Raw genomic sequence first — 57,671 nt, forward strand, 5'->3', positions numbered from 1 at the left:
TTAAATAAATTATAAGTCTATTATAACCTATTATTTTTGTTGGTGTTACTTATTCCGTGTAAGTTTTTTTATAGGGCCAAAATGTATATTGAGCATGTCCCCTTCAATTTTGTATTTGGTATTAAACCATATCCACCCTAAAAAATAAATCATACTTGCTGCAATCACCAGCCCTAAAATATCAAATTTGACGAAAAGTGATTGATAGAATAGCCAAACGAAGGCACCGATACAACCCCAAATAATCATACCCATCCATAGATCTTTTCTTGATGAAAACTCCATTTGATCAACTTCATGGCTTTTTTACGAATAAGCGCCTCTAAATTGTTTCATGAATTTTGCGCAGTGTCGAAAATACGTTCGCATATTTCTGGTTATGAAAGGGCCGTTTGTGGTAAAATGACTGTATGGCTATTTTAATAAAATGATGGAAAAACATAGATATAGTAAGAAAAGCGCAAGGCGCCCGTCTATCGGCGCAAAGCTAGACGAGCGCTGAAGAAGGCGTAGTTTGCCTTCATCAGCGATTGGCTTATGGCCTCGAGCCGATGGCGCCTGAAGCTGGACATTACGTTAATCTTGTTTGAAGAGAAAATTCGGTAAAATTTTATGCTTTCTTATCTTTCAAGAAAAACGGGAGGATGCCGGTGTGAAAAACCAGTTTGAAGTAGTTTCGAAATATAAGCCTGCTGGCGACCAGCCAAAGGCGATCGAGCGTCTTGTTAAAGGTTTCCAATCAGGAAAGAAGTATCAGACGCTATTGGGAGCAACAGGTACCGGTAAGACGTTCACTGTTTCAAACATGATCAAGGAAGTGAACAAGCCGACGCTTGTCATTGCCCATAACAAGACGCTTGCAGGACAGTTGTACAGTGAATTCAAAGAGTTTTTTCCGAACAATGCCGTCGAATATTTTGTCAGCTTCTATGATTATTACCAGCCGGAGGCGTATGTACCGCAGACAGATACGTTCATAGAGAAAGATTCAAGCGTAAATGACGAAATCAACCGGCTCAGGCACTCGGCGACTTCCGCTTTGTTTGAGCGGAATGATGTTATCATCATTGCCAGTGTCTCCTGCATTTACGGCCTTGGTTCCCCGGAAGAATACCGGGACCACGTTCTGTCACTCCGCACAGGGATGGAAATAGAAAGGAATCAGCTTTTACGCAGGCTTGTCGATCTTCAATATGCACGCAATGACATCGAATTTACGAGTGGAACGTTCCGCGTTCGCGGGGATGTCGTGGAGATTTTCCCTGTAGCCCGTGAAGAGCAATGCATCCGGGTGGAATTTTTCGGCGATGAAATCGACCGCATCCGGGTAGTAGACGCTTTAACCGGGGAGATTGTCGGTGACCGCGAGCATGCGGCCATCTTCCCTGCTTCCCACTATGTGACGGGTGAGGAGAAGCTGAGGATCGCTATTCAAAATATTGAGCTTGAATTGGAAGAACGGCTGGCCGAATTGCGGGCGGAGGAAAAACTGCTTGAAGCCCAGCGGCTCGAACAACGAACGAGATATGACCTGGAAATGATGAGGGAAATGGGCTTCTGTGCAGGGATTGAGAACTACTCCCGCCATTTGACCTTAAGGCCGCCGGGCGCCACTCCTTTTACGCTGCTGGATTATTTTCCCGATGACTTCCAAATCGTCGTCGATGAGTCGCACGTCACACTTCCGCAAATCCGCGGAATGTACAATGGTGACCAGGCGAGGAAGCAGGTGCTGGTCGATCACGGTTTCCGCCTGCCGTCAGCACTTGATAACCGGCCGCTCATGTTCGAAGAATTTGAGAAACATATTAAACAGATTGTGTTTGTATCTGCGACTCCCGGACCGTACGAACTGGAAAAAACACCGGAAATGGTCGAGCAGATCATCCGTCCGACAGGATTGCTTGATCCAACGATCGATGTCCGGCCCATTGAAGGGCAAATTGATGACCTGCTTGGTGAAATCAATGATCGGATTGAAAGAAACGAGCGTGTCCTTGTGACGACACTCACGAAAAAAATGTCGGAAGATCTAACGGACTATTTAAAAGATGTCGGGGTAAAGGTTCAGTATCTGCACTCTGAAATCAAAACCTTGGAAAGGATTGAAATCATCCGCGATTTAAGGCTCGGAAAGTATGATGTCCTTGTAGGAATCAACCTTCTCCGGGAAGGGCTGGACATACCGGAAGTGTCCCTGGTGGCCATTCTCGATGCGGATAAAGAAGGTTTCTTGCGTTCCGAACGGTCGCTCATCCAGACAATTGGCCGGGCAGCGCGAAACGCAAACGGGCATGTCATCATGTATGCCGATAAAATCACCGATTCCATGGATATGGCCATCAAAGAAACGAAGCGGAGACGCTCGATCCAGGAAGAATATAACAAAAAGCATGGCATTACGCCGACAACAATCCAAAAGGATGTCCGCGACGTCATCCGTGCGACGGTTGCAGCGGAGGAAACAGAAGAATACACTTATGAAAATACGAAAAAATTAACGAAAAAGGAAAAAGACAAGCTGATCACTTCAATGGAGAAGGAAATGAAAGAAGCGGCAAAAGCGCTTGATTTTGAACGGGCGGCGCAGCTTCGCGATGCCATTTTGGAGTTGAAAGCGGAAGGATGAAACAGCGATGGCACTAGAAAAAATCATTGTTAAAGGCGCACGTGCCCATAACCTAAAAGATATCGATGTCACGATTCCAAGGGACCAGCTCGTTGTGGTCACGGGGCTTTCCGGTTCCGGAAAGTCTTCGTTGGCGTTCGACACCATTTATGCGGAAGGCCAGCGGCGCTACGTTGAGTCGCTGTCAGCATATGCCAGACAATTTTTAGGGCAGATGGATAAACCGGACGTTGATGCAATTGAAGGGCTGTCTCCGGCGATATCAATCGATCAGAAAACGACAAGCAGAAATCCCCGTTCGACTGTCGGAACGGTGACGGAAATCTATGACTATCTGCGCTTGCTGTTTGCCAGGGTGGGCCGGCCGATTTGTCCTGTCCACGGGATTGAAATCACGTCCCAGACGATCGAGCAAATGGTCGATCGGATCATGGATTACCCGGAAAGAACGAGGATCCAGGTTCTTGCACCTGTCATTTCCGGAAGGAAGGGCGCCCATGTCAAGGTGCTTGAGGACATTAAGAAGCAAGGCTTCGTCCGCGTTCGGGTGGATGGTGAGATCCTTGATCTCGGCGAAGACATCCAGCTTGAAAAAAATAAAAAGCATTCCATCGAGGTTGTCGTTGACCGGATTGTGATCAAAGAGGATATAGAAACACGATTGGCGGATTCGCTCGAAACAGCGCTTGGCCTCGGTGAAGGAAAAGTCATGATCGATGTAATCGGCGAAGAGGAGCTGCTGTTCAGCGAACATCATGCGTGTCCGGAATGCGGTTTTTCCATCGATAAATTGGAACCGCGGATGTTCTCGTTCAACAGCCCGTTTGGTGCCTGCCAGGAGTGTGACGGCCTCGGTTCGAAGCTGGAAGTGGATAAGGATCTAGTCATTCCTGATGATTCCCTGGCATTGAGTGAAGGGGCGATTGTTCCTTGGATTCCTGTCAGTTCGCAATATTACCCGCAGCTTTTAAAAACCGTGTGCAAACATTATGCCATCAGCATGGATGTTCCGGTGAAGGATTTGCCGAAGGAGCATTTGGATAAAATTTTATACGGCTCGGGGGCGGATCTGATCCGCTTCCGCTATCAAAATGATTTTGGCCAGGTGAGGGAAAGCAGCATCAGATTTGAGGGTGTTCTCCGGAATGTGGAGCGCCGCTATCATGAAACAAGCTCCGATTATATAAGGGAGCAAATGGAAAAATACATGGCGGAACAGCCGTGCCCGCGCTGCAGCGGGTACAGGCTGAAAGAAGAAAGCTTGGCCGTCAAAATCGAAAACAAGCATATCGGCCAGGTGACAGAGCTGTCTATCCAGGATGCTGCACAGTTTTTCAAAACCATTCACTTAACAGAAAAAGAGATGCAGATCGCGCACATGATTTTAAAAGAGATTGATGAGAGGCTGAGTTTCCTTGTTAATGTCGGCCTGGATTATTTGACATTGAGCCGCGCGGCGGGGACGCTTTCCGGAGGGGAAGCCCAGCGGATCAGGCTCGCCACGCAAATCGGCTCTCGCCTGACAGGGGTATTGTATGTACTCGATGAACCTTCCATCGGGCTTCATCAGCGGGATAACGACCGCCTGATTGGGACGCTGAAAAATATGCGTGACATCGGCAATACGCTCATTGTTGTGGAGCATGACGAAGATACGATCCTGGCAGCGGATTATTTGATTGATATCGGTCCCGGGGCAGGCGTGCACGGCGGGGAAGTTGTCGCCTGCGGTACGCCGAAAGAAGTGATGAAGCAGCATGATTCATTGACAGGGCAATATTTGTCAGGGAAAAAATTCATTCCGCTTCCGCCGGAGCGCCGTATTTCTGACGGAAGGTTCATCGAAATAAAAGGTGCGAAGGAAAACAATCTTAAAAATGTGAATGTCAAAATTCCGCTCGGTGTATTTATTGCTGTAACAGGTGTTTCGGGTTCGGGAAAAAGTACATTGATCAATGAAATTTTACACAAATCCCTTGCGATGAAACTTCACAGGGCCAAAGCAAAACCCGGCGCCCATAAGGAAATTAAGGGCTTGGATCACCTGGAAAAAGTGATTGATATCGACCAGTCACCGATCGGCCGGACGCCGCGTTCCAACCCGGCCACGTATACCGGCGTGTTTGATGATATCCGTGACGTGTTTGCTTCCACCAACGAGGCAAAGGTCCGCGGTTATAAAAAAGGCCGCTTCAGCTTCAACGTCAAAGGCGGAAGATGCGAAGCATGCCGAGGTGACGGGATCATCAAGATTGAGATGCACTTTTTACCCGATGTGTATGTACCCTGTGAAGTGTGCCACGGCAAAAGGTATAATCGGGAAACGCTGGAAGTAAAATATAAAGGGAAAAATATTGCAGATGTTCTGGATATGACCATTGAGGATGGATTGGAGTTTTTCGAAAACATCCCGAAAATCAAACGAAAGCTGCAGACGATTGCCGATGTGGGGCTTGGCTATATGAAGCTGGGACAGCCGGCAACAACACTTTCCGGAGGAGAAGCACAAAGGGTGAAGCTCGCATCCGAGCTTCACAGGCGTTCAAACGGCCGCTCGATCTATATTCTGGATGAACCGACAACAGGACTGCATGCTGATGATATTGCACGCCTGTTAAACGTTTTGCAGCGGTTAGTCGATAATGGAAACACAGTTCTCGTCATTGAACATAATCTGGATGTGATCAAGACAACCGATTATATCATCGATCTTGGACCTGAAGGCGGTAATAAGGGAGGAACGATTGTTGCAACGGGCACGCCCGAAAAAATCGCGGATTCCCCCGAATCCCATACGGGCCGATATTTGAAGCCGATTTTAGAGCGGGATAAAGCCCGCATGAAACGGTTGATCACCCTGAAGGAAACGAAAGAAGAAGCCATTGCCAAGTAATTTTTTCCGAGAGTGAAACATTTTTCCCGTTCATCTCGTATTACATGACAGATGAAAAATAGGAGGATTGACCATGAACCAGGATCGAAAACGAATACTTGAAATGGTGCAAGAAGGAAAGCTGTCGGCTCAGGAAGCAATCATTTTGCTTGATGCATTGGAAGGCGGGGATGCCGAAGGTACAGCAGCAGAGCCTTCCAGCCCGGAAACTTCTTCAAAGGCCGGGTCAAAAGCGGAGTCCACTGCGGGATCAAGCGGTGATTCAACATGGAACAAGCAGAGCCAATCGAAGGAATCGGGTTCAGGCGATGATACTTTCTATTCGCAGATTGAGCAGGCCGGCGAGCGGATTTTCGATTTCGTCAACACGGCGCTTCGGAAAATCAAGGATATCGATTGGCAGATTACCCAGTCAGTCGAAGTCCCGCATGTGTTCCAGCAGGCGGATGAACAAATTGAGCGGATCGACATTGATATCGCCAATGGGCCTGTCCGCCTCATTGCTTGGGACCAGCAGGAAGTCCGCGTAGAATGCCAGGCGAAAGTTTACCGGGTGGAAGACCGCGATGAAGGCCGCAGCTATTTCCTTGATAATACGGTTTTTTCCCAGGAAAACGGGCTCCTTTGTTTCGCGACGAAATCCAAATGGATGCGTGTGGAGACAACGGCTTATATTCCAAGAAAAATTTATAAAAAGATGGCGGTTCGTGTTTTTAACGGAGAAATGACAGGGGAACTGCTTGAAACCGAGCATCTGATCGTGAAAACAACGAACGGAAAAGTCGACTTGACCGGCATTTCCGGCAAGAAGCTTGATATCGATACGGTGAACGGCCAAATAAAAGTGATCGATTTGAATACCGACAGCATTGAGGCTGAAACGGTCAACGGAGCGATTGACGTGTCAGGGTTCTCCAGAAAGGCTGAGTTGAAGTCCTTCAACGGGAATATCCATTGCACGCTGGAACATTCCGGTACAGAAATGTTCGAAGCCAAAGCTGTAACAGGAAATATTTATGTAAATGTTCCGGATACTGCGACAATCGACGGGGAAATCCGATCCAATCTTGGAAGCTATAAGCTGGATTTGGAAGGCATCAATGTTCTCCATGAAAAGAAGGAAGTCATCCAAAAGCAAATGAAGTTCAAGCGCAGCGGAACGGATGATCAGACCCTGTATCTTGAAGCGGACACAAAAACCGGATCCGTGTTCATTAGAAAAGCAAACCAAAAAGGAGAATAAAGCATGAGATGGTTGATTGGAATTCTAATCAACGCAGTTCTTTTCATCGCGTTTGCCGGTTACTTTGAAGGAGTCCATGTCTCAAGCTTTGGAGCGGCCGTTGCAGCAAGTATTGTACTGTCAATATTGAACGTTTTGGTGAGGCCGCTTCTCATCCTTTTGACATTGCCTATCACCTTGCTGACGCTTGGATTCTTTTTGCTGGTAATCAACGCCATCACATTATCGATGACTGACGCCCTCATGGGCACCAAATTCGAAATCGATGGATTCGGGCTGACCTTCCTGATTGCAGTGATCATGGTACTGGTCAATATAATCATTCAAAAAACAATTTTGAATCCTGATCGGAACAAATAACCCGGACAGCCTTGGCTGGACCGGGTTATTTGGCATATACCCGCGGATAGAGGAAAATCCGCGTCTAACCTTCCCGCCTCGGGGTCATCTCCAAGCACAAAATTTCTTGAATGGTGGAGTTTATTAAGCAGAAAGTGCTAAAATAGACAGGGTGAAGTTTTTTTTGTGCAGAAACCGAAGTTTACAGCAAGAGGTTTCGATAAGGGAGGGATTCCGATGGCGAAAGTTCGTACGGAAGATATCATCAAGGAATTCGATCTGGAACTGGTCAGCGGCGAGGAAGGGATTCACAGACCGATTACGACTAGTGATATTTCCCGGCCCGGATTGGAGATTGCCGGCTTTTTTCATTACTATCCGGCCGAGCGTGTCCAGCTTTTGGGACGGACAGAAGTAAAATTCACAGAAATGCTCATGAGAGGCGAAAGAAAATACCGAATGGAGCAGCTTTGCACCGATGCGACCCCGTGCATCATTATCACGGGCGGCATGGATGTGCCTGAAGAATTGATTGAAGTATCTGAAATACATTCGGTTCCTGTTTTGCGGACACCGATGAAGACGACCGGTTTTTCAAGCCGTCTCACCTATTATTTGGAAAATAAGCTGGCACCCACAACTGCTGTTCACGGAGTGCTTGTAGAGATATTTGGAGTTGGCGTCCTCATCACCGGCCAAAGCGGCGTTGGGAAAAGCGAAACGGCGCTAGCCCTTATCGAAAGAGGCCACAGGCTTGTTGCGGATGACTGCGTTGAAATCCGCCAAGTCGATATGGACAGGCTTGTGGGAACTGCCCCGGAATTGCTCGAACATCTGCTGGAAATTCGCGGGTTGGGCATCATCAATGTGATGACGTTGTTTGGAGCGGGAGCTGTCCGCCCGTATAAAAGAATTACCCTGACGATCCATCTTGAATTCTGGGACGGGGATAAGCAATACGACAGGCTTGGACTCGACGAAGAGACCGTTAAAATTTTTGATACAGAAATTACAAAGCTGACAATTCCGGTACGCCCCGGCCGGAACCTGGCCGTCATTATCGAAGTGGCAGCGATGAATTTCCGTTTGAAAAGAATGGGAATGAATGCGGCCGAGCAGTTTGCCGACAGGCTGTCCGACGTGATGACAGAGGAAGAAAGCCAATTCGACTAAAAAACTACTTTTCATGGAGTTGAAATTATGGACCCGGATTTTCAACCACTGAACCCGATTGCCATACAAATTGGCCCGTTTGCCGTTCATTGGTACGGTATCATCATCGGCCTGGGAATTGCACTGGCATTATATTTTGCGATGCGGGAAGGGACCAAACATCATCTCGATAAAGAAACTTTTCCTGATCTGCTCATATGGGCGATCCCCATTTCTATCATTTGCGCCCGCATATATTACGTCATATTCCAGTGGGATTATTATTCTCAGAATCCCGCCGATATTGTAAAAGTTTGGGAAGGCGGCATTGCAATTCACGGTGCGCTCATCGGAGCGGTTGCCACGGCTGTCGTCTTTTCCAAATTCAAAGGAATTTCATTTTGGAAGATTGCGGACATTGCTGCGCCGAGCCTCATTCTTGGACAGGCGATCGGCCGCTGGGGAAATTTTATGAACCAGGAAGCGTATGGACGAGAGGTAAGCCGCGCTTTCCTTGAAAACATGCACCTTCCCGATTTTATCATCAACCAGATGTACATAGAAGGCGCCTACCACCATCCTACGTTTCTCTATGAATCCATTTGGAATATCATCGGATTTGTCCTGCTCATTTTATTGAGAAAAGTGAACTTGCACCGCGGCGAGCTTTTTCTCTCCTACGTGATTTACTATTCGATCGGCCGCTTCTTTGTGGAAGGAATGAGGACGGACAGCCTGATGCTGACGAGCAGCTTAAGGATGGCGCAGGTCATTTCCCTTGTTTTGATTGCCGGGGCTGTTATCTTTTGGGTGTATCGGAGAAAAGCAGGCCTGGCAAAAGCCCGCTATTATGAATGAAGATCTTGTTAAATGGGAGAGAATGATGAATGTATAAAACGTCAGTGTTGCCAAAACGGCCTGGGCATTCATCAGGATGCTCGGAATGAAGGAAAACACATCGAAAGGGAAAGTTGTATAGTGACTGATAAAATTAACACATTGTTATTTGATTTGGACGGAACGCTTCTTGATACGAATGAATTGATTATCACTTCCTACTTGCACGTCTTTGAAAAGTTTTATCCGGGGCGCTTCACTCGCAAGGATGTTCTGCCGTTTCTTGGACCGCCGCTGATCGATGCATTTGTAAGTGTGGATCCGGAAAAAGCGGAGGAAATGGTTGATGTCTATCGCAAGTTCAACGCGGAGAAGCATGATTTGCTTGTACACGAATTTGAAGGAGTCTATGAGACGATCCGGTCACTGCATGAAAATAACTTTAAAATGGCGATCGTATCGACGAAAATCAGGAAGACTGTTTTAAAAGGGCTGGCCCTTGCGAATTTGGACAAGTTTTTTGATGTCGTCGTAACGCTGGATGAGGTGGAGAAAGCGAAACCTGATCCCGAGCCGCTTGAAAAGGCGCTGGCCGCACTTGAATCCAAGCCCGGCGAAGCGATGATGATCGGCGACAACTATCATGATATTTTAGGCGGAAAAAATGCCGGCACCTACACATGCGGAGTAGCCTGGTCCGTGAAAGGAGCGGACTATCTAAAACAGTACGAGCCGGATTTTATGCTTGATAGGATGTCCGATCTTCTCGGTATTGTCGGAGTGGGCGTCAGATGAGAAGAACGGAGCGGTTCCCTGTAGAGGGTGCCAATTCTTTATGGCATATATACAAAACCGTCCCGTTCTGGAAGGTGATGCGGAATTTCATCGTCATCCAGGCTGCGAGGTACACTCCTTTTTTAGCCTTGAAAAATTGGATGTACCGTGTATTCCTGAACATGTCGGTCGGGGAAAAGACATCCTTCGCGCTGATGGTCATGCCGGATATTATGTTTCCGGAAAAAATCACTGTCGGAACGAATACGGTCATCGGCTATAATACGACGATCCTTGCCCACGAGTACTTAATTAAGGAATACAGACTGGGGCCTGTCGTTATTGGCGATAACGTTCTGATCGGTGCGAATACGACCATTCTCCCCGGAGTCGAAATTGGGGATGAAGCGGTCGTTTCGGCGGGCACCCTGGTACATAAAGATGTTCCGGCAGGGGCATTTGCCGGCGGAAATCCGATGAAAATTATTTATACAAAAGAAGAAATGGATGAACGCCGGAAGGCGGATACTTCAAATAGAGCTGATGATCCTTTTTAAAAAGGAAAGAAAGAAAAAATTTTTTCAAAGATATTCGTATAAAATTATTGTGCTTTGTCCAGCTCCAGCGCCCAGCGACTAGCAAACTTCGCACTCCTCCACTACGATAAGTCAACATCGGCTCCTTCGTCGCCGTGTTTCCTTTATCTCATTGCGGAGTGCTCCAGTTTGTACGTCGCTAAACGGGCGCTTTCGCTTTTCTTTACGGGTCATTTTTTGTTTGAAAAATGTTTTAGAGGTTAAAATGAAATACAATCGTTCTATTGGGTCCTTGTTCGGCGTATGAATTTGATAGTTTCCTTTTTTGGCGATTTAAAGAGACAATTTTGTATGTTATACTACAAAAAGCGACAAAGGACGATAGCAACGGAGGAAATACGATGTCCAGATACTCGAAAAAGAAAAGAAATCAAGCGAAAATCTATAGTTTTTTGCCGACAGGAGATTACTATTTTCATAAAGGGCTCCAGTCATATGATCGCTTTGATTTTACAAATGCCAAAAAGTATTTGCAGAGAGCATTGGAGCTGGAACCGTTGGAACCGATGATTGCCTGCCAGCTTGCTCTTGTCCATACCGAAACAGGAGATTATGAAAAGTCCAATCAGCTTCTGCTTATGACATTGAATGAACTGGATGAACGGATGACGGAGTGCTACTACTTTTTGGCAAATAATTATGCTCATCTGGGGCTTTTTACGGAGGCCTGCCGATATGCAAGGCTTTATCTGGAAAAAGATGAAGTGGGAGAATTTGCGGACGAAGCGGAGGAGCTGCTCGAGTGGATAGGGATCGACGATGATGATAATATGGCTTTGATGAAAGAGCAGGAGGAGCTTCTTCAATTGCAGGAAGAGTCAAAATCCCTGCTGGAAGATGGAAAATATTCAGAAGCCGTGCAAATGCTTGAGAAAATGGTAAAAGCCTACCCTGAATTCTGGCCTGCCTATAATAATTTGGCATTGGCTTATTTTTACGAAGGGGAAACGAGCAAAGCCTTTTCGATGACGGAAAAAGTGATCGCCCATAATCCGGGCAACCTGCATGCGTTGTGCAATTTGGCTGTATTTTATTATTACGAAGACCAAACGGAAGACCTGGATCGCTTGTTGGAAGCATTGGAAAAAATCAAACCGCTTATTCCGGAACACCGCTATAAATTGGGAGCGACATTTGCGCTGGCCAAACAATACGACTTGGCTTACTTTTGGCTGCGCCAGCTCCAAAAATCAGGTTATCCGGGAAATGCAGGATTTTATTATTGGCTAGCCAAAGCAGCTTATTTTACCGGAAATGAGAAAGCCGCAAAAGCTGCCTGGGACCGGCTTGTTTTACTGGAACCTGAAAAGTCGGGTAACGCGCCATGGGACGAATCTATCGAAGAAGCCGATAAAAGAAACGAAGGGGACCAAGCCCTTTTGAAGCTGCTGCGAAGCGAAAAAATTGCGGAACGGCTATGCGCGATTTTCTTTATTTCGATTTCCGACAGACAGCCGGCGCTGTTGACTCACCCTTCCTTTAAATCGATTGAGGAATTCAGCTATCCGGAAAAGCTATATCTGGCAACGATTCTCCAGGTTGAAAAAAGACAGGAGCTTCGTGGTGGAATGAGGATTGATAAGGCGCATGAAACAGCAATCGAATTATATGAAAGGCACAAAGACCGCCCGGCTGATGTCTTTGATCTGCTCAAAATCTGGTTTGATTTTTTTCAAAAGGCCATTGAGACCGGAGAAAAATTTGCAAATCCTGCAGCTTATGCCGCCGCTGCGGAATATGTTTGGAGCATGGAGAAAAACGAGGCGAAAACGCAGCGCGAAATCGCAAAAAAATACGGGATTTCCCCAGCCACACTTCGGAAATATATCATAAAAATAGAACGATACCTTTAATTGAGCATATGTTTGGACGTATAGCAAATACTTTAATACGATATCAAATAAGGAACTAATTAAAAAGATTATAAAGTGAAAATTGTTCTTTTGTCGGAATTTCTTTCGATAGGACAACGAAGGAGTGTATGAGCGATGTCAGAAGACAAAATTTATGATGTGATCATTGCGGGAGCAGGGCCCGCCGGAATGACCGCTGCCGTCTATACATCCCGCGCCAACCTGTCCACCCTCATGATTGAACGCGGAGTCCCGGGCGGCCAGATGGCCGATACGGCAGACGTGGAGAACTACCCTGGATTTGATCATATCCTGGGGCCGGACCTTTCCACAAAAATGTTTGAACATGCGAAAAAATTTGGCGCGGAGTATGCCTATGGCGACATTAAGGAAATAGTTGACGGAGACCCGTATAAGGTTGTCAAGGCAGGAGGCAAAGAGTACAGGGCGTATGCTGTTATTGTTGCTACAGGTGCCGAGTACCGGAAGCTCGGGGTTCCAGGGGAATCCGAATTGACAGGACGGGGCGTATCCTATTGTGCTGTGTGTGATGGTGCATTTTTTAAAGACAAAGAGCTGGTCGTCATCGGAGGCGGAGATTCTGCCGTTGAAGAAGGTGCCTACTTGACGCGCTTTGCCTCAAAAGTGACCATTATTCACCGCCGAGATGAGCTGCGGGCCCAAAAAATCCTTCAAGATCGTGCGTTTGCCAATGATAAGATCGACTTTATCTGGAGCCATACTGTGAAGCAAGTGAACGAGAAAGATGGAAAAGTAGGTTCCGTCACTCTCGTTTCGACAAAAGACGGTTCCGAAAGAGAGTTTAAGACGGACGGTATGTTCGTTTACGTTGGAATGAATCCGTTGACTCAATCCGTGGCAAATCTCGGGATCACAAATGCAGCGGGCTATATTGAAACAAATGAGAACATGGCGACAAGTGTTCCCGGTATTTTTGCTGCGGGGGATGTCCGTGACAAACTATTGAGACAGATCGTAACGGCCACAGGTGACGGAAGCATCGCTGCACAAAGTGCTCAAATTTATATTGAACGTTTGAAAGATGGGCAGCTTGCCAAACAGTAATCGCCATTTAATCTGTTTGTAACAGTGCTGCAATGTAATTTGTGTATATTTATATATGAGATATTGACCCCCTTTTTATACAATATCCCTTTTGATGCACAGGATGATTCCTGTGCTTTTTTTGATGTTAATGAATATGGTTTTTGCGAACTCCCTAATCATCCGATTTCCGCTTTTGTACTATTTTAGCCGGGGAAACTTCTTCATCACGCTGTCCTTCTTGGAAGGAAAATAGTATAATATGAAGAACACCGTCTTTTTTCTACAAGTGTATTTTATAATTACATAATAACGAGGAGCGTACAGGCTGCTGTCGCATATATATATATGTAAAATCCCTGGTTTCAGATTAGAGAGGGTGAATTCCATGAATAACGGATCCATGGAGGATATTCAGTTAGTTATCATTACAGGCATGTCAGGGGCAGGAAAAACGGTTGCCATCCACAGCTTTGAGGATCTGGGTTTCTTTTGCGTGGACAATTTACCGCCGGCATTGATGCCCAAATTTCTGGAATTGATGAAGGAATCCGGCAATAAAATGAACAAGGTTGCGCTTGTTATGGATTTAAGAGGCAGGGAGTTCTTTGATACGCTGCTTCGGGTCATCGATGATTTGTCCGATTCCAATTGGGTGACACCGCAAATTCTGTTCCTGGATGCCGATGATGAAGTGCTTGTCCGGAGATATAAAGAGACGCGGCGTTCCCATCCCCTTGCTCCGCTGGGCCTCCCGCTTGAGGGGATTAGACAGGAGAGGGAGCTGCTTGAGGAGCTGAAGGGCCGGGCACAGCATATTTATAAGACATCCCAGATGAAGCCAAAAGAATTGCGGGAAAAGATCCTGACAGAGTTTTCCGCGAATAAACAAGCCACCTTTATGGTGAATGTCATGTCATTCGGCTTTAAGCACGGCCTTCCCATCGATGCTGATCTTGTGTTCGATGTAAGGTTTTTGCCGAATCCCCACTATATTGACCATATGAGGCCAAAAACAGGACTGGAGGAAGAGGTTGCGAGCTACGTCCTCAAGTGGAGCGATACCCAAAAATTCCTTGCCAAAGTGACCGACTTGCTCGCTTTCATGCTGCCGCATTACAAAAGGGAAGGAAAAAGCCAGCTGGTGATTGCCATCGGGTGTACAGGCGGGCAGCATCGTTCGGTTGCACTTTCGGAATATATCGGGCATTATTTTGAAAACGACTATCATATCCGGGTTACACACCGTGATATCAAAAAGAGAAAGGAAATAGCCACATGACGGCACAATCCACACCGAAAATTGTGGTCATTGGCGGAGGTACCGGCCTGCCTGTCCTATTAAGGGGGCTGAAGAAGTACCCTGTCGATATCACGGCCATTGTAACCGTTGCTGACGACGGAGGAAGTTCCGGAAGATTAAGGACCGAGCTGGCAATACCGCCGCCCGGAGATATACGAAACGTAATTGCTGCATTATCTGATGCTGAGCCGCTCATCATAGACATGTTCCAGCATCGCTTTAATACTTCAAATGAGCTTTCCGGCCATTCATTGGGGAATTTGATCATTGCTGCCCTGACATCCGTTACCGGCGACTTTGTCCAGGCGGTGAAGGAAATGAGCAGGGTGTTAAATGTACACGGAAAGGTCCTTCCCGCCGCCAACCAGAGTGTTGTTCTTCACGCAGAAATGATGGATGGCACGATTGTTTCGGGAGAATCGAAAATTCCGGCAGTCCGCAAAGAAATCAAGAAGGTATTTTTGACGCCAGAAGTCATTAAGCCCCTTCCGGAAACAATTCAGTCGATCCATGAGGCGGATTTGATTGTCGTTGGACCTGGAAGCTTATATACGAGCATACTTCCAAACCTTCTTGTTCCGGGCCTTGGAGAAGAAGTGTGCAATGCAAAGGCTCGGAAAGTATATATTTGCAATCTGATGACACAGCCGGGCGAAACAACGGGCTTTACGGCAAGCAGGCATGTGAAAGCCCTGTATGAGCATATGGATTGCTCGTTTATCGATACAATACTTGTGAATAATAAAGAGATTCCTCCCGATCTGCAGCATCGTTATGAGAAAGAAATGGCCATTCCCGTCTATTTCGATGTCGATCAGCTTGTTTCCCTTGGAATGGAGGTTGTCCAGGGAGACATCGCCACCATCGAAAAAGGTTTTATCCGCCATGACACAGAAGCGGTGGCAAAAATACTTTACTCATTATTGGGCAGGGATATGAGCCGGGTTGCCAGCATTTAGACGTTGGTAAAGGAGGAAGCGACAATGTCTTTTGCCTCGGAAACGAAAAAGGAACTTACAAATCTTCCTGTAAAGGATTGCTGCTCCAAGGCAGAGCTATCGGCGCTGATCAGGATGAATGGTTCCATATCTTTTTCCAACCGGGAATTGCTCGTGAATATTCAAACTGAAAACGCGGCAATTGCCAGAAGGATCTATACTTTGATAAAAAAGAATTATGATGCAGCGGTTGAACTGCTTGTACGGAAGAAAATGCGCCTGAAGAAAAATAATGTGTATATTGTCCGTATAAAAGAGAATGCTGAATCCATACTGAAAGATTTGATGATACTTGGCGACAATTTCATGTTAATCCGTAAAATTTCTTCTGAACTGATCAAAAAGAAATGCTGCAAAAGATCCTACATTCGAGGGGCTTTCCTCGCGGGAGGATCGGTGAATAATCCTGAGAGGTCATCCTATCATCTGGAGATTTCTTCGCTATACAAAGAGCACAACGATTCATTATGTGAACTCATGAACGAATATGGATTAAACAGCAAAACACTGGAAAGGAAAAACGGTTATATTACCTATTTGAAAGAGGCTGAAAAGATAACCGAGTTCTTGAATATCATCGGCGCCCATAATGCGCTTCTCCGTTTTGAGGATGTGCGGATTGTCCGGGATATGCGAAATTCGGTCAACAGGCTGGTCAACTGTGAAACAGCCAATCTGAATAAGACGATCGGCGCAGCCCTCAGACAGGTGGAAAACATCCGTTACATCCAGGAGACTGTCGGTCTGGAATATTTGCCGGAGCGACTCCGTGAAATAGCGGAGCTCAGGATGACCCATCAAGATGTTACCCTCAAGGAGTTGGGTGAAATGGTGTCAAGTGGACAAATCAGCAAATCGGGCATCAATCATCGCCTGCGAAAAATAGATGAAATAGCAGACAAACTTCGCTCGGGCGATCCATCTCTTTTGATCAATAAAAAATAAGTTTGTGAAAAATGAAGGAGGAAGCAAATTGGCAGAAAAAGAAGTGACAGTAGGATTGAAATCAGGATTGCAAGCACGGCCTGCGGCACAATTCGTACAGGAGGCCAACCGGTTTTCATCAGATGTCTTCATTGAAAAAGATGGTAAAAAGGTTAATGCAAAAAGCATCATGGGATTGATGAGCCTTGCAGCCGGGACAGGAGCATCCATTAAGCTGATTGCTGAAGGTCCGGACGAAGAAGATGCCATTAAATCGCTTGCGGAATTTGTAGAAAATGACAACTAATGAAGGAAAAAGGCTATCCTCATAAAAAGTCTTTTTACAGACTTCCAGGATAGCCTTTTTTCGCGTTAATTTTTATTTGTCTTTTTTCGTGATGCTCTCATTGCGGTCGATGATATGGTCGATCATTCCGTATTCTTTTGCTTTTTCCGCTGTCATGAAGTTGTCGCGGTCAGTATCGCGCTCAATGACTTCAAGCGGCTGGCCTGTGCGTTCAGCCAAAATCTTGTTGAGTTTTTCGCGCATGAACAAAATTCGTTTTGCAGCAATCTCAATTTCAGTCGCCTGCCCTTGGGCACCGCCAAGCGGCTGGTGGATCATCACTTCACTGTTAGGCAGGGCATACCGTTTGCCTTTCGTTCCGGCTGCCAGCAGGAAAGCTCCCATGGAAGCCGCCATGCCGATGCAGATGGTCTGTACGTCCGGCTTGACGAATTGCATTGTATCGTAAATCGCCATTCCGGCTGTAATGCTGCCGCCCGGGCTGTTAATGTAGATGGATATATCCCTTTCCGGGTTTTCCGCGTCAAGGAATAAAAGCTGTGCGACGATCGAGTTCGCTACGTTATCGTCTATCGCGCTTCCAAGCATGATGATCCGGTCCTTTAGCAACCTTGAATAAATGTCGTATGCCCGTTCCCCGCGGTTTGTCTGTTCAATAACTGTTGGAATTAAATTCATCTTTCTCCTCCTCTTTAAAGTGGCCAAACAGTCAGCCAGTTTTCATTGTGGTAACCTTTGTATGTAATGATATCATACAATAATGGTCAATATAGGTCAAACGATTCGATTCTTTCTTGCAAAAGAAGCATATCATACAAATCATATTAACCATCTGGACATAATTTAAACTAATTAAGGGTTGCAAGCTTTAATTTTATCGATTATAATCATATATCGTACGATAAAAATTGCCCTCGTAGTGTAACGGATAACACGCAAGATTCCGGTTCTTGAAATATGGGTTCGATTCCTGTCGAGGGCGCTAACACATTGAAGCATCAACATTTGTTGGTGCTTCATTTTAAGAAATACGTAAGGTAAAAAGAGACCGCAAGTGCTGCTAACACTTCCGGTCTTGTACAATATTTGCCCTCTTAAGAGCGGCAGGCTCAAATGGTTCGGAATAGACCATCCCTAAAAGTTTTCCAGGCTCAAGGGAGGTCTATTTCTTTTTGTCTTGAGACAGTATGGCAATTAAAGCACCGAAAGCTATCATTAGTGATAATATTGTGAATCGTCTTGTTTGCCTGCACTGGGCAAGGCGCTTGCACTTTTCTTAATAAAAAAGCCCGGGATTTCCCGGGATGAAAAAGTAAGAAAACCCTTCGTCTGAAAGGCCTTCTTCTAATATTATAAAAGGGGGTATCAGGTCGAAATCTGACCTTGTTTCCATTTTAGTGTAAAAAAATGTTTTAAACAATGCGTCCTAAGGTCCATTTTATGAAGTTTTTTCCATAAAAGAATAAACAAGCGCAAAAGCAGATAGTCCTGCTTTTACGCATTTGATTACCAGTAATGTTTCGGTTTGCATCCGCAAGGCTGTTTAGGCGGGCATACACAGTAATGTTCTTCGGAAACTGAGTTTACGACTGATTTTGTGTGCGGGTAGGAATGCATATATTTATAAGTTGTATGATTTACTTGCGTTGTATGGGAAGGATGCACTACTGGAATATAGACATCCTGGCCCACATATTCATTCAGTTGTTTTGTTGGGCTGATTTGCGCAGGCATTGTTTGGGCAGGCAGCTGCTGCGCAGGTTTGGCCTGCGGGTAGCCGCATGTGCATTTCTTATAGCAGCCGCAAGGTTTATAATGTCTCATGACAAAATCCTCCTTTTTAGAAACGTATATTAAATAGTATGTAGGACAACCGTCCAGCGAATGGACAACTACCCAGAAAGCGACAAAATAGGCAGTTCGATTTTCCGCTCTTGCGGAATTTTGTTTTTTTCGCCAAAAAGATCACAATGGGAGGATGGCAGGCGCAAATTCTAAAACTTATATACGATTTTATGATAATATAGTAAAATAGCAGGAGGGGGGATAGGATCAATGAAACTGGAACCGGCTTTGTTGCAAAAACAAACCTTGAATCTGACGATGACGCAGGAGCTGCAGCAGGCGATTACGATATTGCAGTACACCGCCCATGAATTAACAGCTTTTCTTGAAATGAAAGAAATGGAGAATCCGCTCATCCAGCTTGAATCACCAATCGTTCGATCTGTAGATCCCCGCTACGACAGAGTGAGGAAAAGAAAAGTCACCAATCCTGAAAATGATCAAAAAAAATGGCTCGAGCAAATGGCTGAGCCGACTGAGGGGCTTGCCGATCATTTGTTCTCTCAGCTGGTGATGAAAGCGCTGTCCGATTTTCAAGAAAAACTAGTTGAACAATTCATATATAATTTAGATCCGAATGGATATTTGACAATAACTGTCGAAGAAGCTGCCGCTATTACCGGTACATCAATAGAAGAGGCAGAAGAGATCTTGCAGCTTGTCCAGAGCCTTGAGCCTGCAGGGGTAGCCGCAAGGTCGCTGCAGGAATGCCTTGTGTTGCAAGCATGGAGAAGAGACGATACCCCGGAATTGGCTGTCGAGCTATTGACTGAATATTTCAATGAGTTTGCGGAGAAAAAATGGAAGGTTTTATCGGAAAAACTGGATGTCAGCCTGAAAGAAATCCAGCAGGCGGCCGATTTCATTACGACGCTGGATCCGCGGCCCGGCACCCGCTTTGATTACGAAAGGCCCCAATACGTTATTCCGGATCTCATTTTGGAGATCAATGACGGGAAGATGGAACTGCAGTTGTTTGAAAGGCATCTGCCGGCCATTCGTTATCAATCTGATTATTATAATGAAATGGCAAGCGTCGCGGATGATAAGGTGAAACAGTATTTAAATGATAAGCGCCAGGACTTCCGCTGGATCATGCGCAGCATCGAACAGAGAAAGCAGACATTGATGAAAGTGGGAATGGCGATCATTGAAGAACAGCAGGACTTTTTCCTGAAAGGTCCCCGCTTCCTCAAGCCGTTGACATTAAAAGATGTTGCTGAAAAAATAGAAGTACATGAATCAACTGTGAGCCGGGCTATCAGGGGAAAATATATACAAACGCCGAGCGGCATGCATGAACTTAAAAAATTCTTCTCCCAGGCTCTCCAGTCAAATACGGCAAGCGACGGAGAACAGGCATCGGCAGGCCAGGCGAAGGCCTTAATCAAAGGGCTCATCGACAAGGAGGACAAGGGCAAGCCGCTGTCCGACCAGGCAATTGCGAACATGCTGAAAGATAAAGGCCTCACTTTATCAAGGAGGACTGTTGCCAAATACCGGGAGCAGCTGCGCATCCCCTCATCAACAAAAAGGAAACGGTATGAGTAGAAAATGGAAGTTAACTATTATACAAGAAACAAATGCGAGCTTTGTGAAGAAGGCAAGCTGCTTTTGCAGCTGCTTCAGGAAGAATACCCTTTTGAAATTATAGAAAAGGATATCGACGCAAGCGACGAGCTGACGGAAAAATTCGGACTGATGATTCCTGTTGTTGAAATAAACGGGGAAATTGTCCAGTATGGCCGGATCGATTTGGCGGCTTTGGAAAAAGAACTGAAAGAAAATTTGAAATGACCCTATTGAACCTGCTATTATATCTGTAATGGCTGGTTCTTTTTTTGATAAAGTGGGACAAAAAACGACCCTATGGGACCGATGTGAAGAGGGGATTGATATGAAGGAGTTGCTAAAGCTCCAGCAGCAGTTGGTGCCTGACCTCCTGGATGCTATGGAAAGGCGGTATTTCGTTCTAAGGTCAATCCGGCTGACGGAGCCGGTAGGAAGAAGGCCCTTGGCCCAAATGCTGGATATGACAGAACGGGTGCTGAGAGGCGAGGTGGAATTTCTAAAAGACCGGCACCTGATTGATTTTCAACCTGCCGGTATGCGCCTCACATCGGATGGAAGAAAGCTTTTAACCAAGCTTGAAGACTTGATGAAGGAGATTATCGGAATTCATAAGGCGGAAAAACAGTTAAGCGAGCATCTCGGGATCGCAGAAACAATCATCGTTCCCGGAGACAGCGACAAAATGCCGTTAATCAAGGATGAGATCGGGAAAGCGTGCGCCCGAAGGCTGGCGGCTTTGCTTGATGAGAAAAATACGATAACGGTCACAGGCGGAACAACGATGGGCTCCGTGGCCAAAGCGCTTATGGACATAAATGTTGCGGGGAGGGAGATGTTATTTGTACCCGCACGAGGCGGTGTAGGCGGAAAAGTCAGTGACCAGGCCAACTCCATTTGTGCGGCAATGGCGGAAAATACAGGGGGCACGCACCGTGTCTTATATGTCCCGGATGAAGTAAGCGATGAGCTCCGCTCAATATTGTTAAAAGAACCGTCCATCAATAACACACTCAGCTTGATCCGGTCAGCCGATATCGTGCTGCATGGAATTGGAGAAGCAATGAAAATGGCTGAGCGGCGGAATACGGATGAAGAAAGCATGGATAAAATTATGAAGGGACACGCTGTCGGGGAAGCATTCGGCTATTATTTCGATCTTGACGGCAACATTGTGCATAAAGTCTCCACAATCGGCTTGCAGTTAAAGGATCTTCCCCGCTTCAAACATGTCATTGCAGCGGCCGGAGGAAAATCGAAGGCAAAAGCTATAAGGTCATACATGAAAAATGCGCCTAAATCAACCGTGTTGGTCACAGATGAAGGTGCGGCAGCAGAAATATTGAAGGAGGAATAAAAGTATGTCAGTAAAAGTAGGAATCAACGGTTTTGGAAGAATTGGGAGAAATGTTTTCCGGGCCGCGCTCAAGTCCCAAGAAGTTGAAATTGTAGCTGTGAATGACTTAACGGATGCCGGGATGCTTGCACATTTGCTTCAATATGATTCAGTGCATGGAACTCTTGGTGAAGAAATCTTCGCAGAAAATGATAAAATCATCGTGGGCGGCCGCAAGCTGCAGGTGTTTGCCGAAAGAGATCCGTCCCGGATACGCTGGGGAGACCTTGGTGCCGACATCGTGATTGAATCCACCGGGCGTTTTACAAAAAGGAATGACGCCGCCAAGCATTTGGAGGCAGGTGCAAAAAAAGTCATCATATCGGCTCCGGCAACAGATGAAGACATTACCATCGTCATGGGTGTGAATGAAGAGAAGTATAATCCGGAAACAGATCACATCATATCAAATGCATCCTGTACAACGAACTGCCTTGCTCCATTCGCCAAAGTATTGAATGACAATTTCGGCATTAGGCGCGGCATGATGACAACGGTCCATTCCTATACGAATGACCAGCAAATCCTTGATTTGCCGCACAAAGATTACCGCCGGGCACGGGCGGCCGCCGAATCGATCATTCCGACGACGACAGGCGCGGCGAAGGCCGTATCACTGGTGCTTCCGGAATTAAAAGGAAAATTGAATGGAATGGCGATGAGGGTTCCGACACCGAACGTCTCTGTTGTTGACCTCGTTGCTGAACTGGAAAAAGAGGTAACAGCCGAAGAGGTAAATGCGGCATTGAAAGCAGCATCCGAAGGAGAAATGAAAGGGGTATTGGGCTACTGCGATAAGCCGCTCGTTTCCCGTGACTATAACGGGGATCCGCATTCTTCCGTGATTGATGCCCTGTCCACAATGGTGCTGGAAGGAAATATGGCCAAGGTCTTGTCTTGGTATGACAATGAAACTGGATATTCGAACCGGCTTGTAGATTTGGCCGCTTATATCAAAAAAAGAGGATTATAGTCAAAAATTCAGATTTGGTATTGGATAATTCATGTATTGGCATCTATAATATAGAGGGGTGCGAAAAGAGGGAGCGGGAAAATAAACCCACTCTCTTATTTTCTGCGTTTAGAGGGACGTTAGGAGGAGGCTTACCCAGTGAAGAAAAAATCAATCAAGGATCTGGATGTCAGAGGAAAAAAAGTTTTTTGCCGAGTGGATTTCAATGTTCCGATGAATGAAGGAACCATTGCTGATGATACAAGAATTCGGGCGGCACTGCCGACCATCCGCTATTTGTCCGATAATGGGGCGAGCATCATTTTAGCCAGCCATATGGGAAGGCCCAAAGGAAAAGTGGTGGAAGAGCTCAGATTGGCTCCTGTTGCGAAAAAGCTCGAAGAGCTGCTGGGCAAGGAGATCCATTACTCCAAAGATGTAATTGGAGAAGATGTGAAAGAAAAGGCTGCCGGGCTCAAGGAGGGTGACATTCTGCTTCTTGAAAATGTACGGTTCCATCCCGGCGAGGAAAAGAACGATGAAGAGCTGGCTAAAGCGTTTGCGGGGCTTGCCGACCTTTATGTGAATGATGCATTCGGTACTGCGCACCGCGCGCATGTCTCTACAGAAGGTGTGGCGAAGCATCTGCCGTCTGCTGCGGGATTTTTGATCGAGAAGGAGCTGGAGGTTCTTGGAAATGCCCTCTCAAACCCGGCAAGGCCTTTTACGGCGATCATCGGCGGTGCAAAAGTAAAAGATAAAATCGGTGTTATCGATAATTTGCTCGATAAGGTGGACAACCTGATCATCGGCGGCGGGCTTGCCTTCACCTTCGTCAAAGCCCAAGGCTATGAAATCGGTGACTCCTTGTTGGAAGAAGATAAGATTGAGCTTGCAAAAAGCTTTATGGAAAAAGCGGATAGAAAAGGCGTAAAATTTTACCTGCCGATTGATGCCGTCGTAGCAGATGCTTTTTCTGAAAATGCGAATTCTAAAGTTGTGGACATCAACAGCATTCCGGACGGCTGGCTTGCGCTTGATATTGGACCGAAAACGGCAGAATTGTACAGCCGTGTCATCAAAGAATCCAAGCTTGTCATTTGGAATGGCCCGATGGGCGTTTTTGAAATGGAACCTTTTGCCCAAGGAACGAAAGCTGTAGCAGAGGCGTTGGCTGAAGCTGATCATACATATTCGATCATCGGCGGCGGAGATTCCGCCAGGGCGGTGGAGCATTTTTCGCTTTCCGGCCAGATGGACCATATTTCCACAGGCGGCGGAGCTTCCCTCGAATTCATGGAAGGCAAAAACCTGCCGGGAATTGCGGCGCTTGATGAATAAGAAAAGCGCAAGGCGCGCAGCCTTAGGCTTGATCCTTGCGCCGATGGCACCTGGAGCTGGATATCAAACAGAATCGATTGTAATATTTTCTGCTATCTCATCACCCGTACAGATTGAAAGGATGAAACTGCATGCGAAAACCGATCATTGCAGGTAATTGGAAAATGCACAAAACAATGGAAGAGGCGGTGGATTTTACCGAGAAGGTAAAAGGGCTTGTTCCATCGAATGCCCAGGTTGATACGGTCATTTGCGCCCCTTTCCTGTTTCTTGACCGTCTAGTGAAGGAAGTTAACGGCTATAATGTAAAAATTGGCGCGCAAACAATGCATTATGAAGAAAAAGGCGCCTTTACCGGTGAAGTCAGTCCGGCTGCGTTAAAAGGGATCGGCGTTTCCCACGTGATTCTGGGCCATTCCGAGCGGCGTGAATTATATAACGAGACGGACAATTCCGTGAATAAAAAAGTGCTTTCTGCTTTTCGATACGGCATGATTCCGATTGTCTGCGTCGGGGAATCACTTGAACAATGGGAAAACGGTGAAACGAATGAGCACGTCGGAAACCAGGTGAAAAGAGCGCTTCAAGGACTTACAGAGGAGCAGGTGAAGTGTCTTGTCATTGCCTATGAACCTATTTGGGCTATCGGAACAGGCAAATCATCGACGGCTGAAGGAGCAGACGAAGTGTGCGGCCATATCCGTCAAGTGATAGAGAACAATTTTTCAAAAGAGGCTGCTGATGCCGTTCGCATTCAATATGGAGGCAGTGTGAAACCGGAAAATATCCGTGATTTTATAAGCTGTCCAAATATTGACGGTGCGCTTGTCGGAGGGGCAAGCCTGGATCCGGATTCGTTCCTGGCATTACTGGAGGCGTCCATCAATGAGTAAATCACCAACTGCTTTGATCATCCTGGATGGTTTCGGCCTCCGAAAAGAAACAATAGGAAATGCCGTGGCTCAGGCAAACAAACCGAATTTTGACCGCTATTGGAATACATATCCGCATACACAGCTAACGGCATGCGGAGAAGCGGTCGGTCTTCCGGAAGGCCAGATGGGAAACTCGGAAGTCGGGCATTTGAATATCGGTGCCGGAAGGATTGTTTACCAAAGCCTGACAAGGGTGAATATAGCGATCCGAAATGGTGAGTTTGAAAAGAACGAAACGTTTTTGGCTGCTGTGAAAAATGCAAAAGAGAACGGGAAAAAGCTTCATTTGATGGGCCTGCTTTCGGACGGCGGGGTGCACAGCCATATCGACCATATGTATGCCCTTTTGAAACTTGCTGCCGATCAGGGCGTGAAGGAAGTGTATGTTCATGCCATTTTGGACGGAAGGGATGTCGGTCCGAAAACAGCTGAAAAATATGTTAAAGCAGCCCAGGAAAAAATGGATGAATTCGGAGTCGGAAAATTTGCCACGGTATCAGGAAGGTTCTATTCAATGGACCGCGACAAACGGTGGGATCGTGTGGAAAAAGCCTACCGGGCGATGGCATTCGGAGAAGGGCCGCTCTATTCCGATCCGCTGAAAATGATCGAAGACTCGTATACCCATGGTATTTTTGACGAATTCATGCTCCCTTCGATCATCACGGATGAAAAGGGAAAACCGAACGCAACAATCGAAAGCGGAGACTCCGTGATCTTTTTCAACTTCCGTCCGGACCGTGCCATTCAGATTTCCAACGTTTTTACAAATGAGGAATTTCACGGGTTCGACCGCGGGGAAAACAGGCCAAAGGACCTGCACTTTGTTTGCATGACCCATTTTTCCGAAACGGTGAACGGATATGTTGCTTTTAAAAACGTCAACCTTGATCAAACGGTTGGTGAAGTGATTTCAAGGGCTGGACTGAGCCAGCTGCGGATTGCGGAAACGGAGAAATATCCTCACGTTACTTTTTTCATGAGCGGTGGAAAAGAAGATGAATTCCCCGGGGAAAAGCGGATTCTGATCGACTCGCCGAAAGTGGCGACGTACGATTTGAAACCTGAAATGAGCGCTTATGAAGTAACGGACGCTCTATGTGCTGAAATTCAGGATGACCGCTTTGATGCCATCATATTGAATTTCGCCAATCCCGACATGGTTGGTCATTCAGGTATGCTTCAGCCGACCATTGACGCCATTGAAGCAGTGGATGAGTGCCTTGGACGGGTAGTAGATCTCATTTTGGAAAAAGGCGGTACAGCCATCATTACGGCGGACCACGGAAATTCGGATGAAGTGGTGACGCCAGAAGGTGCGCCGATGACTGCCCATACAACGAATCCTGTACCGGTAATCGTCACAAAGCAAGGGATTCGTCTTCGTGACGGGGGCATCCTCGCTGATCTTGCACCGACGATGCTTGATTTGCTTAATATAGAGAAGCCGGATGAAATGACAGGCAGCAGCTTGATTAATTAGAAAAGCGGAAGCGCCCGTTTAGCGACGTACAAACCGATGTTGACTTATCGAAGTGTAGGAAGGCGAAGTTTGCTAGTCGCTGGGCGCTGGAGCCAGACATAGCACAATTATTATCTTAATTACAAGGAGAGATTTCTATGCCATTCATAGCCAATGTATATGCACGTGAAGTATTGGATTCCCGCGGTAATCCAACAGTCGAGGTGGAAGTCATCACTGAATCCGGCGGATTTGGACGTGCACTCGTACCAAGCGGTGCATCCACCGGTGAATATGAAGCTGTGGAATTGCGGGACGGTGACAAAGGCCGCTACCTTGGCAAAGGTGTGGAAACAGCCGTTGAAAATGTAAATGACGTGATTGCCGGAGAAATCATCGGAATGGATGTCACCGACCAAGTCGGAATCGACCAGACGATGATTGAACTTGACGGCACCCACAATAAAGGAAAGCTTGGCGCGAATGCCATCTTGGGTGTTTCCATGGCAGTTGCCCATGCAGCGGCTGATTTGCTCGGACTTGAGCTATATCAATATTTAGGCGGATTCAATTCCAAGCAGCTTCCGGTTCCGATGATGAACATTTTAAACGGCGGAGAGCATGCTGATAACAACGTGGATATCCAGGAATTCATGGTCATGCCTGTCGGAGCGCCGAGCTTCAAAGAAGCGCTTCGCATTGGAGCGGAAATTTTCCACAGCCTGAAAGGAGTGTTGAAGGAAAAAGGTTTGAATACGGCTGTTGGTGATGAGGGCGGCTTTGCACCGAACTTGAATTCCAATGAAGAAGCATTGGAAACATTGATGGCAGCGATTGAAAAGGCAGGATATAAACCTGGAGAAGAAATCAAGCTTGCGATGGATGTCGCTTCTTCCGAGCTTTATAATAAAGAAGACGGCAAGTACCATTTAAGCGGCGAAGGCGTCGTCAGAACTTCTGAAGAGATGGTCGCCTGGTACGAGGAGCTTGTCAACAAATATCCAATCATTTCCATCGAAGACGGTTTGGATGAGAACGACTGGGAAGGTCACAAATTGCTGACTGAGCGGATCGGTTCCAAAGTACAGCTTGTTGGTGACGACCTTTTTGTAACAAACACTGAAAAGCTTGCCAAAGGAATCGAGCAGGGCGTCGGCAACTCCATTTTGATCAAGGTAAACCAAATCGGTACTTTGACAGAAACATTTGATGCGATTGAAATGGCAAAGCGTGCAGGCTATACAGCGGTCATTTCACACCGCTCCGGCGAAACGGAAGACAGCACAATCGCTGATATTGCCGTGGCGGCAAATGCCGGACAGATCAAAACGGGCGCTCCGTCCAGAACGGACCGTGTGGCAAAATACAACCAGCTTCTCCGCATTGAAGATACACTCGGAGATACAGCCGTCTACCCTGGATTGACAGCTTTTTATAATATCAAATAATAAGAAAAGTGGAAGCGCCTTGGTTAGCCCCGACAAGCACAAGACGATTCCCGAGGAGGCAGTTCTTCAGCCACCACAGGGAATCGGCTTGATCCTTGCGGGGCTAGGCGCTGAAGCTGGACAATAAAAAAAGGCGCAAGCGCCTGTTTTGGTCAGCGCGGGCAAACAAGACAATTTCCGAGGACAAATTTTTACGGCCCCTCTTGCCTTTAATGGGCTGATTATGCTACATTTAAATTATTGTTAAGGGCACGGAGGTGTGTTTTTCATTGCATGCGATCGCTATTACTTTATTGATCATTGTTTCAATCGCTTTAATTATTGTCGTTTTATTGCAATCCGGTAAAAGTGCCGGCCTTTCAGGAGCGATTTCCGGCGGGGCGGAGCAGCTTTTCGGAAAGCAGAAAGCCCGCGGAATGGATCTGGTCCTAAACCGGATCACAATCGTTTTATCTGTGTTGTTTTTCGTTTTGACTATGGCCGTTGCCTTTTTTGAAGTTTAATATGGAATGTAAACCTGGTTCGTGATGGGCCGGGTTTTTTATTTTTTTACCACAAAACAAAAAGGAATCAAGTGTGTTTATCATTGGATTGTCCCGCCATAGTTTGCTTAAAATAGGGTAAACAGATCATGAAGAAATGGACATAAAGGGGATCGATAAGATGAGAATCAAGGCTCCGGAACCTTTCACTTTTGAATCAGGAAAAAGAGCCGTGCTTTTGCTTCACGGTTTTACAGGAAACACAGCTGATGTCAGGATGTTGGGAAGGTTCCTCGAGAAAAACGGATATACATGCCATGCACCACAATATAAAGGGCACGGGGTCCCTCCAGAGGAGCTTGTCCATACCGGGCCGGATGACTGGTGGAAAGATGTCATGGACGGATATGACTTTTTGAAAACTCGGGGATACGAGGAGATCGCGGTTGCAGGATTGTCCCTTGGCGGTGTATTTTCCCTTAAATTGGGCTACACTGTTCCTGTAAAAGGAATTGTTCCGATGTGCGCACCGATGTACATAAAAAGTGAAGAAGTCATGTACGAGGGGGTACTTAAATATGCAAGGGAATATAAACAGCTGGAAGGAAAGCCGAAAGACCAAATAGACAAGGAAATGCAAGAATTTGAAAAAACGCCGATGAATACGCTGAAGTCACTGCAGCAGCTGATAGCAGATGTCCGAGATCAAGTCGATATGATTTATGCACCGCTTTTTGTTGTACAGGCAAGGCATGACGATATGATCAATCCGGATAGTGCCAACATTATATATGAACAGGCCGAATCAATTGAAAAGGATCTGAAGTGGTACGAGCGTTCCGGCCATGTCATCACGTTGGGAGAGGAAAAGGAACAGCTTCATGAAGATATCCTGCACTTTCTTGAAGGGCTTGATTGGACAGTATAGACGAGAGGAGGAGTAAAATGGAAGAAAACAAACAGCATTATACAGATCGAATTTTATCCTATATGAAAGATGAGGCGTATAAGCCGCTGACCGTCAAAGAGCTGGAAGAAAAATTCCGGATTGAGGGGTCGGAAAGCTTTAAGGATTTTGTAAAAGCGCTTGTGGCCTTGGAAGAAAAAGGGCTGATTGTCCGGACAAGAAGCAATCGCTATGGTGTTCCGGAAAAAATGAACCTTGTTCGGGGATCTTTTTCGGGGAATGCCAAAGGATTTGGTTTCTTGATGCCGGATGAGCCGGGGATGGATGATATTTTTATCCCGCCGCATGAAGTCAACGGAGCCATGAATGGGGATAAGGTTCTCGTAAGGGTTTCTCCATCAACAGGCGGAGCAAGGAGAGAGGGTGCGGTTGTAAGGATTTTGGAGCGCGGCACCTTGCAGGTCGTCGGCACATACAGCGAAAGCAAACATTTCGGATTTGTCATCCCGGATGATAAAAAGATTGCGGATGATATTTTTATCCCGAAAAATGCCAGCATGGGAGCGGTCGAGGGACATAAAGTTATCGTCCGCATCACAACGTATCCGGAGAACCGCAAAAATGCAGAGGGTGAAATCATTCAAATTCTGGGGCATAAGAATGATCCAGGTGTAGATATTTTGTCCGTTATCCATAAACATGGTTTACCGCTTGCTTTTCCGGATGAAGTGATGGAACAGGCCAATAATGTGCCGGAAACAATTGACGAAAATGATATTGGAAACCGTCGGGATTTACGCGGCGAGACGATTGTGACGATCGACGGCGCGGATGCGAAGGATCTCGATGATGCAGTGACAGTGACGAAATTGGACAATGGCAATTACAAGCTTGGTGTTCATATCGCCGATGTGAGCCACTATGTAAAAGAAGGATCGCCGATTGACCGCGAAGCGTATGAGCGGGGTACGAGCGTCTATTTGGTGGATCGTGTCATTCCGATGATTCCACACAGGCTGTCGAACGGGATTTGCTCGCTTAATCCGAAGGTGGACCGCTTTACATTATCGTGTGAAATGGAAATAAACGCACGGGGAGAGGTTGTCAGCCACGAAATTTTTCCATCCGTCATTAAAACGACTGAGCGGATGACTTACTCCGATGTTAATAAAATTCTGATCGACAAAGATCCGGATTTACGGAATAAATATGGGACGCTCGTCCCGATGTTTGAGCTGATGAAAGAACTGCAGGGAATTCTTCAAAATAAGCGGATGAAGCGCGGAGCCATCGATTTTGATTTCAAAGAAGCGAAAGTGATCGTAGATGAAGACGGCAAGCCGACTGATGTTGTGATAAGAGAACGATCGATTGGCGAGCGGATCATTGAGGAATTCATGCTTGCAGCGAATGAAACCGTTGCTGAACATTTTCATTGGATGGAGGTGCCGTTTTTATACCGTATCCACGAAGATCCGAAAGAAGAAAAATTACAGCGGTTCTTTGAATTCATCACGAACTTCAATCTCATTGTGAGAGGGACGGCCAACTCGGTACACCCGCGGGCGCTTCAGGAAATATTGGAAGCCGTTCATGGCAAGCCGGAAGAAATGGTTGTTTCCACGGTCATGCTCCGTTCCATGCAGCAGGCTAAATATTACCCGGAAAGCATTGGGCATTTCGGTTTGTCGACAAAGTTTTATACTCATTTCACTTCCCCGATCAGGCGTTACCCGGATTTGATCGTCCACAGATTGATCAGAACGTATCTGTTTGAGGGGAAGGTGGATTCGGCGACCCGTGAAAAATGGAATGCGCAGCTTGATGAAATCGCCCAGCATACTTCCCAGAGGGAACGCCGTGCTGTCGATGCCGAACGGGATACGGATGAACTGAAAAAGGCGGAGTATATGGAAGACAAGATTGGCGAGGAGTTCGACGGGATTATCAGCTCTGCGACCAACTTCGGCTTGTTCGTTGAGCTTCCGAATACGATTGAAGGCCTTGTCCATGTCAGCTATATGACGGATGATTACTATCATTACGATGAGCGTCAGTTTGCCTTGATCGGTGAGCGTACCGGGAATGTATACCGGATCGGTGATGAAGTGACAGTCCGCGTGATCAATGTCAACAAAGACGAGCACTCCATCGACTTTGAGATTGCCGGCATGAAAGGCGGAAAAAGGCGTGCCGAAAATGATTCAAAGAAAATCGTCAAATTGAAAGACGATGGCGGGAAAAAAAGCAAAGGACCTCAGGGAAACAGCGATGTTGAAGAATGGACGACAAGAAAGCCGCGAAGGAATAAGAAAAAATCCTATGATAATAAACCTGCCAATGTAAGAAATGGAAAACGCGGGAAAAGACGAAAAGGTTAGAAGAGGGTACTTCTAACCTTTTTTCCTTTCCCATGTTATAATGATAAATCATGAAGATGGCAAGGGGGGAGGCAAATGGCGAAGCAAGAGGGGAAACTGGTTGCCCAAAACAGAAAAGCGAACCATGATTATTTTATTGAAGAGACATATGAAGCCGGCATCGTTTTGCAGGGGACGGAAATTAAATCGATCCGAGCCGGAAGGGTTAACCTGAAGGATTCGTTTGCCCGCATCCAAAACGGGGAAGTTTTTATCCATAACATGCATATCAGCCCATATGAACACGGCAACCGATATAATCATGATCCCATCCGGACGAGGAAGTTGCTGCTGCACCGGAAGCAGATCAATAAGCTGATTGGTGAGACGAAAGAAGCGGGATACACGCTTGTGCCGCTAAAGCTGTATTTGAAAAACGGATATGCCAAAATGCTGATTGGTCTTGGTAAAGGTAAAAAGCAATACGATAAGCGTGAAGATCTTAAGAGAAAAGAAGCAAAACGCGACATCGAGAGGGCGTTTCGCGAGCGCCAAAAAATGTAAAACCGCTTCGCGTCTTGAAATTTTCTCGTTTTCTGCTATAATATAAGCTGTACCCGATAGAAAGGGTGTCCCGAAACGAACCTTTTTAAAAAGAAAAGGTGTTTCTCTTATCATGGGGACGTTTTGGATTCGACAGGGATAGGTCGAGCTCAAGTTGCGAGTCGAGGGGATCGTCCTCGTAAAAACGTCAAAGCCAATAATAACTGGCAAATCTAACGATAACCTCGCTTTAGCTGCCTAATTAAGGCCTAATGCGGATCCTCCCTCCATCGCCCATGTGGTAGGGTAAGGGTCTCACTTTCAGTGGGCTACGCCGGACGTCCTCCGCCTGGGGACCATGGAAGAGACCAATCAGGCTAGCGCTTCGGAAGCCCGTCGATAGGCTGAAGAAGACGCGAAACGCCAATATATCGACTACACTCGTAGATGCTTGAGTGCCGATATTCTTGGACGTGGGTTCGATTCCCACCGTCTCCACCAAATACATAATTTGGTGGTTTTTATTTTGCTTTGTGACGTAAAGCATAAAATTTCCGTTTGGAAACTTTATGCTTTATTTTTTTAGGAAACTGGACATCCCTATAAAAAATCGAGGTGTAAAATGGTAATTATTGGAATTATTACTCTGATTTTATTCATTATTTTCCTAGCTTTTTATTTAACAGATCATAGACGAATGATAAACGGTTTTCTATTTAATCTATTTTTTTGTTCATTTCTTATTTTTTGTGGTTATGTAGGATTCAGCTCAGATATTATGATTTTTAAGCTAATCGCTCTTATCCCGACTGTTTTATTTCTACTTTTTATCTCAGCATTTGGATTATTCGCTTTAGGGGTTGGATTATTTTTAAATGGCCGAATCCTGATGAAAAAAGAAAGCCGCCGCTTTGCCAATAGTTTAACATTCATTTTTGGTATCTTTCTTCTGATAATATTTCTATTCCGTATCATGGAACCTCAACGTTTTTTGCCTATTTATTTTGAACCTTTATACGCCGGGGCTTACTTAATAGTCGTTTATTTCTTTTTACACTTAACCAATTTTTTAACTGCTTATTTTTTGTATCAATTCAACAAGCCAAAATATAACCAAGACTTTATCATCGTGCTTGGCAGTGGTTTAATTAACGATAAAGTGCCGCCGCTCTTGGCCAGTCGAATAAATAGGGCAATTGATTTTTATTGGAAACAAGCGGCTGCCGCTTTCCCGCCCATCATACTTTTCTCAGGCGGACAAGGGCCGGATGAAAACCTTCCTGAAGCGGAAGCCATGCAAAAGTATGCTGTAGAGAAAGGAATTCCTTCTGAGCATACATTGACAGAAACTCGTTCAGTTAATACATTCCAGAATATGCTTTACTCAAAACAAATAATGGATTCAATAAAAGGAGACAAATATAACAGCATCTTTACTACGAACAATTTCCATCTATTCAGGGCCAGCTTATATGCAAAAATGGCAGGCCTAAAGAGCCAAGGAATTGGTTCAAAAACGGCATTCTACTACTGGCCAAATGCAATGATTCGAGAATATATTGCCATCATTGTGATGCAACGTAAACGTCATACCGTTGTAGTGGGGACCATTTTGGGAGTTTCTATCCTTTTAACCCTTTTTTTAGTTCTATTTTATTAACCAATACAAAAAGCCATTCATCTTTGAATGGCTTGTCCAATATAAGTTAGTTGAGCTTTATAAGATGAACCATCGATCAAATTTGAATGTCAATCGTTGTTCCGGAGCCAACCTCACTATGAATGATGATTCTTCCATCGTGGGCTTTAATAATGTCATTGGCTATGGCCATGCCCAGCCCGGATCCTCTATGAGCTGCTCCAGTGTTGGTTCCGCGATAGTAACGGTCAAAAATCCGCTCAAGTTCTTCCTTCTCTATTCCCTTTCCGTTATCTTTTATCACAATATGTGTGTACTCGTCTTGTTCAACGCTCACGATGATTTTTACATCATGATCATTATGGACGATGGCATTATAAATTAAATTGTTGATTGCTCTGCGAAAAAGAATTTCATCTATTTCTAACATGATGGTCTCTTGGTTTACATGGAACTGGATGTTGCGGTCAGCATATTTCGGATTGTTCAATAGATCAATCACAATCTTGCGCAATAAAGTGACAATATTTACCGCCTTTTTATTTAACGATAGCTCCTTATTCTTTAATCTGGTTGTTAAATTTAAATCTTCCATCACTTCTTTGATATAAAGGGACTTCGCTTCGATAATCCCTGCGTATTCCTTTATTTCGTCCAAGGTAAAGTCATAATCCGGATCCTTGATCATTTCTGCATAGCCCTGAATCGAGGACAGCGGGGTTTTAATATCGTGAGAAATGTTGGCAATCCATTCTTCCCTCATTGAATCTAACTTTTTTCTTTCTCTTTCGCTCGCCTTTAATTGGTCAGATAAATGATTTAAATTATCAAAAACATTTTTATATAACCCTCTTGATTCAGTATGATAATCAAATTGCCGATTCGCCAATTTCTTTATGCCGTCAATTAGCGTATGCAATGGCTGGGTGAGCCTTTTGCTGAAAAGGTAGCCAACCAATAACGCAATTAAAATGTCTATTAGTAATATAACCATTCCTACCTTAGTTACGATAAAAATATCCCGATTATCGTAGGAAATAATATATCTATTTAAACTGCGATTTTCAATTCCAATCAAATAGCTGAACTGGCGGCCATTTCCTTTCTTTTCCCCAACATAAACAATTGTATTTTCATCAACTTCTTTATACTTATACATTTGAATAATTTCTGCCGGGGTGTATTTTTTCTTAACATTCGCAGGAACCCCGAAGCTGTAAACCTCATTGCTATTCTCATCTAAAATTTGAATCCAAGCCTTCTTTTTCGCTAACTCTTTTTGTCCCTTTTCAGTAATTGTTACATCATGATTTTTTGTGATAATTTCTTGATGGAATTTTCTCGTGAATTGTTCCGGAGATGTTTCACGGTTTTGAAAAATGGGGACATCAAAAGCAGCTTGTGCCACAAGCAACGTGATCCCGAGGATGAGATTGATGAAAATAATCAGGACAACAACCAAAACAACAGATAGTAAATACCTTCCTGTCAGCTTCCATTTCATACCCTATGCATCCTCTATGGCCAGCTTATACCCTAAACCTTTAACGGTCACAAGATATTGAGGATGGGAAGGCTGGTCTTCGATTTTTTCCCGCAGTCTGCGGATATGGACCATGACCGTGTTATCCATGCCGAAAAACTCCTCGCCCCAGACAGCATCATAAAGCTGTTCCTTACTGATTACTTTGTTCATGTTCTGGAGGAAAACCTTCATTAACCCCAATTCTTTTGGTTTCAATTCAATCACTTGCCCATTCTTTGTCAGTTGTGCCTTTTCTTCATTTAACTCAAATGGACCTGCCTTGATTTTTGTCTCTTTCAGCGGTTCGGACTGTATATAATCTGCCCGGCGCAATTGGGCTTTTACGCGATAAGCGACCTCTTTGGGGCTAAATGGCTTGGTAATGTAATCATCTCCGCCAATCGCGAAGCCCAATAACTTATCAATTTCCTCGGTTTTTGCCGATAAAAAAAGAATGGGCACATTGGAAATGTTTCTGATTTGTTTACAGACATCATAGCCTTCACCATCCGGCAGCATGATATCTAATAAAACAATATCCGGATTATTATTTTGAAATTGAACCAATCCCTCTTTGGCGGTAGTCGCTGTTATTACGTTTTCAATTCCTTCTTTTTTTAACACCGTTTCGATTAGCCGTAAAATATCTTCCTCATCATCGATGATTAGAACCTTTTTATTAGTTGGCAAGGTACTACCTCCAGATTTATCTTTTGTCTATTTTATTATAGTAAAAAGGAATCCCTTTTCATAAGGATTCCTTCCTTTTTTATTTCGCTAACGTTTCGCTTGCTTTTTTGGGAAGTTCCTTCTTTTTCACTTCCTGATAGGAGGTAACACCTTTATTATCCTTTACAAATAAAATTAAATAAGCATTTTCCCGAAGCTGTTTTTGAGCAGTAAATGTCAGTGTCTTTTGTCGGCCATCCTTATCAAAAGCCGGCAGCTTATATTCATAGCTTATTATTTTTTCGCCGCTGTCGATTTTATCTTCGATTAACTTTCCTTCACCCTTAATCTGTGTATAATATTCTTCGGCTCCCACTCTATTAAAGTTTACCTTTTGAAAAATGACTAGTGCGCCAACAAATATAATGGCGATCGTTACGAAAGTGATGAGCAGTTTTTTCATTTTTATTCCCCATTTCTATTCATTTCATGACAATTTTGCAGTAGGTTCTTACGGTTAAGAAATAATAAATGATGTAAATGCAAGCATAAACGCCAATACAGATGATGACAGGAATCACCAAGTTTGTCTGCAGCAACCTTGATAACGCAGTCAGCGCTACAACACTGTGGGCAATACCAGCCAGCAATGGCAAGGCGAAAATAAATAAGATTTGCTTGGCAATTGATTTTTTTACTTCCTTCTTGTTCACACCAATTTTGTGTAGTATTTCATAACGTTCTTTATCCATATTTGCTTCCGTCAGCTGTTTAAAGTAAATAATGCTCCCTGTTGCGGCAAGGAATACTAATCCTAAAAAGCCGCCCATAAAAATTAGTAAACCTGATGACTCCATACCATGAGCATAATCGGAATAAAAGCTTGAGAACATTGCTTCCTCCGGTAACAGCGATTGAATCTGTTTTGATAATGTTTTGGCATCATCTTCATTCGTCAGTTCATAAACTTCCATGTTTACAAGGTTTGTTCCGCTTGCCAGTTTAGAAAACAACTCATCACTCACAACAACGGTTATGCCCGCTGTTCGAAAATTAAGGACATTAAATTTCTTCAATTTCATAAAAGTAATATCCTCACTGAGATCATTCACCTTTAAGGAAATGGTCGATCCTGCATACTTTGGTGATAGCCCCTCAGAATAACTTGCATCCAAGGCAGCTGCTTCATTTCCTTTAAGTGATAAGGAGTCATCTCTCTTCTGCCATTTCGCTAATTGGTTATAGGTTTTATTAGCGATAATCGTATATTCCACTTCATCCGCCGAATTTTTACTATGAAGATTGGTGATATCGACATTTAGAAGAAGTGCAGGGACGGTCTCATGATAGACAATCTCATGATCTTTGTCCTGTGAAATTCGTTCATTAATCTGATTGGATACGTTTTTGTTTTTCGCAATAAACATCATGCTGTTAGGATTCGCTATTTCGGCATTACCTCTATTGTTGTAATAAAAACTGTAAGCTGTGCCAACCGCCGTTAAGGTAGTTGCACTTAGAACAGCAATGATCGTTAACGTACGTGCATTTCCCTTAATTCGATAGAGAAGCTGGGATATACTGATTAAATTGATTCCCTTCCAAAAATAATGTTTATTTTTCCGCAACAGCTTTAATAGATAAACCGTTAGTGTACTGAATAATAAATACGTACCCAGGATTACAGTGATTAAGATAACAAGCGGTGTGACCATGAAGCCTATTTTTCTCCATACATCTGACACCAATAAATTTTGCAGGGCAAGCCAGTAGCCAATTCCAATTAAGAGAACAGAGATTATCGCGATTATCACAGAAGCTTTTGGCTCCTGTTCCCCTTCCTGCTCGGCTTTGAATAACTCAATTAATTTAAATCGGTAAATTAAACGATACCCGTGAATCGAAGTAATCGCCGTAATCAGAGTGAATACGACAATGGTATTTATGATTGCTTGAGGTGAAATAACAAAATTCCCAATCGCATCATATCCCATGACCTTCATTAAAATAATGACAAAAAACTTAGACAAGACCGAGCCAAGGATAATCCCAATCAACAGGGCGATAATCCCCATAATAAAGTTTTCATAAAATAACATCCGGCCGATTTGTTTTTTGCGAACGCCCAACAAAGAATATAATCCGACTTCTTTTTTGCGTTTCTTTGTAAAAAACGAATTGGAATACCAGATAAATACAGCTACAAAAATTATTAACACAACGGATGCACCATTAAAGACGGAGCTAATTTTGGTGGATGAATCTGTTGTTTCCTGGATCGTTTGATCATATTTTAAAGAAACAAAGGTAAAGTATATGACAATACTGAAAATCATTGATCCTATATATAGAAAATAGTTGGTGAAGTTTTTCACGACATTTTTTCTGGCAATACTAAATAGCGTCATTTAATGTCCACCCCCAAGTGAAGCGAGGACATCTAGTATTTTTTGAAAGAATTCTTGACGAGAATGCTGCAGTTTATGAATTTCTGCGTAGATTCTGCCATCTTTAATAAATAAAATCCGTTTACAGAAGCTTGCCGCAAAAGCATCATGAGTGACCATCATGATTGTTGATTGATTCTGCTCATTTAAGGCAGTTAAGCTTTCTAGCAAGTCAGTAGCAGACTTTGAATCCAATGCACCAGTCGGCTCGTCTGCCAAGATTAAGCTTGGATTTGCCACCATCGCACGGGAAGCAGCTGTTCTTTGCTTCTGCCCCCCTGAGATATGATAGGGGTATTTATCAAGTATTTCCCGAATTCCGAACGTATCAGCGATTTTCTCGACACAGTTTTCTATTTCTTTCGCCGGCATTTTTGACAAAGCCAGCGGCAGCAAAATGTTTTCCTTCACCGTTAACGTATCGAGCAGGTTATAATCTTGAAAAATAAAGCCAAGCTTGTTGCGGCGGAAATCTGATAATTGCTCTTCCTTCATTGTGACAATATCTTGATCAGCAATGGTAATTTCTCCTGAAGTCGGCGTATCAATGGTAGATAATATATTGAGTAATGTGGATTTACCGGCACCCGAAGGCCCCATGATGCCGATAAATTCGCCTTCTTTTATTTCTAAATCAATATCTTCCAATGCTTTATATTGATTTCCTTTTGTACCATAAATTTTTTGAACATTTTTCGCATGTAAGATTGTTTTCATTAAAAAGTCCTCCTTAAATGACTACAAATCAGATTATAATGGCCGGACCTTACATCGTTTTAATCTAAACCTTACATAAACCTTAAAAAACGAAGAGGCTGGGACAAAAGCATTTTAGGTAATGAAAAATCCGAACTATGATTCAAATTTCTTTAAGTTAGAAATCGAATCAGTTCGGATTTTCTTGTTTAATAGCTATAATATTTTATAATCATTAGCCTTTTGAGTTGACCTTTTTTGTTATGTCCCGGCCTCTTCATTTTTTCTTGGGACAATATCTGCAACTTGGTCAAAGTAGAAGGTACGTTTCCCTTTTTTTAACATGACGAAAATGGCATGAATGGATAAAGTCAGCCACATGATGCTGACAAATGAGAAAATAGCCACCGTTACCCACACATGAATAGCGTAAAAGTGAGATTCCATTTCTAATTTAATGTGAGTGAGAAGGTTAAACGACATAGATGCCAGCCAAGGTAAATATAGGGCAACGGTTCTTTTTAGCACGGCTTGCCATGAATGGGCATCACCCTCCAAATTCGAAAGTTTAAATCGCATCATATTTGTTCCGATTGTTTTTCCTCCCCATAGAAGAGGGAAAACAAAGTACAGCACCACAAAGCCTACTGTTGTAAACATCATTTCCGCGAATCCACTTGATGTCAGCAGTCCGACTGTGAAAGTAAACGTTAATTTAATGAAAATATAATCTATGAGTACGGCAAGTAATTGCGACAGCGGCGATACTAGATGGCTCTTCTGTATTTTTTCCCCTTTCGCCAATAGTTTTTCCTTAGAAGGAAATAAAGCCAGTATGACTGGAGCCACAAGGAAACCGAAGAGTGCACCTGTACTATTTAACATCAGATCGTCAACATCAAATAAACGATAGGGGCATTTGTAAATTCCGTAAATTCCTGTAACCTGTGTTACTTCGAAAAAGAGAGACAGGGCAAACCCTAAAGCTAAAGCCCTTTTCCAATATCGTTTTTCTTGGAAAAAGTATCTCAAATATACTCCAAAAGGGAGTAATAACAGAAAATTAAATGCTGCCTGCCAAAAGGCACTTTGATTGAATATCTGAATATACGACCTCGGTTGTGACAAAATAATTGAACCGCTTTTAAAAATATCTCGAATAAAGGTGAATGGCTTTAATGAATAATAAATGGTGTCTGGTGATTGAAAAGCACAAGTATCCCTAGTTGACGGAAGCGGCAAGAGAACTAAAAATAGTGCTGATAACATATAGAAAAGAAACGAGTAAACAACGGTGGAAGCCCAAAGACTAAAATATCCATACTTTCTATAGCTATAGACCAGCCAAGGGATGACAAGCAGAAAACCCAATACACCAAACATAATAAAGGCAACCTTTATTGGGACGATATATACAGACATAAATACACCTCGTTTTGCTCTTTCATCATTTGAATCAACTGAATAAAGGCAGACAAAACATACCGGTTTACGCTTCTTGTCTGCCTTCTTATTGTTTATTTTTATACAAGAAAATCATAGCCGATTATTTCCTATTGGGCGCTGCATTCCTGCCATACGTCATGAATCGCCATACCTTTTCTAATGGCCCCATCTTAAAGAACTTAAACCAAATGACGCTGTAAATGATTTGAATCACAAAAATGATGATCGAAATGATGACAATGTTTATCGGCGAAACAACTTCTAAATCCATTATTGAAATGATGGCCAGCCCGATAAAGCTCTGGGCCCAATAATTTGTAAACGCCATTTGACCAACACGGGCAATCGGCTGCAGAAGTTTTGCAATACGTTTATTTTCTAAGATTACAAATAGACTCGATAAGTACAAATAGGTTGTCGGTATTGTGCCTAAAGCAATGATTTCTTGAATATGTGGATCATTGCCTTGTGATGCGAACCAGATCCAAATAGAAAAACCGATAAACAATGGAAATGTAATCATTTGGAGCCATCTTATTTGAGTGGACAAATCACTTATTTGTCTAATCCAATCCGCTTTAGCTGCAAGAAATCCTGATAAAAACATGATGAAAATCGTAATGGTATCACTACCAAGAAAGGCAATAACGTTTGAAAAGACTCCCATATCCGGGGCAAGGATTTTTAATAATTGTGCTATGATAAATACAGTTATTATTCCGCCAAGCCACTTGCTAATCGTTGACACCTTTGCCCGATAAAAAGGAATCAGAAGGAAGCCGATAACGGCATATGGTGCCAGTATGGAACCCCAAAAAAACAATATATGAATAATACCGATTAACAACAGAGCTAATAAACGTCTGGCAAAACGCCAGCGTGGCTTATCACCGCGACTTTCAGCACGTGAGGCAAAAATATAAAACCCCACACCAAATAGAAAAGAAAAAATGGAAAAGAACTTTTTTTCGATAAAAATTTGAATTAACGATTCTATCATTCCATTCAAACCGTTATAATCAGGCAGCTGAACGTCGTCGGTAATAACCTGAAATGCCTTAACATTAATAAACAAGATCCCAAACAAGGCAAGGCCACGGATAATATCTAAGGAAATGATTCTTTCCTTTTGTATAATGGATGGATTCATACTAATAACTCCCTTTAATCAGTAGTTTCTATTATAAAATTAGTATAGCGACCCAACCTTACACTATTTTAATGTCAACCTTACATTAACCTTAAAAGATTAAGAAAGGCGCTGGAGCCGGAAAACAAAAGTCTTTGTTCAAAATGTTAAAAAGAAGCGGCCCTTTTCAGGAATAGCCGTCTTTTTTATGTTTTTTCTATAGGAGAAATTGATATAATCGGAATAACCTTTTAACTGCAGGGTACAGGATATTCTATTAGTGAAGTAATTTTGGATAACAGATTAGGCAAGCGGGGGATGGACATGCAAAAAATGACGATGAACAGGATGATTTCTTTTCTAAAAATAGTTTTCCCGCTGGCTTTGCTGGTTTTGGCAGGATTTGAAATTCAAAAGTTTGCCAGAGGCCTTGATTATGGGCTCCTTCAAAGGGAAATGTCCAAGATTGATTTTGTGGACATGGCTGTTACTCTGTTGGTAGTGGCTGCGGCGATCATACCCATGCTTTTTTATGATGTGATTATGGTCAAACTGCTGGGGATGGATACGCCGAAAAAAAAGCTCGTGAAACAGGCGTTGATTGCGAATACTTTTTCAAACTTAATCGGTTTTGGCGGACTGATCGGATTAATGATCCGAACTTATTTTTACCGGTCCCGTGAGTTGGACAAAAAGCGCCTGCTTACGACCATCGCTTCTGTATCGCTGTTCTATCTTACAGGGGTTTCGCTGCTTTCGTGGATCATCCTTGCGGGATACAGGGACATCCCGCTGCTGGTGAATACGAAGTGGCTTTATGTGGCGGTGATCGGAGTTGCGCTCTATCTTCCAATCCTTTTATTTATTATCCATAAAAACCATAAGGGCACGGAAATGGATGTTAAAGTCCGTGCCCAATTGGTTTTTGTTTCTCTTTGTGAATGGGGAGCCATATTCATTGTCATTTGGTTTCTTGCTAAAATGCTCCATATACAAATTAGCTTTCATGATCTGTTTCCCGTTTTTATTGTAGCCTGCTGTGCCGGCATCGTCAGTATGATACCGGGCGGCCTGGGTTCATTCGACGTTGTCTTTATATGGGGAACCGATTACTTGGGAATCCAGGATGAAAAAGTGCTGGTCCTTTTAATGCTCTACAGGATTGGATACTTTTTCATACCTTTTATCATTGCAGGCGGCTTATTCATCAAAGATTATTGGGACAGGTGGAACGAGAGCTTGGAAAACGTCCCGAACAGCGTCATTCAAACAATCAGCCATTTTATCCTGACAGTATTGGTATTTGCTTCCGGACTAATCCTGCTTTTGTCCGCATCAGTCCCCGGAATTCTTGAAAGATTAAGGGTGGTTGAGGAGTTTTTATCATTTCCAATCATGGATGTCTCCCATCAACTAACGGTGGCAGCCGGTTTTATTCTCCTTGGTCTTTCACGGGGGATCGAATATAAAGTAAAGCGGGCATACCATATCACTTTAGCGGTATTATCCGGTGCTGCTGTACTTTCACTTTTTAAGGGACTGGATTATGAGGAAGCGATCTTTCTTCTTATTGTGGCCCTCCTATTAAGAATTTCGAAGGACCGATTTTATCGGGAAAGTTATGTGTTGACATGGGGAAAAACGTTTTTTGATATAGCCGTGATTCTCATTATCACATCGATCTATATTTTAGTCGGTTATATCAGTTTACCCACGGCAAAAGTCAATATGCCGACAAGGCTGATGCCTTACGTCATAACGGATTACCTGGACCTGTTTTTCAGCGCTGCCATCGGATTGTTAATCGCCTTGGCTGTTTTTGCTGCAGGGTATTTGTTGGGCAGGTCCAGGAAGATGATTATGGAAAAATCCGACTTTCAGGAAAAAGAAATATTGGAGCATGTAAAAAAATTTAAAGGCAATGTCTTGACCCATTTGATTTTTTTACATGATAAATATATATTTTGGAACAGCAAAAAAACCGTTCTGTTCCCTTATCAACGTTATGCCGATAAACTTGTAATTCTCGGGGACCCGGTCGGGAAGCGAGAGGATTTTCCGAACGCGATCGAGGAATTTCAAAGGGTTTCAGACCTTTACGGTCATACCCCCGTGTTTTATGAAGTGAGCATGGGCATGCTTCCGTATCTGCACGAAAATGGATTTGACTTTTTTAAACTGGGAGAAGAAGGTTTTGTTGACTTGCAGGAATTCTCCCTTTCGGGTAAAAAAATGAAGGGAGCCCGGGCTGTCTTCAACAAAATGAAAAGAGAGGACAGCAATTTTCAAATTGCTCACCCGCCTTTCAGCCGGGAAATGCTTGATGATTTAAAACAAGTCTCGGATGATTGGCTTCAAGGAAGAAGAGAAAAAGGCTTTTCTTTAGGCTTTTTTGATGACAACTATCTGAATAAATCCGATATCGCTATTTTAAAAGACTCTGACGGCCAAATGATAGGATTTGCAAGCCTGATGCCGGTTTACGATGGTGAAACGATATCCATTGATTTGATGCGCTTTAAGAAAGATGCTCCCTCGGGAACTATGGATTTTATTTTCCTCTCGCTGTTTGAATGGGCAAAGGATTCAGGATATAAAAAATTTAATCTAGGGATGGCCCCACTTTCAAACGTAGGCCTTTCCAAGTATTCATTTTTGAGTGAAAAAATTGCCGCTCAAATTTATCTTCATGGGAAATTTTTCTATCATTTTCAAGGGCTGAGAAAATTTAAGGAAAAATATGTGAATACATGGGAACCAAAATATTTGGCCTATAGAAAAAAATCCTCTTTGCCGATCACAATGCTGCAAGTGGCGCTGGTGATTGGGAAAAAGGTACAGCGTTCCGATTGATAGATGGCGATTATTAGGTAGCCATCTTTTTATGGTTTAACCAGGAAATTATAAAATGCTAAGGTTGTTTTCTTATTTTCGATTCATTCGGTTGTTGGAGATTATTTCCTGATTTTTCCCAGGTCACCTCCCAAAAATGTCGATGATGAATGAAATTGGATCCTCCAGCTCAACCTCCATCAAATATTGATGAATGCTGTTTATCGTCTCCTGCCTTTTGTGATGCAGTACGTTTAGTATATCCTCTTCAAAATTTTCTTGATTGGTCCACTCATCCAAATGGTGGACCAACCCCTTATCTTTCAAAAAGTTTAAGTTTTGCTCTTCTTGTCCAGGCAAAACATCATATACAAAAATGGGAAGTTTTTTGGTTAGACTCTCGCTAATTGTCACTCCACCCGGTTTAGTAATGATCATATCCGTTTCATCATACAATCGATTCATCTTTTCCTTGGATGATATATAGGGAATTGGTTGTATGAGCGGGTGGTTCAGGCTCCTGATATGGTGAAGAAGTTTGTCATTTTTTCCGCATAAAACTTTGTAAAGAATCTGCCCTCCCGGCTTTAACCGGTTAAGCAGTTGGAAAATCGATCCCGCTCCCATGTTTCCGCCGCTGATTAACGCTGTAAAGATCCTTTCTTTTTTTACCATATGATTTTTCATATTGAATATGGGATGAACCGGGATACCGGTTATGAAGATGCGCTTTGCATTTACCCCCTGTTCTACAAGCTGGTCTTTGATTTTCTTGCTCGGCACAAAATGATAATCAATTTCATCAATTCCCCAAAGGTTATTGATGAAATAATCCGTATAAACATTAATCGCGATTCCGGTCCATAGCTGTAGTTTTTTTAGGCGAGCAATCATGTAAGAAGGAAGGGCATGAGTACAAATGACCAAATCCGGATTTTTTTCTTGCAATACATTTTTAACCGCTTTTATAAACAGAACTTCATATATTCGAAAGCGTTTATTCAGCGTCGGGCGCTCCACCGCAGCAAGGCGATAAATGGTGCTGTACACTTTTGGAAGTTTGTGAATCCATTGCAAATAAATGGAGGAAATAAAACTTTCAATGTTTCCGTATCCATAAGATAAAATATCTATTTTCTCGCAATGGAAATGGTCCGCCATTTGTTCCAATTGGTTCTTGATACTATCGGCAACATGATGATGCCCTGAAGGAATTTGCAGAAATGGCAAAAATAAAATGTTGTGCATGGAATTCCCCACCCTTTTAGGATAGTTTGTGAAAAAAAAGTGATATCATCCTCACCTTGAATTTCCAATAATATTTGCATTTTTTTACCAAAATAAAATAGAATGCTCCATAAAAACATCAACTAAGGGGAATTGAAATGAAAGGGATCAGACAATTTTGCATTGCAGGATGGAATATAATAGATCCGATATATTTCCATTTCACTCGACTGCATCATATTAAAAAAAGATGCGGCAAAAAGACCATTATGCGTGTTCGATTAACGAGATATAAGGGCAGAGATATCATTTTATCGGATGGAACGTTGATTTGTAAAAATGATGTTCTCGTGAAAGTGCATTTGCACAATGTCAAATTATTGAGTGAAATTATGCAGTATAAAAACGATTTAAGAAGAGGGAAAATCATTTATTCCAAAGTGAAGGATGCTCTCCCGGCGGTTGTGGATTATATTCAATTATGCAATGAATTCAATGAAATAAAAGGGATAATTGGAATTACGACACTTTATAGAGGTTGTAAAAAATTAGGATTTGAACCGCACCCTATTAAAAGCCTTTTATATAAAAAATTTAAACAAACAGCTCTTATGCCGATTTATTTACTTTCCTCAAATAGCCGAAGAGGCAAGAGTTTTCCTGAACCCATGTATTTGATTATGTCTAAAGCGATACTTTTACAAAAATATGGAAGTATTTATAGCCAGGCGCCGCATAAGAGCACCTGATTCATTTGACATTCTATCCATATATTACAGGTTAAAATCCCTCCTCCTTCCATTTATAATTGACAGGAGGAGGGGAAATAAGTGACCGTAACGATATCCATATTCATCGCATTATGCATTTTCATATATATAGGCAATAAGAATACCCGATCCGTTGTCATTAATCATATTGATATAGATTGTAAAAATAATTTAAAAGAGAAGAGCGAGCCCCTGAGGATATTGCATATTTCTGATTTGCATCTTGAAAATATTTCTATATCTCCGAAACAACTGTATGAAAGTATCAAAAGGCAGCCGGTCGATTTAATTGCATTAACCGGTGATTTTATGGACAGGAAGAAAAGCATTCCTAAACTCCTGCCATATTTGCAAGTCTTAAAAAAATTGGAACCAGTACATGGAACGTATGCTGTGCTTGGCAATCATGATTATGTTTTGCGAAAAGGTGATTTGGACCAATTAAAGAGCATGTTGATAAGTAACGGCATCAAACTATTGCAAAATGAAAATAACATGATTGACATAGACGGAGTTCCATTAAATGTTATCGGTATCAATGATTTCAGTACGAAACGAAGTAATTTGAAGGAATCTTATGATGGTGTACAAGAAGGCTATAATCTTGTACTTACCCACGATCCCAATGTTGTTTTGTCCATGCATGACTATCATTTTGATTATTTGCTTTCAGGCCATTTTCATGGCGGCCAAATTCATTGGCCAAAACCATATCACCTTAAGAAAATGGGCAAACTGGTTAAGATGAATATGATAAAAGGTTTGCACAGTTACAAAGAAAAGCGGTTCTATATAAGTGAAGGGCTTGGCCAAACAGGCGTAAATATCAGAATAGGCAGCCGTCCTGAAATAACCATCCACAATGTCCAGTTGCCCCGCGCAATTAATAGTACAAAAGCCGGATAATGATTTCCGGCTTTTTTGCGTTTTCCCGGGAATCCGGGACATTATTTTTTAAAAAATAATGTTGCGGTTACAGGCAAATGATCAGAGGCAACGGGCATTTTGGTTACAACTTCGGCATCTGCTATTTTAAAATCATGACGGGCAAAAATATAATCCAGCCTTAACCTGGGCCGCGGTGAAGGATAAGTGCAGCCTTGGCCTTTTCCCCCGATGTGCCAGGCGTCCTGAAATTGACCGGTTAATTTTCTCCACCCTTTAGATCCGGGTTTCATATTCCAATCGCCCAGTAAAATAATCGGATTGGCTGTCTGATGGTGATGGCTTACGATAAAATCTGTTTGTTTCTTATGGAGAAAGGGATTAATGCTTAGGTGAGTGACATTGATTTGTATGGGCTGTTTGTTTATCCGAATGGTTGCATCCAGCAAAGATCTCCCTTCCATTCCGGCTATTTTATTAAATACATGAGACTTCTTTTTAATGATTGGAAATCGGGATAAGAGAGCATTCCCATATTCCCGAATCTCTGCTGAACGTTTGGAGGATCTTGATATAGACGGGCTGAAAAAATAATCCATCTTTAATTGATTTGCAAGCCAAGCCGCTTGATCTTCATAAAGACTGCGCTTGGAAAAGCGGCTGTCAACCTCGTTAAGGCCAATGATATCAGCTTCACAAATATCAACCACTTCAGCAATTCTATGAAGGTTCGCTTGTTTATCCATTCCCTTGCCATGATGTATGTTAAAAGTCATTACTTTGATCACCAAAAATTTACTCTCCTCAAAAAATCAGCCTTATTATTTTTCATGCATTCATTATGCTTATTTTTCCACTGATATTTATACGTTCATCTATACAAAATAAAATAATATGTTGACAATATTGCCTTTTGGCATCACGTTTGTGAAATCCCCGCCAACATTAAGAAAAGAATTCATATCAATCAAAAGATATCGATATCCAGTATCGACTAGGGACATATTACATCTTAAGAAAAGGAAAGAGTAAAGGATGAGGAAAATGTTATATGTTTTAATCATCGTGATCGTTGTGGTGGCGATCATCTTTTTGATAAGAGGTCTTAAACCTGCAAATCAGTCATTGGAACGTAAAGCTATCACAAAAACGGAAAATCCCGTCATTCTACTGATCATTGATTCTTTGATGGACGAGCCACTAAAGCAGGCAATCAAAAAGGGGCGCGCACCGGCGTTAAAATATTTAATCGAACAGGGCCGCTATTATCCAAACATGATCAGCAGCTATCCAACGATGTCAGTAACGATTGACAGCTCGCTTCTGACCGGTACATATTCGGATAAGCATCGGGTACCCGGCCTTGTTTGGTATGATGAAAAAGAAAAGCGGCTTGTAAATTATGGAAGTGCCAAAGAAGAAGTGTTTAAATTGGGAATTAAACAGGTGGTTAAAGACAATCTGTATCATTTAAATCACTCCCACTTAAGCCGTGACGTAAAGACCATACATGAAAAATTGGCGGAAAAAGGATTGGAAAGCGCGTCGATAAATGCACTCGTCTATAGAGGCAATGAAAAGAAGACGTTAAATCTTTCAAAAGTATTATCGAAATTGGACATAATGCCCGAAAGCTTTCAAATTGAAACCCCATTATTGTTTTCCTACGGAGCACTGGCACAGTTTAGCCCGACAAACAATCAAAACACCCAATTATGGGAAAGGTATGGATTTAATGACAAATTTACAGCCCAGGAATTAAAATATTTAATTCAAAATGGAAAGCTTCCCGCTTTTACCATCGCCTATTTCCCGGATCTTGATAAAAATGTTCACGAAAAAGGCCCCATAAATCATATAGACAGTATTGAAAAAACCGATAAGCAAATTCAGGAGGTACTGAATGCATATGAGTCTTGGGACGAAGCAGTGCAGTCTGCCATTTGGATCGTGATGGGAGACAGCGGGCAGGCCAAGGTCGGGAAAGACAAAACCAAATCCTTAATCCAATTAAACGAGATTTTGGACTCCCATTATAAAATACACAAAATCACAGAACCGGTAAAAGATGATGATCAAATTGTCATTGGATATAACGAAAGAATGGCTTTCATTTATAATTTGGATCCAAATATAACGCTTGAAGAAATCGCAGGCCATCTTCAGCAAGACGAGCGAATGAATCTGATTGCCTGGAAAAGTGGTGCAGATGTGCATGCAGCGGCAAATGGCCATAAAGAAAAATTAACATTCCGCCCCAATGGGGATTATAAGGATCCATATGGCCAGTCATGGTGGCTGCATGGGGATTATTCCGTTTTGGATCTTTCCGTAAACAACCGGCAAATTGAATACGGAACTTACCCGGATGCACTGGCCCGATTGCACAGTTCATTACATTCCCATTCCGGAAACTATATCATCGTTGACGCAAAGCCCGGCTTCGAATTTGCCGGCGAAGGTACACCTGTTCATCCCGGAGGAGCGGCACACGGATCCATACACGAACAGGATTCATTGATACCAATGATCGTAACGGGAACGGAAACAAAGCCAGAGCATATGAGAGTCGTTGACTTATATCCCTGGATTATGAACCTCCCCTCCTTAGCCGATTAAAAAGCGAATCGGCTTGAAGGGTTTCCGCTGGCTTGCATGAATCCAGTTTTCGCCGACGGTTCCCAGATACAGTCGTTGCCCGGAGGGGAGAAAAAAGGACACGCGATACCGGGCGCAGCCTTTGTTTCTTTGGCTGCCGCAGTGGTTGAGCGCCTGGCAAACAGGCTTCCATCTTCGGCAACGGAAGGTCAAACGATGCCAAAGGCGCTCCATTTGTTTTAAGCTTGGTTGTGATATAATTGTAATAAAATAACAAGCAGGAGATGATAAAATGGCGCGCCGTTACACTTACAATGATATAGAAGATATTTTAGATAAAATTAGAAAAAGTTTGATTTAAAAAAATGATAATGATGAACTAACTGATTTGGAATTTCAGGATAATGATGATGTAATTATATTGAACCTAAAATCAAAAAAACAACTGCTGAGAAAAAAGCCATTTTAAAATAACGCAGATGGGAAATAGCAATGGTGTAACCCTTCCAACTGAAGCATTAGAACATATGGGTGTAAAAAGAGGGGATGACGTTTCCCTGTATTTAGAAAAGGACGGCAGAATCTATTTGAAAAAAAATGAGCACCTGGATTTTGAAGGATTAGAAGGAATCGACCAAAAGTTTCTTGATGGCATGAAACAACTCTTTAATGATTATGATAATACTTTAAGAAATTTGGCGGATAAATGAATTGGACGAAGTCAGGTTCTTAACGGAAAAAGAAATCATATTCATCAATGCAATGGTCGTTAAACAATATACGCCAACAGAAGAAATCCGGGTTAAAGAGCCGAGTTTGTTAAATAGTGCGGTGAACCGGCCGAAACAAAGCGCGTTTGGTGAAGACGCTTATCCGACCATTTGGCTGAAAGCCGCTGCGTTGTTTGAAAGTATCGCCAAGAATCACGCTTTCGCCGTCGGGAATAAGGGCACAGGATTTGCCGCGTTATATCAGTTTTTATGGGTGAATGGCTACCGCTTGAGGATCGATGAGGAAGGGGCGGAAGAATTTGCCCTTGCAATTGTGAAGAAAAAGCCGCCTATTCCATTGAAAGAAATAGCGGAAACTATAGAGAAGTATGCAGAAAGGCTTCCTTAAAAGAAGGGAGCTTTTTTTGGTCTTTTATTAATGTAACAAAATGCATGTTTTGTCCAAAAAAACCGCCATTTTTTCCAAAAAAGTATTGACTGAACATATAATGGATGTTAAAATATATAAATTTTCCAATTTTACTTATTTGTGATATAATTAACATGTGAGTAAATTTGGAGGTGGACAATTTGTTCCAAGTAGGTGATAAAGTTTTTTATCCGATGCACGGAGCAGGTATTGTGACAGCCATTGAGGAGAAAGATTTTCGCGGGGAAATGGAAAGCTATTGTTTAATCACCATTCCCAGCAGTCATATGGATGTAATGCTGCCTTTGAAAAAAGCATCAAAAGCCGGTTTGCGCTTAATTGTAGATCAACAGGCAGCTAAGGAAATACTCCAGGATTATTATCATGCCGAGTTTGATTGCACACTGCCATGGAAACAAAGGTACAGTTCAAACATGGAGAAAATCAAGACGGGAGAGTTTGAGGCCGGCCTTGAAGTGGTGAGTGACCTCTTGTACCGGAATAAGGAAAAACCGCTTAACGGCAGCGAAAAACAGATGCTTAACAATGCAAAGCGGTTGGTTGGAAGCGAACTGTCTTTAATCAAAGATATAAGTGAAAGCCAGGCAGAAGACTTATTGGAATTGCGGGGTTAAGGGGGTTTTTCTCCATTTGCAAAAGTGGGGGGAGGCTCCTTTTTTTATTGTTTATAACCAACTGAAAAGGGTAAATCTGTATGTGACCCATTAACGTTTCTTTGAAAAATACACCTTTAAATGGTAGACTTTATTGTAATCAGAACTTTCAAATGATTAGGAAGGGAGAGTTGGATTTGGCATCGGAATATAAGGTGACGATTGATGGTGAACGGATAAAGGTTAAAGGAACGGGCACCGTTATGGAAACATTGAAAGCGCTTGATGTTTCTGTTCCGGATGTTTGTTTTCACCCGAGCCTGGGTGCGATTGAAACTTGCGACACTTGTATTGTGAAGGTGAACGGAGAGTTCGTCCGTTCCTGCTCAACGGAGATTAAAAGCGGTGATATCGTAGAGACGGGAACGAAAGAAGTCAAAGAAGCACAGGTCATTGCGATGGATCAAATTTTGCACAATCACGAGTTGTATTGCACTGTCTGCGATTACAATAATGGCACTTGCGAGGTACATAACACTGTAAAAGAGATGAAGATCAACCACCAAAGCATCCCCTTTGAGCCAAAGCCGTACGAAGTGGACAACTCCCACCCTTTTTACCGGTATGACCCCGACCAGTGCATCCTATGCGGCCGCTGCGTGGAGGCATGCCAAAACGTGCAGGTGACCGAAACGCTTTCGATTGATTGGGAAAGGGAGCATCCGCGGGTCATCTGGGACAATGATGTTCCCATCAACGAATCATCCTGCGTTTCATGCGGACATTGCTCAACAGTCTGTCCGTGCAATGCCATGATGGAAAAAGGGATGCTCGGAGAAGCCGGATATTTGACCGGACTCAAGCGGGAAACTTTGCGTCCGATGATTGACTTGACAAAGGATATAGAAACGGGTTACGGCTCAATCCTTGCCATTTCGGATATGGAAGCCGCCATGAGGGAAGAACGGATCAAAAAGACGAAAACAGTCTGTACCTATTGCGGTGTAGGCTGCAGCTTCGACATTTGGACCAAAGGCAGAAAGATTTTAAAAGTGGAGCCGAATGCCGAGGCGCCGGCCAATGGCATCTCCACATGCGTCAAAGGAAAATTCGGCTGGGATTTTGTCAACAGCGAAGACCGTCTGACGAAACCCCTCATCCGTGAAGGAGAGGTGTTCCGCGAAGCGGAGTGGGACGAGGCCCTTGACCTGATCGCCAAAAAAATGACCGAAATCAAGGAGGAATCCGGCCCTCATGCGTTGGGTTTTATCAGTTCTTCCAAATGTACAAATGAAGAGTCCTATTTAATGCAGAAGCTGGCCAGAGGTGTCATCGGAACAAACAATATCGACAACTGCTCAAGGTACTGCCAGTCTCCTGCCACGATGGGATTATTCCGGACAGTTGGCTATGGCGGGGACTCCGGCTCCATCACGGATATCGAGCAGGCGGAAATGGTGCTGATCATCGGATCAAACACCGCCGAGTCACATCCTGTATTGGCCACAAGGGTCAAGCGCTCACATAAGCTAAAAGGGCAAAAACTTGTTGTTTCCGATCTGAGAGAACATGAGATGGCCCAAAGGGCTGATCTGTTCATTAAACCGGAACCGTCCTCGGATCTCGTATGGCTGTCGGCCGTAACAAAATATATCATTGACCAAGGCTGGGCGGATAAGGATTTTATCGATGAAAAAGTGAATGGCTTTGATGAATACTATAAAAGCCTGGAAGAATTTACATTGGAACATGCCGAACAGGTAACAGGGATTTCCAGAGACGACATGATCCGAATTGCTGAAATGATCCACGGCTCTGAAAGCCTGGCAGTGCTTTGGGCGATGGGTGTTACACAGCAGATGGGCGGAAGCGATACGAGCACAGCGATTTCCAACCTTTTGCTTGTGACAGGAAATTACGGACGTCCGGGAACCGGCTCCTATCCGCTCCGCGGCCACAATAATGTGCAGGGAGCAAGCGATTTTGGCAGCATGCCGGACAGATTCCCGGGTTATGAAAAAGTGGCTGACAAGGAAGTGCGGGCCAAATATTCCGAAGCCTGGGGCACAGAAGTTCCTGAGCATCCGGGATTAAACAACCATGATATGGTTGATGCGATGCATGACGGCACACTAAGGGCCTTGTATTTAAAGGGTGAAGAAATGGCCCTTGTCGATTCCAACGTCAACTACGTCAGGGCAGGGTTTGAAAAACTTGATTTCTTCGTTGTCCAGGATATTTTCTTTTCAAAAACAGCCGAATACGCCGATGTCATTTTGCCTGCTTCTCCAAGCCTTGAAAAAGAAGGGACTTTTACAAACACGGAAAGGCGTTTCCAACGGCTTTATCAGGTATTTGAACCGCTTGGTGATTCAAAGCCCGACTGGCAAATCATCATGGCCATTGCCAACAAACTTGGTGCTGATTGGAAATATGAACATCCGAGCGAAATCATGGAAGAAGCGGCAAAGCTTGCACCTCTGTTTGCAGGGGTAAGGTATGAATTGCTTGAAGGGTATAACACGCTTCAATGGCCTGTAAAAGAAGACGGCACGGATTCACCGCTTCTTTTCACAGACGGTTTCCCGTTCCCGGATAAAAAAGCGAGGCTGTTCCCGGTCAAATGGACAACGCCGCTTGAGTATGAGGAGAAATACGACATCCATCTTAACAACGGGCGCTTGCTGGAACACTTTCATGAAGGGAATCTCACATACCGCTCCAAGGGGATATCTTCAAAAACGCCAAGTGTTTTCCTTGAAGTTTCCCCCGAGCTTGCGAAAGAAAGAAGATTGGTCAGCGGAACTCTTGTCAGGCTTATATCTCCGTATGGCCAGGCGGTCGTCAAATGCCATGTGACGGACCGCGTGAAAGGTAAGGAAGTATACCTTCCGATGAATGATGCAGGAAATGCGGCTATCAACCTGTTGACGAGCAGTTTCGCCGATAAAGATACGGATACCCCGGCATATAAAGATATCATGGTCAAAATGGAAATAGTCGAGGAGAAGGGGGAAGACCCGCTTCCAAGAATCAATCACCGTTTTGGAAATCCGAATCCACAAAAAGGTGTGGAGGTCGAGAGAAAATGGGCAAGGCACGACTATGTCTTTCCTGGTGACCTTGTAAAAAGGAAGGGGCTGAAGACGAATGGCTGAACCAATTAAAAACATTCAATTCAAGCCAATGGATGAGGAAGCTCAAAGAAGGCAGGATATGATGGAAATCGAAGATGCCCTTTTGGCCAATAAGGACTCGATATTGGACGTTTTGGAAGTCATCGGCCACCTGAAACATAGGGGGATTCTCGATATAGCCAAAGGGCTGCTGGGACAAGGTGATAAGGTCATGGACATTGCGGTTAACTTAGCGAACATGCCTGAAAATAAAAATTCCCTTAAAAACCTCCTTCTGCTTTTGGGGACAATCGGAATGATCAACGTGACCCAGCTGGAACCGATTTTATTAAAATTAAATGCAGGAATCGCGAGAGTTGCGGAGATAGAAGATAAAGAATCGGAAAAAACAAGCTATCTTGGCATGGCGCGTGCATTAAGAGATCCTGAAATCAACCGTTCGATCACTATGCTTCTGGAATTTTTAAGAGGCATGGGAACAGATGTAAGTGATCTGGAAAAAAACGAACCGGCCCAGACAGAGCCTTCCATAAATAAGGGCAAGACACAAGAACCGGAAAAGAAAAAAGCCGAGGGTAATTAATCCCGGCTTTTTTCTTTGGATGAATATAAATGGGCACGGTCTTAACGGCTATCTGCTTTCGCTTTCTAATGTCTAGCTCCGGGCGGCAGGGGCTCGAGGTCGCTTCGGTCAAGCAGATGAAGTCAAAGAACGACTTCACCCGCTCGCCCTCCGACGGACAGGACGTCCTAGTGCCACCGAAGCCACAGGACAAGGAAAGCTACGGCAGCATTACATCGTACGAAGGAAAAGCGTAAGCTTTTTCGAGGATGTGGCGCTTTGAGGCGGCCAGCGCTTGTCGCCCCTAATCAGCCGCCCCCCGCTTTTCTAGTGTCCAGCTTCGGTGCCTATCGACTAGCTGACTTCACTCCTCCTCCTACGATAAGTCAACATCGCTCCGCTTCGCTTTGCGTGTTTCCTTTATCTCGTCGGAGTCGCTCCAGTCTGTACGTCGATGGACAGGCACCTCCGCTTTTCTAATCCCCCTTCGGGTCCAAAGCATCCCTTAAACCGTCTCCCACAAAGTTAAAGCACAGGACCGTAATTAAGATCAACAGTCCCGGAAATGCGGGGTACCATGGCGCTTTCAGCAGAACGGTAAAGTTCTGGGCATCCTCCAGCATATTTCCCCAGCTCGGTGTAGGCGGCTGGACGCCGAGCCCCAGATAGCTTAAAGCGGCTTCTGTCAGGATGACAGTACCGACAAGCAAGGTGGCTGTAACAATAATAGGGCCCATGGCATTCGGCAATATATGGCTAAAGATGATTTTTACGGGCCTTGTCCCAATCGTCCTCGAGGCGAGCACAAACTCCCTCGTTCTTAATGTTAAAAATTCCCCCCGTACAATTCTGGCAGTGGTGGTCCATGAGGTGATGGCCATTACAAGGATGAGCTTGTTCACGCTTGGCTGAAAAATCGTCACGATCGTAATTAGCAGGAATATCGATGGAATGGAAATAATGATATCGACAAATCTCATTAATAATGCATCAACCAGTCCACCGTAATAGCCGGCAATGGCGCCGATAGTTGTTCCTATGATCAAGGCCCCCGCTACGGATCCAAAACCCACAAGAAGGGAAATTCTTCCCCCATACAAAAGTCGGGAAAAGATGTCGCGCCCGAATCGATCTGTGCCAAGCCAATTTTCTGAACTGGGAGGCGCCAGCTTATTGGCCAGGCTGGTCGCTCCGGGATCATACGGGGCAATCCAGGGAGCGAGCAGCGCGGAAAGTATGATGATAAAAAGGACGATCGCGCCGAATACGGCCAATTTGTTTTTTATAAATTTGCGGATGAATATTCTGGTGAGTGTTTCCGGTTTTTCTTTGATTTCGGGGTTCATATTCAAGTTGTTGTATGCCGGTTCATAGTTTATTTGTGCCATATCATTCCCCCCTTAATACTCAATCCGCGGATCAAAAATAGCATATAAAATATCCGCCAATAAGTTTCCGATGACGACAAATACAGCTGTCAAGACAGTCACTGCCATGATAACAGGGTAATCACGAGTAAACGCAGATTCAATAAATAATCTCCCGATGCCCGGCCAGCTGAAAACCGATTCGGTGATGGCCGCTCCTGCAATGAAATTCGGGAGCATCAGGCCAAACATGGTGATAATTGGAATCATTCCGTTGCGTAACCCATGCTTCAACACTACTGTTCGTTCTTTGAACCCTTTCGATTTGGCCGTCCGGATATAATCCTGCTGCAAGACCTCCATCATACTGGAACGCGTGTAGCGGGTCAAAGCGGCCATATCTGCAGCGGCCAATACAAAGGCAGGCATGATCAGATGGTGAAGCCTGTCCCATATGCTAAATGGGGCGTTCAGCGTTGCGACCCCGCCTGTAGGAAACCACCCAAGCTGTACACCAAAAATAATAATCAACATGATTCCAAGCCAAAAATTTGGAGTGGCTACGCCAAGAAAAGAGCCGACTGTGACTGTATAATCCAGTTTGGTATACGGTCTCATAGCGGAAAAAATACCGAGCGGCACGGCAATGAGGAATGCTAATATGGTGGAGGTTGCCATAAGCAACAGGGTATTTGGAAGCCTGTTTAAAACCATTTCGCTGACTGGGACACCCCTCCGGATCAAAGACGTACCAAAGTCCCCCTTGGCCATATTCCCAAGCCATTTCCCATACTGAACATAAAGAGGGTCATTCAAACCATATTTTTCTTCAAGC

Annotated in this window: 51 protein-coding genes, 1 tRNA gene and 1 other RNA gene (1 of these 53 running past the window's edge); 39 read left to right on the forward strand and 14 right to left on the reverse strand. The window is 43.9% G+C overall.

Annotated elements, in window-relative coordinates; all coding sequences use genetic code 11:
* Positions 1 to 45: 45 nt before the first annotated feature.
* Positions 46 to 285, reverse strand: coding sequence for a hypothetical protein (locus FS666_RS19770; RefSeq protein WP_144461281.1), 240 nt, complete (start codon positions 283 to 285; stop codon positions 46 to 48).
* A gap of 367 nt (positions 286 to 652) precedes the next feature.
* Between FS666_RS19770 and uvrB the strand changes: the two genes are divergently transcribed.
* From uvrB to FS666_RS07875, 14 genes are all read left to right on the forward strand, one after another.
* Positions 653 to 2,629: an excinuclease ABC subunit UvrB gene (gene uvrB / locus FS666_RS07810; protein WP_144461282.1), complete on the forward strand. Its 1,977-nt coding sequence runs from the start codon at positions 653 to 655 to the stop codon at positions 2,627 to 2,629.
* 7 nt (positions 2,630 to 2,636) lie between these two features.
* Positions 2,637 to 5,522, forward strand: coding sequence for an excinuclease ABC subunit UvrA (gene uvrA / locus FS666_RS07815; protein ID WP_144461283.1), 2,886 nt, complete (start codon positions 2,637 to 2,639; stop codon positions 5,520 to 5,522).
* 73 nt (positions 5,523 to 5,595) lie between these two features.
* Positions 5,596 to 6,765 carry a DUF4097 family beta strand repeat-containing protein gene (locus FS666_RS07820; protein ID WP_120071134.1) on the forward strand — a complete coding sequence of 390 codons (1,170 nt, stop codon included), beginning with the start codon at positions 5,596 to 5,598 and terminating at the stop codon, positions 6,763 to 6,765.
* Between the two features lie 3 nt (positions 6,766 to 6,768).
* On the forward strand, positions 6,769 to 7,125 hold the full coding sequence (locus FS666_RS07825; RefSeq protein WP_120071130.1) for a phage holin family protein: 357 nt from the start codon (positions 6,769 to 6,771) through the stop codon (positions 7,123 to 7,125).
* A gap of 216 nt (positions 7,126 to 7,341) precedes the next feature.
* Complete coding sequence (hprK, locus tag FS666_RS07830; protein WP_120071128.1) at positions 7,342 to 8,277, forward strand: HPr(Ser) kinase/phosphatase; 936 nt, start codon at positions 7,342 to 7,344, stop codon at positions 8,275 to 8,277.
* A 27-nt stretch (positions 8,278 to 8,304) separates the two neighbouring features.
* Positions 8,305 to 9,114 (forward strand): prolipoprotein diacylglyceryl transferase, encoded by an 810-nt coding sequence (gene lgt / locus FS666_RS07835; protein ID WP_120071112.1) that lies wholly within the window; start codon positions 8,305 to 8,307, stop codon positions 9,112 to 9,114.
* A 117-nt stretch (positions 9,115 to 9,231) separates the two neighbouring features.
* On the forward strand, positions 9,232 to 9,888 hold the full coding sequence (ppaX, locus tag FS666_RS07840; RefSeq protein WP_390615143.1) for a pyrophosphatase PpaX: 657 nt from the start codon (positions 9,232 to 9,234) through the stop codon (positions 9,886 to 9,888).
* On the forward strand, positions 9,885 to 10,424 hold the full coding sequence (locus FS666_RS07845; RefSeq protein ID WP_120071106.1) for an acyltransferase: 540 nt from the start codon (positions 9,885 to 9,887) through the stop codon (positions 10,422 to 10,424). Before ppaX ends, FS666_RS07845 begins: the two co-directional genes overlap by 4 nt.
* A 380-nt stretch (positions 10,425 to 10,804) precedes the next feature.
* Complete coding sequence (locus tag FS666_RS07850) at positions 10,805 to 12,316, forward strand: tetratricopeptide repeat protein (protein WP_120071103.1); 1,512 nt, start codon at positions 10,805 to 10,807, stop codon at positions 12,314 to 12,316.
* A gap of 135 nt (positions 12,317 to 12,451) precedes the next feature.
* A complete protein-coding gene (gene trxB, locus FS666_RS07855) occupies positions 12,452 to 13,402 on the forward strand; it encodes a thioredoxin-disulfide reductase (RefSeq protein WP_120071100.1) in 951 nt (316 codons plus the stop codon).
* A gap of 367 nt (positions 13,403 to 13,769) precedes the next feature.
* Complete coding sequence (gene rapZ, locus FS666_RS07860) at positions 13,770 to 14,663, forward strand: RNase adapter RapZ (protein ID WP_120071098.1); 894 nt, start codon at positions 13,770 to 13,772, stop codon at positions 14,661 to 14,663.
* Entirely contained in the window at positions 14,660 to 15,643 is a 984-nt protein-coding gene (locus tag FS666_RS07865) for a gluconeogenesis morphogenetic factor MgfK (protein WP_144461284.1), read from the forward strand. The genes rapZ and FS666_RS07865 overlap by 4 nt, the downstream gene beginning before the upstream one ends.
* 24 nt (positions 15,644 to 15,667) lie before the next feature.
* Positions 15,668 to 16,627, forward strand: a complete 960-nt coding sequence (whiA, locus tag FS666_RS07870) for a DNA-binding protein WhiA (protein WP_144461285.1) — start codon at positions 15,668 to 15,670, stop codon at positions 16,625 to 16,627.
* A 28-nt stretch (positions 16,628 to 16,655) separates the two neighbouring features.
* A complete protein-coding gene (locus FS666_RS07875) occupies positions 16,656 to 16,913 on the forward strand; it encodes an HPr family phosphocarrier protein (protein ID WP_120071089.1) in 258 nt (85 codons plus the stop codon).
* 72 nt (positions 16,914 to 16,985) lie between these two features.
* Here FS666_RS07875 and clpP read toward each other — a convergent pair whose 3' ends face one another.
* Positions 16,986 to 17,591, reverse strand: coding sequence for an ATP-dependent Clp endopeptidase proteolytic subunit ClpP (gene clpP, locus FS666_RS07880; RefSeq protein ID WP_120071086.1), 606 nt, complete (start codon positions 17,589 to 17,591; stop codon positions 16,986 to 16,988).
* 232 nt (positions 17,592 to 17,823) lie between these two features.
* Between clpP and FS666_RS07885 the strand changes: the two genes are divergently transcribed.
* Positions 17,824 to 17,895: transfer RNA gene (locus tag FS666_RS07885), tRNA-Arg, on the forward strand.
* 524 nt (positions 17,896 to 18,419) lie between these two features.
* On the opposite strand, the gene FS666_RS07890 is transcribed toward FS666_RS07885, so the two are convergent.
* Entirely contained in the window at positions 18,420 to 18,737 is a 318-nt protein-coding gene (locus FS666_RS07890; protein WP_120071084.1) for a CotD family spore coat protein, read from the reverse strand.
* A gap of 231 nt (positions 18,738 to 18,968) precedes the next feature.
* On the opposite strand from FS666_RS07890, the gene rpoN reads away from it, so the two are divergent.
* The 14 genes from rpoN (at position 18,969) to FS666_RS07960 (ending at position 33,813) form a co-directional block, all read left to right on the forward strand.
* Positions 18,969 to 20,309 carry an RNA polymerase factor sigma-54 gene (gene rpoN, locus FS666_RS07895; protein WP_144461286.1) on the forward strand — a complete coding sequence of 447 codons (1,341 nt, stop codon included), beginning with the start codon at positions 18,969 to 18,971 and terminating at the stop codon, positions 20,307 to 20,309.
* 3 nt (positions 20,310 to 20,312) lie between these two features.
* Positions 20,313 to 20,555 (forward strand): glutaredoxin family protein, encoded by a 243-nt coding sequence (locus FS666_RS07900; RefSeq protein ID WP_120071077.1) that lies wholly within the window; start codon positions 20,313 to 20,315, stop codon positions 20,553 to 20,555.
* A gap of 100 nt (positions 20,556 to 20,655) precedes the next feature.
* Positions 20,656 to 21,684, forward strand: coding sequence for a sugar-binding transcriptional regulator (locus FS666_RS07905; protein ID WP_144461287.1), 1,029 nt, complete (start codon positions 20,656 to 20,658; stop codon positions 21,682 to 21,684).
* A 4-nt stretch (positions 21,685 to 21,688) separates the two neighbouring features.
* On the forward strand, positions 21,689 to 22,696 hold the full coding sequence (gene gap / locus FS666_RS07910; protein ID WP_144461288.1) for a type I glyceraldehyde-3-phosphate dehydrogenase: 1,008 nt from the start codon (positions 21,689 to 21,691) through the stop codon (positions 22,694 to 22,696).
* Positions 22,697 to 22,834: 138 nt separating this feature from the next.
* Positions 22,835 to 24,016, forward strand: a complete 1,182-nt coding sequence (locus FS666_RS07915) for a phosphoglycerate kinase (RefSeq protein ID WP_144461289.1) — start codon at positions 22,835 to 22,837, stop codon at positions 24,014 to 24,016.
* Positions 24,017 to 24,147: 131 nt separating this feature from the next.
* A complete protein-coding gene (tpiA, locus tag FS666_RS07920; RefSeq protein WP_144461290.1) occupies positions 24,148 to 24,909 on the forward strand; it encodes a triose-phosphate isomerase in 762 nt (253 codons plus the stop codon).
* Entirely contained in the window at positions 24,902 to 26,434 is a 1,533-nt protein-coding gene (gene gpmI, locus FS666_RS07925) for a 2,3-bisphosphoglycerate-independent phosphoglycerate mutase (RefSeq protein WP_144461291.1), read from the forward strand. Before tpiA ends, gpmI begins: the two co-directional genes overlap by 8 nt.
* A 137-nt stretch (positions 26,435 to 26,571) precedes the next feature.
* The gene (gene eno, locus FS666_RS07930; protein WP_144461292.1) at positions 26,572 to 27,861 is read left to right on the forward strand and encodes a phosphopyruvate hydratase; all 1,290 of its coding nucleotides are present in this window, start codon (positions 26,572 to 26,574) and stop codon (positions 27,859 to 27,861) included.
* Between the two features lie 269 nt (positions 27,862 to 28,130).
* A complete protein-coding gene (gene secG, locus FS666_RS07935) occupies positions 28,131 to 28,364 on the forward strand; it encodes a preprotein translocase subunit SecG (protein ID WP_120071055.1) in 234 nt (77 codons plus the stop codon).
* Between the two features lie 160 nt (positions 28,365 to 28,524).
* Positions 28,525 to 29,271 carry an alpha/beta hydrolase gene (locus FS666_RS07940; RefSeq protein ID WP_120071052.1) on the forward strand — a complete coding sequence of 249 codons (747 nt, stop codon included), beginning with the start codon at positions 28,525 to 28,527 and terminating at the stop codon, positions 29,269 to 29,271.
* Positions 29,272 to 29,288: 17 nt separating this feature from the next.
* Positions 29,289 to 31,631 carry a ribonuclease R gene (rnr, locus tag FS666_RS07945; protein WP_144461293.1) on the forward strand — a complete coding sequence of 781 codons (2,343 nt, stop codon included), beginning with the start codon at positions 29,289 to 29,291 and terminating at the stop codon, positions 31,629 to 31,631.
* Between the two features lie 75 nt (positions 31,632 to 31,706).
* Complete coding sequence (gene smpB / locus FS666_RS07950) at positions 31,707 to 32,174, forward strand: SsrA-binding protein SmpB (protein WP_120071045.1); 468 nt, start codon at positions 31,707 to 31,709, stop codon at positions 32,172 to 32,174.
* 114 nt (positions 32,175 to 32,288) lie between these two features.
* Positions 32,289 to 32,654: a transfer-messenger RNA gene (ssrA, locus tag FS666_RS07955) on the forward strand.
* A 121-nt stretch (positions 32,655 to 32,775) separates the two neighbouring features.
* Entirely contained in the window at positions 32,776 to 33,813 is a 1,038-nt protein-coding gene (locus tag FS666_RS07960) for a YdcF family protein (RefSeq protein WP_144461294.1), read from the forward strand.
* 76 nt (positions 33,814 to 33,889) lie between these two features.
* Here the strand turns inward: FS666_RS07960 and FS666_RS07965 are convergent, their stop codons facing one another.
* From FS666_RS07965 to FS666_RS07995, 7 genes are all read right to left on the reverse strand, one after another.
* Complete coding sequence (locus FS666_RS07965) at positions 33,890 to 35,296, reverse strand: sensor histidine kinase (protein ID WP_144461295.1); 1,407 nt, start codon at positions 35,294 to 35,296, stop codon at positions 33,890 to 33,892.
* 3 nt (positions 35,297 to 35,299) lie between these two features.
* A complete protein-coding gene (locus FS666_RS07970) occupies positions 35,300 to 36,007 on the reverse strand; it encodes a response regulator transcription factor (protein ID WP_144461296.1) in 708 nt (235 codons plus the stop codon).
* Between the two features lie 79 nt (positions 36,008 to 36,086).
* Positions 36,087 to 36,449, reverse strand: a complete 363-nt coding sequence (locus tag FS666_RS07975; protein ID WP_144461297.1) for a YxeA family protein — start codon at positions 36,447 to 36,449, stop codon at positions 36,087 to 36,089.
* 19 nt (positions 36,450 to 36,468) lie between these two features.
* Positions 36,469 to 38,394: an ABC transporter permease gene (locus FS666_RS07980; protein WP_144461298.1), complete on the reverse strand. Its 1,926-nt coding sequence runs from the start codon at positions 38,392 to 38,394 to the stop codon at positions 36,469 to 36,471.
* Positions 38,395 to 39,150: an ABC transporter ATP-binding protein gene (locus FS666_RS07985; RefSeq protein ID WP_144461299.1), complete on the reverse strand. Its 756-nt coding sequence runs from the start codon at positions 39,148 to 39,150 to the stop codon at positions 38,395 to 38,397. It lies immediately after the preceding gene.
* A 240-nt stretch (positions 39,151 to 39,390) separates the two neighbouring features.
* A complete protein-coding gene (locus tag FS666_RS07990; RefSeq protein ID WP_144461300.1) occupies positions 39,391 to 40,551 on the reverse strand; it encodes a VanZ family protein in 1,161 nt (386 codons plus the stop codon).
* Positions 40,552 to 40,675: 124 nt separating this feature from the next.
* Positions 40,676 to 41,725 carry a DUF418 domain-containing protein gene (locus FS666_RS07995; RefSeq protein WP_144461301.1) on the reverse strand — a complete coding sequence of 350 codons (1,050 nt, stop codon included), beginning with the start codon at positions 41,723 to 41,725 and terminating at the stop codon, positions 40,676 to 40,678.
* 303 nt (positions 41,726 to 42,028) lie between these two features.
* Between FS666_RS07995 and mprF the strand changes: the two genes are divergently transcribed.
* On the forward strand, positions 42,029 to 44,557 hold the full coding sequence (mprF, locus tag FS666_RS08000; RefSeq protein ID WP_244943874.1) for a bifunctional lysylphosphatidylglycerol flippase/synthetase MprF: 2,529 nt from the start codon (positions 42,029 to 42,031) through the stop codon (positions 44,555 to 44,557).
* A 123-nt stretch (positions 44,558 to 44,680) separates the two neighbouring features.
* Here the strand turns inward: mprF and FS666_RS08005 are convergent, their stop codons facing one another.
* Positions 44,681 to 45,784 carry an MGDG synthase family glycosyltransferase gene (locus FS666_RS08005; protein WP_144461302.1) on the reverse strand — a complete coding sequence of 368 codons (1,104 nt, stop codon included), beginning with the start codon at positions 45,782 to 45,784 and terminating at the stop codon, positions 44,681 to 44,683.
* A 137-nt stretch (positions 45,785 to 45,921) separates the two neighbouring features.
* On the opposite strand from FS666_RS08005, the gene FS666_RS08010 reads away from it, so the two are divergent.
* Together FS666_RS08010 and FS666_RS08015 are read left to right on the forward strand one after the other, a co-directional pair.
* Complete coding sequence (locus FS666_RS08010) at positions 45,922 to 46,512, forward strand: YkoP family protein (protein WP_144461303.1); 591 nt, start codon at positions 45,922 to 45,924, stop codon at positions 46,510 to 46,512.
* 81 nt (positions 46,513 to 46,593) lie between these two features.
* Positions 46,594 to 47,439 carry a metallophosphoesterase gene (locus FS666_RS08015; RefSeq protein WP_144461304.1) on the forward strand — a complete coding sequence of 282 codons (846 nt, stop codon included), beginning with the start codon at positions 46,594 to 46,596 and terminating at the stop codon, positions 47,437 to 47,439.
* 41 nt (positions 47,440 to 47,480) lie between these two features.
* Here FS666_RS08015 and FS666_RS08020 read toward each other — a convergent pair whose 3' ends face one another.
* Positions 47,481 to 48,206, reverse strand: coding sequence for an endonuclease/exonuclease/phosphatase family protein (locus tag FS666_RS08020; RefSeq protein WP_144461312.1), 726 nt, complete (start codon positions 48,204 to 48,206; stop codon positions 47,481 to 47,483).
* Positions 48,207 to 48,462: 256 nt separating this feature from the next.
* Here FS666_RS08020 and FS666_RS08025 point away from each other — a divergent pair, with 256 nt between their 5' ends.
* The 7 genes from FS666_RS08025 (at position 48,463) to FS666_RS08055 (ending at position 55,490) form a co-directional block, all read left to right on the forward strand.
* Complete coding sequence (locus tag FS666_RS08025) at positions 48,463 to 50,037, forward strand: alkaline phosphatase family protein (protein WP_144461305.1); 1,575 nt, start codon at positions 48,463 to 48,465, stop codon at positions 50,035 to 50,037.
* A 36-nt stretch (positions 50,038 to 50,073) separates the two neighbouring features.
* The gene (locus tag FS666_RS08030) at positions 50,074 to 50,259 is read left to right on the forward strand and encodes a hypothetical protein (RefSeq protein ID WP_144461306.1); all 186 of its coding nucleotides are present in this window, start codon (positions 50,074 to 50,076) and stop codon (positions 50,257 to 50,259) included.
* 236 nt (positions 50,260 to 50,495) lie between these two features.
* Complete coding sequence (locus tag FS666_RS08035) at positions 50,496 to 50,726, forward strand: AbrB/MazE/SpoVT family DNA-binding domain-containing protein (protein WP_144461307.1); 231 nt, start codon at positions 50,496 to 50,498, stop codon at positions 50,724 to 50,726.
* Between the two features lies 1 nt (position 50,727).
* The gene (locus tag FS666_RS08040) at positions 50,728 to 51,135 is read left to right on the forward strand and encodes a type II toxin-antitoxin system death-on-curing family toxin (RefSeq protein WP_144461308.1); all 408 of its coding nucleotides are present in this window, start codon (positions 50,728 to 50,730) and stop codon (positions 51,133 to 51,135) included.
* A gap of 182 nt (positions 51,136 to 51,317) precedes the next feature.
* Complete coding sequence (locus FS666_RS08045) at positions 51,318 to 51,791, forward strand: CarD family transcriptional regulator (protein WP_144461309.1); 474 nt, start codon at positions 51,318 to 51,320, stop codon at positions 51,789 to 51,791.
* Positions 51,792 to 51,967: 176 nt separating this feature from the next.
* Complete coding sequence (fdhF, locus tag FS666_RS08050) at positions 51,968 to 54,928, forward strand: formate dehydrogenase subunit alpha (RefSeq protein ID WP_244943876.1); 2,961 nt, start codon at positions 51,968 to 51,970, stop codon at positions 54,926 to 54,928.
* The gene (locus FS666_RS08055; RefSeq protein WP_120070985.1) at positions 54,921 to 55,490 is read left to right on the forward strand and encodes a helical membrane plugin domain-containing protein; all 570 of its coding nucleotides are present in this window, start codon (positions 54,921 to 54,923) and stop codon (positions 55,488 to 55,490) included. Before fdhF ends, FS666_RS08055 begins: the two co-directional genes overlap by 8 nt.
* A 455-nt stretch (positions 55,491 to 55,945) precedes the next feature.
* On the opposite strand, the gene opp4C is transcribed toward FS666_RS08055, so the two are convergent.
* Both opp4C and FS666_RS08065 read right to left on the reverse strand, forming a co-directional pair.
* Entirely contained in the window at positions 55,946 to 56,857 is a 912-nt protein-coding gene (opp4C, locus tag FS666_RS08060) for an oligopeptide ABC transporter permease (protein WP_120070979.1), read from the reverse strand.
* A 12-nt stretch (positions 56,858 to 56,869) separates the two neighbouring features.
* Positions 56,870 to 57,671: the 3' portion of an ABC transporter permease gene (locus FS666_RS08065; protein WP_120070976.1), read on the reverse strand. The gene runs 149 nt beyond the window's last position; 802 of the gene's 951 nt are visible here — the last part of the coding sequence; its start codon lies off the right edge, out of view; it ends in the stop codon at positions 56,870 to 56,872.

The sequence above is a fragment of the Siminovitchia fortis genome (assembly GCF_007681465.1).
Classification (GTDB): Bacteria; Bacillota; Bacilli; order Bacillales; family Bacillaceae_C; genus Siminovitchia; species Siminovitchia fortis.

What these genes read in the sequence shown, in the direction of transcription:
- FS666_RS19770 (WP_144461281.1), bottom strand. Translation starts at nt 285, where the DNA reads ATGGAGTTTTCATCAAGAAAAGATCTATGGATGGGTATGATTATTTGG.
- uvrA (WP_144461283.1), top strand. Translation starts at nt 2,637, where the DNA reads ATGGCACTAGAAAAAATCATTGTTAAAGGCGCACGTGCCCATAACCTA.
- FS666_RS07820 (WP_120071134.1), top strand. Translation starts at nt 5,596, where the DNA reads ATGAACCAGGATCGAAAACGAATACTTGAAATGGTGCAAGAAGGAAAG.
- FS666_RS07825 (WP_120071130.1), top strand. Translation starts at nt 6,769, where the DNA reads ATGAGATGGTTGATTGGAATTCTAATCAACGCAGTTCTTTTCATCGCG.
- hprK (WP_120071128.1), top strand. Translation starts at nt 7,342, where the DNA reads ATGGCGAAAGTTCGTACGGAAGATATCATCAAGGAATTCGATCTGGAA.
- lgt (WP_120071112.1), top strand. Translation starts at nt 8,305, where the DNA reads ATGGACCCGGATTTTCAACCACTGAACCCGATTGCCATACAAATTGGC.
- FS666_RS07845 (WP_120071106.1), top strand. Translation starts at nt 9,885, where the DNA reads ATGAGAAGAACGGAGCGGTTCCCTGTAGAGGGTGCCAATTCTTTATGG.
- FS666_RS07850 (WP_120071103.1), top strand. Translation starts at nt 10,805, where the DNA reads ATGTCCAGATACTCGAAAAAGAAAAGAAATCAAGCGAAAATCTATAGT.
- trxB (WP_120071100.1), top strand. Translation starts at nt 12,452, where the DNA reads ATGTCAGAAGACAAAATTTATGATGTGATCATTGCGGGAGCAGGGCCC.
- rapZ (WP_120071098.1), top strand. Translation starts at nt 13,770, where the DNA reads ATGAATAACGGATCCATGGAGGATATTCAGTTAGTTATCATTACAGGC.
- FS666_RS07865 (WP_144461284.1), top strand. Translation starts at nt 14,660, where the DNA reads ATGACGGCACAATCCACACCGAAAATTGTGGTCATTGGCGGAGGTACC.
- whiA (WP_144461285.1), top strand. Translation starts at nt 15,668, where the DNA reads ATGTCTTTTGCCTCGGAAACGAAAAAGGAACTTACAAATCTTCCTGTA.
- clpP (WP_120071086.1), bottom strand. Translation starts at nt 17,591, where the DNA reads ATGAATTTAATTCCAACAGTTATTGAACAGACAAACCGCGGGGAACGG.
- FS666_RS07890 (WP_120071084.1), bottom strand. Translation starts at nt 18,737, where the DNA reads ATGAGACATTATAAACCTTGCGGCTGCTATAAGAAATGCACATGCGGC.
- rpoN (WP_144461286.1), top strand. Translation starts at nt 18,969, where the DNA reads ATGAAACTGGAACCGGCTTTGTTGCAAAAACAAACCTTGAATCTGACG.
- FS666_RS07900 (WP_120071077.1), top strand. Translation starts at nt 20,313, where the DNA reads ATGGAAGTTAACTATTATACAAGAAACAAATGCGAGCTTTGTGAAGAA.
- FS666_RS07905 (WP_144461287.1), top strand. Translation starts at nt 20,656, where the DNA reads ATGAAGGAGTTGCTAAAGCTCCAGCAGCAGTTGGTGCCTGACCTCCTG.
- gap (WP_144461288.1), top strand. Translation starts at nt 21,689, where the DNA reads ATGTCAGTAAAAGTAGGAATCAACGGTTTTGGAAGAATTGGGAGAAAT.
- tpiA (WP_144461290.1), top strand. Translation starts at nt 24,148, where the DNA reads ATGCGAAAACCGATCATTGCAGGTAATTGGAAAATGCACAAAACAATG.
- gpmI (WP_144461291.1), top strand. Translation starts at nt 24,902, where the DNA reads ATGAGTAAATCACCAACTGCTTTGATCATCCTGGATGGTTTCGGCCTC.
- eno (WP_144461292.1), top strand. Translation starts at nt 26,572, where the DNA reads ATGCCATTCATAGCCAATGTATATGCACGTGAAGTATTGGATTCCCGC.
- FS666_RS07940 (WP_120071052.1), top strand. Translation starts at nt 28,525, where the DNA reads ATGAGAATCAAGGCTCCGGAACCTTTCACTTTTGAATCAGGAAAAAGA.
- rnr (WP_144461293.1), top strand. Translation starts at nt 29,289, where the DNA reads ATGGAAGAAAACAAACAGCATTATACAGATCGAATTTTATCCTATATG.
- smpB (WP_120071045.1), top strand. Translation starts at nt 31,707, where the DNA reads ATGGCGAAGCAAGAGGGGAAACTGGTTGCCCAAAACAGAAAAGCGAAC.
- FS666_RS07960 (WP_144461294.1), top strand. Translation starts at nt 32,776, where the DNA reads ATGGTAATTATTGGAATTATTACTCTGATTTTATTCATTATTTTCCTA.
- FS666_RS07965 (WP_144461295.1), bottom strand. Translation starts at nt 35,296, where the DNA reads ATGAAATGGAAGCTGACAGGAAGGTATTTACTATCTGTTGTTTTGGTT.
- FS666_RS07975 (WP_144461297.1), bottom strand. Translation starts at nt 36,449, where the DNA reads ATGAAAAAACTGCTCATCACTTTCGTAACGATCGCCATTATATTTGTT.
- FS666_RS07980 (WP_144461298.1), bottom strand. Translation starts at nt 38,394, where the DNA reads ATGACGCTATTTAGTATTGCCAGAAAAAATGTCGTGAAAAACTTCACC.
- FS666_RS07985 (WP_144461299.1), bottom strand. Translation starts at nt 39,150, where the DNA reads ATGAAAACAATCTTACATGCGAAAAATGTTCAAAAAATTTATGGTACA.
- FS666_RS07990 (WP_144461300.1), bottom strand. Translation starts at nt 40,551, where the DNA reads ATGTCTGTATATATCGTCCCAATAAAGGTTGCCTTTATTATGTTTGGT.
- FS666_RS07995 (WP_144461301.1), bottom strand. Translation starts at nt 41,725, where the DNA reads ATGAATCCATCCATTATACAAAAGGAAAGAATCATTTCCTTAGATATT.
- mprF (WP_244943874.1), top strand. Translation starts at nt 42,029, where the DNA reads ATGCAAAAAATGACGATGAACAGGATGATTTCTTTTCTAAAAATAGTT.
- FS666_RS08005 (WP_144461302.1), bottom strand. Translation starts at nt 45,784, where the DNA reads ATGCACAACATTTTATTTTTGCCATTTCTGCAAATTCCTTCAGGGCAT.
- FS666_RS08010 (WP_144461303.1), top strand. Translation starts at nt 45,922, where the DNA reads ATGAAAGGGATCAGACAATTTTGCATTGCAGGATGGAATATAATAGAT.
- FS666_RS08025 (WP_144461305.1), top strand. Translation starts at nt 48,463, where the DNA reads ATGTTATATGTTTTAATCATCGTGATCGTTGTGGTGGCGATCATCTTT.
- FS666_RS08030 (WP_144461306.1), top strand. Translation starts at nt 50,074, where the DNA reads ATGAATCCAGTTTTCGCCGACGGTTCCCAGATACAGTCGTTGCCCGGA.
- FS666_RS08035 (WP_144461307.1), top strand. Translation starts at nt 50,496, where the DNA reads ATGGGAAATAGCAATGGTGTAACCCTTCCAACTGAAGCATTAGAACAT.
- FS666_RS08055 (WP_120070985.1), top strand. Translation starts at nt 54,921, where the DNA reads ATGGCTGAACCAATTAAAAACATTCAATTCAAGCCAATGGATGAGGAA.
- opp4C (WP_120070979.1), bottom strand. Translation starts at nt 56,857, where the DNA reads ATGGCACAAATAAACTATGAACCGGCATACAACAACTTGAATATGAAC.